This is a genomic window from Bartonella sp. AP65SXKL (assembly GCF_042195725.1).
In the GTDB taxonomy this organism is placed as follows: Bacteria; Pseudomonadota; Alphaproteobacteria; order Rhizobiales; family Rhizobiaceae; genus Bartonella.
On record NZ_JBHIOW010000002.1, the window covers coordinates 115,343 to 173,013 of the forward strand.

The 57,671-nt window shown below is 37.6% G+C and carries 39 protein-coding genes and 1 tRNA gene (1 of these 40 cut by a window edge); 19 read left to right on the forward strand and 21 right to left on the reverse strand.

Translation table 11 applies throughout. The features are described 5' to 3' along the window. Nucleotides 1-196: 196 nt before the first annotated feature. The 3 genes from ACFIMP_RS01895 (at nucleotide 197) to dapE (ending at nucleotide 3,149) form a co-directional block, all read left to right on the forward strand. Nucleotides 197-976, forward strand: a complete 780-nt coding sequence (locus tag ACFIMP_RS01895) for an alpha/beta hydrolase (protein WP_375612802.1) — start codon at nucleotides 197-199, stop codon at nucleotides 974-976. Between the two features lie 31 nt (nucleotides 977-1,007). After that, nucleotides 1,008-1,754 carry a M48 family metallopeptidase gene (locus tag ACFIMP_RS01900; protein WP_375611379.1) on the forward strand — a complete coding sequence of 249 codons (747 nt, stop codon included), beginning with the start codon at nucleotides 1,008-1,010 and terminating at the stop codon, nucleotides 1,752-1,754. Nucleotides 1,755-1,976: 222 nt separating this feature from the next. Next, the gene (dapE, locus tag ACFIMP_RS01905; protein WP_375620864.1) at nucleotides 1,977-3,149 is read left to right on the forward strand and encodes a succinyl-diaminopimelate desuccinylase; all 1,173 of its coding nucleotides are present in this window, start codon (nucleotides 1,977-1,979) and stop codon (nucleotides 3,147-3,149) included. Nucleotides 3,150-4,753: 1,604 nt separating this feature from the next. Here the strand turns inward: dapE and hemW are convergent. Both hemW and rdgB read right to left on the reverse strand, forming a co-directional pair. Further along, nucleotides 4,754-5,953, reverse strand: coding sequence for a radical SAM family heme chaperone HemW (gene hemW, locus ACFIMP_RS01910; protein WP_375685936.1), 1,200 nt, complete (start codon nucleotides 5,951-5,953; stop codon nucleotides 4,754-4,756). Next, nucleotides 5,950-6,597: an RdgB/HAM1 family non-canonical purine NTP pyrophosphatase gene (gene rdgB, locus ACFIMP_RS01915; RefSeq protein WP_375685937.1), complete on the reverse strand. Its 648-nt coding sequence runs from the start codon at nucleotides 6,595-6,597 to the stop codon at nucleotides 5,950-5,952. The genes hemW and rdgB overlap by 4 nt, the downstream gene beginning before the upstream one ends. Before the next feature lie 514 nt (nucleotides 6,598-7,111). Here rdgB and hrcA point away from each other — a divergent pair. Both hrcA and grpE read left to right on the forward strand, forming a co-directional pair. Beyond that, the gene (hrcA, locus tag ACFIMP_RS01920) at nucleotides 7,112-8,182 is read left to right on the forward strand and encodes a heat-inducible transcriptional repressor HrcA (RefSeq protein ID WP_273790224.1); all 1,071 of its coding nucleotides are present in this window, start codon (nucleotides 7,112-7,114) and stop codon (nucleotides 8,180-8,182) included. Nucleotides 8,183-8,306: 124 nt separating this feature from the next. After that, nucleotides 8,307-8,969, forward strand: coding sequence for a nucleotide exchange factor GrpE (grpE, locus tag ACFIMP_RS01925; RefSeq protein ID WP_375611384.1), 663 nt, complete (start codon nucleotides 8,307-8,309; stop codon nucleotides 8,967-8,969). A 106-nt stretch (nucleotides 8,970-9,075) separates the two neighbouring features. Here the strand turns inward: grpE and thpR are convergent, their stop codons facing one another. From thpR to ACFIMP_RS01955, 6 genes are all read right to left on the reverse strand, one after another. Next, complete coding sequence (gene thpR / locus ACFIMP_RS01930; RefSeq protein WP_375611385.1) at nucleotides 9,076-9,615, reverse strand: RNA 2',3'-cyclic phosphodiesterase; 540 nt, start codon at nucleotides 9,613-9,615, stop codon at nucleotides 9,076-9,078. Nucleotides 9,616-10,241: 626 nt separating this feature from the next. Continuing rightward, nucleotides 10,242-10,535 (reverse strand): HPr family phosphocarrier protein, encoded by a 294-nt coding sequence (locus ACFIMP_RS01935; RefSeq protein WP_012754483.1) that lies wholly within the window; start codon nucleotides 10,533-10,535, stop codon nucleotides 10,242-10,244. A gap of 17 nt (nucleotides 10,536-10,552) precedes the next feature. Continuing rightward, a complete protein-coding gene (locus ACFIMP_RS01940; protein WP_375611386.1) occupies nucleotides 10,553-10,951 on the reverse strand; it encodes a PTS sugar transporter subunit IIA in 399 nt (132 codons plus the stop codon). A gap of 136 nt (nucleotides 10,952-11,087) precedes the next feature. Continuing rightward, a complete protein-coding gene (locus ACFIMP_RS01945) occupies nucleotides 11,088-11,552 on the reverse strand; it encodes an HPr kinase/phosphatase C-terminal domain-containing protein (RefSeq protein ID WP_375612806.1) in 465 nt (154 codons plus the stop codon). Nucleotides 11,553-11,575: 23 nt separating this feature from the next. Beyond that, nucleotides 11,576-13,360 (reverse strand): sensor histidine kinase, encoded by a 1,785-nt coding sequence (locus ACFIMP_RS01950; RefSeq protein ID WP_375611388.1) that lies wholly within the window; start codon nucleotides 13,358-13,360, stop codon nucleotides 11,576-11,578. 39 nt (nucleotides 13,361-13,399) lie between these two features. Next, nucleotides 13,400-14,122, reverse strand: a complete 723-nt coding sequence (locus ACFIMP_RS01955; protein ID WP_005774392.1) for a response regulator transcription factor — start codon at nucleotides 14,120-14,122, stop codon at nucleotides 13,400-13,402. Nucleotides 14,123-14,508: 386 nt separating this feature from the next. Between ACFIMP_RS01955 and lysM the strand changes: the two genes are divergently transcribed. Beyond that, nucleotides 14,509-14,964: a peptidoglycan-binding protein LysM gene (gene lysM / locus ACFIMP_RS01960; RefSeq protein ID WP_375611389.1), complete on the forward strand. Its 456-nt coding sequence runs from the start codon at nucleotides 14,509-14,511 to the stop codon at nucleotides 14,962-14,964. 110 nt (nucleotides 14,965-15,074) lie between these two features. Here lysM and ACFIMP_RS01965 read toward each other — a convergent pair whose 3' ends face one another. Then, on the reverse strand, nucleotides 15,075-15,629 hold the full coding sequence (locus tag ACFIMP_RS01965) for a copper chaperone PCu(A)C (RefSeq protein WP_375611390.1): 555 nt from the start codon (nucleotides 15,627-15,629) through the stop codon (nucleotides 15,075-15,077). Nucleotides 15,630-16,588: 959 nt separating this feature from the next. Here ACFIMP_RS01965 and dnaK point away from each other — a divergent pair. The 5 genes from dnaK (at nucleotide 16,589) to lepA (ending at nucleotide 26,495) form a co-directional block, all read left to right on the forward strand. Further along, a complete protein-coding gene (gene dnaK / locus ACFIMP_RS01970) occupies nucleotides 16,589-18,481 on the forward strand; it encodes a molecular chaperone DnaK (protein WP_273790233.1) in 1,893 nt (630 codons plus the stop codon). Nucleotides 18,482-18,639: 158 nt separating this feature from the next. Continuing rightward, complete coding sequence (gene dnaJ / locus ACFIMP_RS01975) at nucleotides 18,640-19,782, forward strand: molecular chaperone DnaJ (protein WP_375611466.1); 1,143 nt, start codon at nucleotides 18,640-18,642, stop codon at nucleotides 19,780-19,782. Nucleotides 19,783-21,489: 1,707 nt separating this feature from the next. Beyond that, a complete protein-coding gene (gene argB / locus ACFIMP_RS01980; RefSeq protein WP_273790235.1) occupies nucleotides 21,490-22,395 on the forward strand; it encodes an acetylglutamate kinase in 906 nt (301 codons plus the stop codon). 32 nt (nucleotides 22,396-22,427) lie between these two features. Then, on the forward strand, nucleotides 22,428-23,342 hold the full coding sequence (locus ACFIMP_RS01985) for a DMT family transporter (protein ID WP_375612807.1): 915 nt from the start codon (nucleotides 22,428-22,430) through the stop codon (nucleotides 23,340-23,342). 1,347 nt (nucleotides 23,343-24,689) lie between these two features. After that, entirely contained in the window at nucleotides 24,690-26,495 is a 1,806-nt protein-coding gene (lepA, locus tag ACFIMP_RS01990; RefSeq protein ID WP_375611467.1) for a translation elongation factor 4, read from the forward strand. 575 nt (nucleotides 26,496-27,070) lie between these two features. On the opposite strand, the gene dapD is transcribed toward lepA, so the two are convergent. Further along, complete coding sequence (gene dapD, locus ACFIMP_RS01995) at nucleotides 27,071-27,919, reverse strand: 2,3,4,5-tetrahydropyridine-2,6-dicarboxylate N-succinyltransferase (protein ID WP_375611393.1); 849 nt, start codon at nucleotides 27,917-27,919, stop codon at nucleotides 27,071-27,073. Between the two features lie 106 nt (nucleotides 27,920-28,025). Between dapD and ACFIMP_RS02000 the strand changes: the two genes are divergently transcribed. Continuing rightward, nucleotides 28,026-28,889, forward strand: coding sequence for an LOG family protein (locus ACFIMP_RS02000; protein ID WP_375612808.1), 864 nt, complete (start codon nucleotides 28,026-28,028; stop codon nucleotides 28,887-28,889). A gap of 32 nt (nucleotides 28,890-28,921) precedes the next feature. Here ACFIMP_RS02000 and truA read toward each other — a convergent pair whose 3' ends face one another. Genes truA through def form a run of 3 tightly spaced genes read right to left on the reverse strand, consistent with a single transcriptional unit; the run spans nucleotide 28,922 to nucleotide 31,132 of the window. Next, entirely contained in the window at nucleotides 28,922-29,665 is a 744-nt protein-coding gene (truA, locus tag ACFIMP_RS02005) for a tRNA pseudouridine(38-40) synthase TruA (RefSeq protein WP_375612809.1), read from the reverse strand. 1 nt (nucleotide 29,666) lies between these two features. Beyond that, nucleotides 29,667-30,596 (reverse strand): methionyl-tRNA formyltransferase, encoded by a 930-nt coding sequence (fmt, locus tag ACFIMP_RS02010; protein WP_375612810.1) that lies wholly within the window; start codon nucleotides 30,594-30,596, stop codon nucleotides 29,667-29,669. Further along, entirely contained in the window at nucleotides 30,596-31,132 is a 537-nt protein-coding gene (gene def, locus ACFIMP_RS02015) for a peptide deformylase (protein WP_375612811.1), read from the reverse strand. Before def ends, fmt begins: the two co-directional genes overlap by 1 nt. 90 nt (nucleotides 31,133-31,222) lie before the next feature. Between def and ACFIMP_RS02020 the strand changes: the two genes are divergently transcribed. Both ACFIMP_RS02020 and ACFIMP_RS02025 read left to right on the forward strand, forming a co-directional pair. Further along, nucleotides 31,223-32,404, forward strand: coding sequence for a DNA recombination protein RmuC (locus ACFIMP_RS02020; RefSeq protein ID WP_375612812.1), 1,182 nt, complete (start codon nucleotides 31,223-31,225; stop codon nucleotides 32,402-32,404). Between the two features lie 111 nt (nucleotides 32,405-32,515). Continuing rightward, nucleotides 32,516-33,103, forward strand: coding sequence for a transglycosylase SLT domain-containing protein (locus ACFIMP_RS02025; protein WP_375612813.1), 588 nt, complete (start codon nucleotides 32,516-32,518; stop codon nucleotides 33,101-33,103). Between the two features lie 1,619 nt (nucleotides 33,104-34,722). On the opposite strand, the gene ACFIMP_RS02030 is transcribed toward ACFIMP_RS02025, so the two are convergent. Both ACFIMP_RS02030 and ACFIMP_RS02035 read right to left on the reverse strand, forming a co-directional pair. Beyond that, nucleotides 34,723-34,798 (reverse strand) — tRNA-Ala (locus tag ACFIMP_RS02030). A gap of 117 nt (nucleotides 34,799-34,915) precedes the next feature. Next, complete coding sequence (locus ACFIMP_RS02035) at nucleotides 34,916-35,296, reverse strand: TIGR02300 family protein (RefSeq protein WP_375611400.1); 381 nt, start codon at nucleotides 35,294-35,296, stop codon at nucleotides 34,916-34,918. Between the two features lie 187 nt (nucleotides 35,297-35,483). On the opposite strand from ACFIMP_RS02035, the gene aroA reads away from it, so the two are divergent. The 5 genes from aroA to pncB all read left to right on the forward strand — a co-directional run bounded on the left by aroA (nucleotide 35,484) and on the right by pncB (nucleotide 49,522). Then, a complete protein-coding gene (gene aroA, locus ACFIMP_RS02040) occupies nucleotides 35,484-36,812 on the forward strand; it encodes a 3-phosphoshikimate 1-carboxyvinyltransferase (protein ID WP_375685938.1) in 1,329 nt (442 codons plus the stop codon). Beyond that, nucleotides 36,809-37,456 carry a (d)CMP kinase gene (gene cmk / locus ACFIMP_RS02045; RefSeq protein WP_375685939.1) on the forward strand — a complete coding sequence of 216 codons (648 nt, stop codon included), beginning with the start codon at nucleotides 36,809-36,811 and terminating at the stop codon, nucleotides 37,454-37,456. The genes aroA and cmk overlap by 4 nt, the downstream gene beginning before the upstream one ends. Nucleotides 37,457-37,587: 131 nt before the next feature. After that, nucleotides 37,588-39,288, forward strand: a complete 1,701-nt coding sequence (gene rpsA / locus ACFIMP_RS02050) for a 30S ribosomal protein S1 (protein ID WP_026500132.1) — start codon at nucleotides 37,588-37,590, stop codon at nucleotides 39,286-39,288. 226 nt (nucleotides 39,289-39,514) lie between these two features. Beyond that, the gene (locus tag ACFIMP_RS02055) at nucleotides 39,515-48,085 is read left to right on the forward strand and encodes a glycoside hydrolase family 94 protein (RefSeq protein ID WP_375685940.1); all 8,571 of its coding nucleotides are present in this window, start codon (nucleotides 39,515-39,517) and stop codon (nucleotides 48,083-48,085) included. A gap of 132 nt (nucleotides 48,086-48,217) precedes the next feature. Beyond that, nucleotides 48,218-49,522 carry a nicotinate phosphoribosyltransferase gene (pncB, locus tag ACFIMP_RS02060; protein WP_375611404.1) on the forward strand — a complete coding sequence of 435 codons (1,305 nt, stop codon included), beginning with the start codon at nucleotides 48,218-48,220 and terminating at the stop codon, nucleotides 49,520-49,522. 1,463 nt (nucleotides 49,523-50,985) lie between these two features. On the opposite strand, the gene ACFIMP_RS02065 is transcribed toward pncB, so the two are convergent. The 6 genes from ACFIMP_RS02065 to pheT all read right to left on the reverse strand — a co-directional run. After that, nucleotides 50,986-51,372, reverse strand: a complete 387-nt coding sequence (locus tag ACFIMP_RS02065) for a YbaN family protein (protein ID WP_375611405.1) — start codon at nucleotides 51,370-51,372, stop codon at nucleotides 50,986-50,988. Nucleotides 51,373-51,780: 408 nt separating this feature from the next. Then, nucleotides 51,781-52,686 (reverse strand): metal ABC transporter permease, encoded by a 906-nt coding sequence (locus ACFIMP_RS02070; protein WP_375685941.1) that lies wholly within the window; start codon nucleotides 52,684-52,686, stop codon nucleotides 51,781-51,783. After that, nucleotides 52,683-53,549, reverse strand: a complete 867-nt coding sequence (locus ACFIMP_RS02075) for a metal ABC transporter permease (protein WP_375611406.1) — start codon at nucleotides 53,547-53,549, stop codon at nucleotides 52,683-52,685. The genes ACFIMP_RS02070 and ACFIMP_RS02075 overlap by 4 nt, the downstream gene beginning before the upstream one ends. Beyond that, on the reverse strand, nucleotides 53,546-54,376 hold the full coding sequence (locus ACFIMP_RS02080; RefSeq protein WP_375685942.1) for a manganese/iron ABC transporter ATP-binding protein: 831 nt from the start codon (nucleotides 54,374-54,376) through the stop codon (nucleotides 53,546-53,548). Before ACFIMP_RS02080 ends, ACFIMP_RS02075 begins: the two co-directional genes overlap by 4 nt. Continuing rightward, a complete protein-coding gene (locus ACFIMP_RS02085) occupies nucleotides 54,373-55,281 on the reverse strand; it encodes a metal ABC transporter substrate-binding protein (protein WP_375611408.1) in 909 nt (302 codons plus the stop codon). Before ACFIMP_RS02085 ends, ACFIMP_RS02080 begins: the two co-directional genes overlap by 4 nt. A 290-nt stretch (nucleotides 55,282-55,571) precedes the next feature. Next, nucleotides 55,572-57,671, reverse strand: the 3' portion of a protein-coding gene (gene pheT, locus ACFIMP_RS02090) for a phenylalanine--tRNA ligase subunit beta (RefSeq protein ID WP_375685943.1). Its footprint extends 315 nt past the window's final position; 2,100 of the gene's 2,415 nt are visible here — the last part of the coding sequence; its start codon lies off the right edge, out of view; its stop codon occupies nucleotides 55,572-55,574.

The window sequence follows — 57,671 nt, forward strand, 5'->3', positions numbered from 1 at the left end:
TTTAAACGGTTTACGAATGGTTTATGCTCCTTAAATTTTGATTCAACTACAGTTAATTTAATATACAATTATGTACCTAAAAACAACTATAATTCGTGTTATTTTCATTATTTGATTTATTACTTTTTGGAATGATTTAGATTATAAAAGTTTTTCTCTTAATTTAAAGAAATTGTTTTATAGAGGATAAAAAATCATGGATCAAAATATTCCTTGTCAGTTTTTTTCATTTGAGAACACCGCACTTGCAGTACGCTATCGCAAGGGGCGCCAATCTCCAGGTTTGGTTTGGCTTCCTGGCTATCAATCCGATATGTTAGGAAGTAAGGCAACGTTAGTTGATCAGTTTGCTCAGAAGAATGATTTGTCTTGTTTACGTTTTGATTATTCTGGACATGGAGAATCTGAAGGTGATTTTTTTCAAGGAACAATTTCGCGTTGGGTTAAGGAAAGTTTAGCGACTTTTGAAACCTATTGTGAGGGTCCACAAATTTTGATTGGTTCCTCTATGGGGGGGTGGATTGCGCTAAGGCTTGCAATGATGCTAGCACAGAAAAATAAGAAGCTTGCTGGCATGATATTGATTGCTCCAGCACCTGATTTTACACAAACATTGGTGGAACCAAAATTAGGCCCAGAAGAATGGAAGATTTTGGAGGAGAAAGGCTATATTGAACGACCTGCAGTTGATGATACAGAGCCAATGCCCTTTACAAAAACATTGATTGAAGATGGGCGCGAAAATTGTGTTATGAAAGGATGCATTGATGTTGGATGTCCAGTCCATATTCTACAAGGGATGGAAGATGAAGATATCCCCTATCAGCATACATTGACTTTACTTGATCATTTACCTCTCCATGATGTAACATTGACACTTGTTCGTGATGCGGATCATCGCTTTTCTCGTCCACAAGATTTAGATTGCCTTGAAACAGTATTGAGATCTTTTATTAATCAGATTAATGCAAAGTAAGGGGTACATTTATTGATGAAGATAAAAATATATGAGCATTTCTAAACAGCATTTTATTTTTTCTGAGCGCTCTGTACCTGTACGGGTGCGGGAAAATAAGTATGCGCGCCGTCTTACCTTACGTATTGATGCCAGAAGTCAGGAGATTTGTGTAACAACACCACCAGCAATAAATCTCTATGCGGTTGAAAATTTTATTGAAAAGCATCGATCTTGGATTGAGGCACGTCTTGCTCATGTACAAATCTCTCATAAAAATGCTTATCTCAAAGAGGGGGCGACAATTCCCTTATTGGGTGTTTCTCATACCATAAAGCATAGAGAGGGACGTGGGGTAACAGAAATCATTACAGCAGATGCGGAGCAAGGGCCTGAAATTATTGTTTATGGTCAATTAGAATATCTCCCAAGACGCATTGCTGACGTTTTGAAAAAACAAGCGGCGCTTATTATAACGCCTTTGGTGGCACATTATGCTCATCAGGTAGAGCGTAAAGTCAAATCCATTTGTTATAAAGATACGAGAAGTCGTTGGGGCTCTTGTTCAATCGATAAGCGTCTTTCTTTTTCTTGGCGCCTTATTATGGCACCAAAAGAAGTTGTTGAGTATGTTGTTGCCCATGAAGTTGCTCATCTTGTTGAAATGAATCATGGGCCAAGATTTTGGGCTCTTTGTGAAGAGCTATGTCCTGATAGTAAAACATATCGTGCTTGGTTGAAAGAAAATGCTCCTAGACTGCATGCAATTAATTTTGATTCATATAATTTAGAGGCGTAAAAAACTTTCAAATGAAGGCAATATTTAACGGAACTTTTTGTTGAGTGTTTTGTTGAGTGTGTGCTTGCTCATGTATAATGAGGAAGCCATTGAAGCTCTCAGCACGATTGTTCTCCCCTGCTTGGTTTGCTGAGTGTCTTCAATGTTTTGCTTTATCTTTTTTGTAATTCAGCGTAATAACCCTAAGTTCCGATGACTTATAAAAAAATGGGAAGGTTTTTTATGTCTGTTCTTACAGATCCACTTCAGCTATTACAGGCACTTATTCGTTGTCCTTCTGTTACACCTCATGAAGCAGGGGCTTTATCAACTTTGGAACAATTTTTGAAAAAAATGGGATTTCACGTCGATCGCCCTGTTTTTACGGATAAAAATACAGATAATGTTGAAAATCTTTATGCAAAAATGGGGAGTGAAGGACCCCATCTTATGTTTGCGGGTCATACGGATGTCGTACCGCCAGGTGCATTGGAAGATTGGACTTACCCACCTTTTGAAGCTGTTATAGATCAGGGGAAATTATATGGGCGGGGTGCTGTTGATATGAAGGGTGGTATCGCTTGTTTTATTGCGGCTCTAGCGCGAGTTCTTGAGAAACGACCCATTAAAGGAAGGGTAAGCCTTTTAATTACTGGTGACGAAGAGGGGCCTGCTGTTAATGGTACGGTAAAACTTCTCAAATGGGCAGAAAAAAAAGGCGAAAAATGGACTGCGGCTCTTGTGGGAGAACCAACAAGCGTAAAGACTGTTGGTGATATTATCAAAATTGGTCGCCGCGGATCGATTTCTGGTGTCATTACCGTGAAGGGTCGTCAAGGTCATGTTGCTTTTCCAGAGAGGGCTGCCAATCCCTTGCCTTTGGCAAGTAAGCTTATTCAAGCATTGACACAAATCGTCTTAGATAAAGGGACAGAAAATTTTCAACCCAGTAATTTAGAGCTAACAAGCATCGATACCGGTAATTTAGCGGTCAATGTTATCCCAGCGCAGACAACAGTTCATTTTAATATACGCTACAATGATCTTTGGACAAAAGAAACACTGATGAAGGAAATTGAAAAGCGTCTTGCTTTGGTGCAATCAAAAAACAATGGTGATCAATATCCCTCTTATCAGCTTGAATGGATTCCAAGTTTAGGAGATGTTTTTTTGACCAAAAATGATAAACTCATTCAAACTTTATCCAATGCTATTAAAAGTGTAACAGGGAATATACCAGAATGTTCCACTTCTGGTGGTACTTCAGATGCGCGATTTATTAAGGATTATTGCCCAGTGGTTGAATTTGGCTTACCAGGGCAAACGATGCATATGGTAGATGAGTGTGTAGCCCTTGATGCAATAGAAACACTTACTACTATTTATGAGCGTTTTATTATTGAATTTTTTGCATAAAGAAAAGGTTGCTGGTTCAAAAATACCTTTATCTTGTTGTGCCATAAGATATTGCCATTTATGGTGTGGTGATACGAGACTCGTAAAACTTAATATATTAAGTAGTCTTAGAGTAAGTGATGAATATTCTTAAGTTGGGATTCTTGCCTGTAGAGTCTTTAGTTAAGTGAATTACATAATTGAAAAGCCAAAAGAGATCTGCTTGAAGAAGCAGAACTGTTTAGACCATATTGGATTGAAAATATTCGTTCTTTAAGGTGTAGAAAGGAAGTCACACGCAATCATATATGGAAAACAATGAATATTATATCATCATTGTGTGATGACAGGTTGATGCCATAAAGACACACAAAAACATGCTGCTATTGTAAAAAGTTCGTACAACATAAATGCGCTCATTCACAGCTCATGTTTTTATATGTTTTCTGCACTCGCATAAAAGGTACTTCTTGTTCCAATTAGACTCTCTTAGAATAAAGCCTATAGGAAAAGCGCTTTAAGTTTGTTTTATTTCATATATTTTGCTCTGCTTTTTTGTCCCCAAGAACTTCCGTTGCAAATCATTACGAGATAGAAGGTGAGCTTATTTAATCAGCTTTAATCTTGGTTATGATAAAGATACACAGAATTTTTTGTAGCAGCAGGTTGATTTCTTTAACCAAAGATTGTCCTAGTATTATTCTCAATTTTTTAATTAAATAACCTTAAAGGACGGGTACAGACACTTATAAGCATATACGCATACAAGTAAGATCATATGAGATTAACATCGTTTCGCTCGCTAACAAAGCAATACCGATTCATATTTAGTATATTTGCCATTTGAGCGCATTATTTGTTTAGTAAAGCTCATGATGTTGCTGTTACCTATAAATTAATACCGATCATACAGCCGCGTATCTCAAATAAATATTGGTTCAGTATTTTTTGCGACAACAGCTTTTATATGCCAAAATGGGATAAAAGCATTGTGTATATCTATTTTTTATAATCTCTGAAACAGACATACAACCACAACCTGATTGAGGGAAAATATAAAAGGTATAAAGGTGAAAATCAGCGTGCTTTTTTACTTTCTTTTTTATTCGGCTTTACGGTTTTCAAAAGTAACTAGAGTAATATCTTTTTAAATAATCAGAGACTGATGCATGGCTTCATGCTTATTTCTCTGGTTCTTTAAATGGTGCCACGATTTCATAAAGAACAATACATTATCGTATTATGCATTCACATACTTGTTTTAAAGAAATTTTCTCAATGTTTATCACATTTGTGCTACTACGGTGCTTATGAATGTTGTAATATAAAATCTATAATGCCTCCTCATCTTTATGTTTATGAAAAATAAAGTTAGAGCACCATACATTTTCTAGCTCAAAATATTGCAATAGCTTTTAGCATTTAAGAGTGTTCATCAGAGGCCTTTTTACTCCTTTTTTATAGTTTTTATCCACATGCTTCTCCCTTTTTAAGGTGTAAGCAAATGGCGGTAACTAGCTTGCTATAAATAGTTTTGAAATGAGAGAATCTCACGATATTCTAATCTCACCTTTGCTGTGAAAAATGATAATTATGATTAAAATAAGTATGTTGTTATAAAAACTTTAGTTTGCGAGTTGGCTGATGATGTGATCAAGAACAATACGTCCTTTGGTTGTTGCTTTTAAGCGTTGGTTATCCACCATTTCTATCAATTCTTGGTGTTGTAAATCGATCAGTTTTTCCATTGGAATGCGTTTAGGGCTTAAAGTTTCATAGCGTATAAGTTCTAAGCCTTCGCAAAGGCGTAATCCCATAAGGAGCATTTCATTTGCCTGTTGTTCAGTGGTTAAATGTTCTGTTTCAATACAGCCATGTCCTGTTGTTTCTACCAAATTAAGCCACTGTTCGGGATGCTTTTCATTTATTGTGACATAACGTTCGCGGTTTTCAAGGTGTGATGACAATGTTTTTGAACAGAAAGAGGAATGATTCGGTGTATGCTCAATGAAACGTCCATGTGCTCCTGGACCAAAGCCTGCATATTGGTGATAACGCCAATAAAGAAGATTGTGTGCTGATTCGGCACCGGGCATTGCATGGTTTGAGATTTCATAGGCAGGAAGTCCATGTAGTGCCGTTATTTCTTGAGTAAGATGATACAGATCTGCTGCTAGCTCTGATGGGGGAAGGATAAGTCTTCCTGCATCATGAAGCCGTTTAAAGGCAGTTCCTTCTTCGATTGTCAATTGATAAAGAGAAAGATGGTCCGCTGCTAAATCAATTGCTTGTACAAGTTCAGATTTCCATTGTTCAAGGGTTTGTTCGGGACGGGCATAAATGAGATCAAAAGATAAACGTGGAAAAATTTGCCGTGCTAAAGTAATAGCGCAAAGAGCTTGTTCCACATTATGGAGTCGGCCAAGTTTGCGCAATGCTTTATCATTGAGCGCTTGTATCCCTAGAGATAAGCGATTAACACCTGCCACACGATATCCACGAAAGCGCTCTGCTTCCACACTGGATGGATTAGCTTCTAATGTAATTTCAACTTTATCATCGACTACCCATTTTTTTGCAAGTGCTTGCAATAAGGCATCGACAGTTTGCGGCTCCATAAGGGAAGGGGTTCCTCCACCAATAAAAATACTTGTAATATGGCGTGGGCCTATTTTGTGGTATTGCGTTTCTATTTCGCGCTTAAAGGCGGTGACAAAACGTGGTTGATCAACACCATGGATGCGAACATGCGAATTAAAGTCACAATAAGGACATTTAGCTACACAAAAGGGCCAATGAATGTAAATGCCAAAAGGTTCATTCATGAGAATGCTAAAAGGTTTTCTGCCAAAAGTTTGAAAGCACGTGCGCGATGTGAAAGAGGGGGAAGATCATTACGTTTCCAGTTGTGTTTTTGCTCTGTTGACATTTCTCCAAAGGTATTTTCATATCCATCGGGTAAAAAAATAGGATCAAAACCAAAGCCTTTATCTCCCCGTGGAGGCCAAATGAACGTTCCTTCAACGCATCCGCGGAAGTAATCTGCATGAGCATCAGGCCATGCAATGCAAATGACGGATATAAAACGGCATTTCCGTTGACTTTTTTCTCGTGCTCCGACTTTTTGGAGTTCATTTTCTATTTTTTTCATAGCTTTTGGAAAATTACGTGTACCATCGGCTTGAATTGCCCAATCAGCGGTATAAACGCCTGGCGCACCCTCCAATGCATCTATCTCTAAGCCTGAATCATCAGAGAGGGCAGGAAGTCCTGTTTTTTTTGCTGCTGAAAAAGCTTTAATATAAGCATTTTCTTCAAATGTTTTTCCCGTTTCTTTTGGTTCTGGCAAGCCCAGTTCTTTTGCCGATTGTATTATTAAACCGAAAGGCGTAATTAAAGTAGTGATTTCATGCAATTTTCCGGTGTTATGTGTAGCAATGACAAGTTTTTGATCTGCTATGCTTCTCATATAGATTTCTCCAAAAATGAAAGGGGAATTATTTTTGTGCTAAAAACGGTTTAAATGCTCATATACACACACATTCTGCTTAATTTCACATAATATGATTATTTTACACGTTTTATGATATTTTATTCCAATAAAATTTTTTATCTTGCACGAAGATAACCTTGCAAAGATAGGAAAGACATGTCTTTTTTATGATAGCATTTTATGGTAAACTTCCAATTTTCTGCTTGCTCTAAAGGGTGAAATTTTCTATTTACAGCGGTTTTTAATCAATCTAGATTCTCTTGACAAGTCCCTACAGCAGACCACTTTACAGATCAATTCTTAATCTTAAATATTTCTCACACACTCTAACAAAAATATTTCCTGCGTAATTTATCAAGCATCACTCTGAAAGGTAGCATTTTACAGCTCAATAGGATAATATGTTTTTATACTACTTTAGACTATTTGACCAAACCTTGGCAAAACTTATATAAGAGATGAGGATTTTAAAAGTAGTGAAACAATTGTGATGAAGCACAAAACTATTGATAATGAACTAAAATATCTTGATGAACGTTCGCGTGATATTTTTCGCCATATTGTTGAAGCTTATCTTAATGATGGTGAACCTGTAGGATCACGTAATCTTTCGCGGCTTTTACAACAGACATTATCGCCTGCGACGATTCGCAATGTGATGAGTGATCTTGAACATCTCGGTTTGATTTATGCACCACATGTTTCTGCGGGTCGAATGCCGACACAATCAGGTTTACGCTTTTTTGTTGATGCATTTATGGAAGCGGGTGATTTGCCAAACGAAGAGCGAGAAAATATTGAAATGCAAGTCAAAGAGGCTGGTCATGCACAATCGGTTGAACATTTTCTTGTTCAAGCAAGCCGAGTTCTTTCAGATCTTTCACGTGGGGCAGGGCTTGTTTTAGCAACAAAACAAGAAGGAACATTGAAACATATTGAATTTGTGCGCCTTGATAGGGAGCACGCTCTTGCCGTTTTGGTGACTCAACAAGGTGAAGTTGAAAATCGTATTGTTCATTTACCAGAAGGGGTTACCCATGCACAATTGACGGAAGCAACGAATTTTCTCAATGCCCATATTCAAGGGCGTACATTGAGTGAAGCTAAAGGGGAAATTGCCCGCTTATGCGCAGAAACAAGGGCCGCACTTGATGATTTATCACATCATCTTGTTGAAACGGGATTAGCTCTTTGGGGAGGAGAAGATGCTGATCATAAAATACACCTCATTGTTCGCGGGCGTAGCAATTTACTTGAAGATGTGAAAGCAGAAGAAGATTTAGAACGGTTACGCCATTTGTTTGATGATCTTGAAACGCGCGAGAGTATGGCACAGCTTCTCGATTTAACGGATGAAGGTTCTGGGGTTAGAATTTTTATTGGTTCAGAAAATAAGTTATTTTCTCTTTCTGGTTCTTCTTTAGTTGTAGCACCTTATCGTGATTCACAACAAAGAGTCATTGGTGCTTTAGGTGTTATTGGTCCTACACGGCTTAATTATGCAAGGATCGTGCCCATGGTTGATTATACAGCTCAACTTGTGTCACAGTTATTGCGTTAAAACGATGCAAGTAAGTATTTGTACTATAAAAGCTCATTGTATTATATACATTGCTACCCCTTGATTTTTGTCTGTAGAATTTCGATATCGAGAATAACAAATCTTATGAAGGAATAAAATTTTTATGTCTGATGAAAAAAACAAATTTACTGACGCTTCATTTGAAAATTGTGATTTAAAAAATCCAGCTGATCGTAATACACTTAAACAGGCAGCCGATGAATTTTTAAAAACACATAAAACAGAGGAACACGAAGTCGTTGAAACAGAAAGCAATGAGGTTAGTGATCTTTTAGCGTCTTTGCAGGATGAAAATAAAGAACTGAAAGATCAGCTTTTACGTCTTGTTGCAGATATGGAAAATCTTCGACGCCGTACTATGCGAGATGTGGCGGATGCAAGAGCTTATTCCATTGCTAATTTTGCACGGGATATGTTATCGGTTTCTGACAATCTCAATCGTGCTTTGGAAGCTATTCCAGAAGGTGCACGGGAGAGTGATGCTGGTTTGAAATCATTGGCAGAAGGCGTTGAAATGACTGAACGTGCCATGATGGCAGCATTAGAACGTCATGGGGTGCAAAAAATTCATCCAGAGGGGCAAAAATTTGATCCTCACTTTCATCAAGCGATGTTTGAAATTCCCAATGCTGATGTTCCAGATAATACTGTTCAACAAGTGGTTCAGGCAGGTTATATTATCGGGGAAAGGGTACTACGTCCAGCTATAGTGGGTGTAGCTAAAGGAGGAGCAAAAGAAGCTTCTGTTGAAGCTGATTCGGCTTAAAACACATCAATAATAAATCTCCAACATAAAATGCAGTATTCCCTGCAATTACACATATATGAAGTCTTTTCTTAAAGGGTTTTTAAAGGGTGTTATAAACACCCTTTTATCTTTGAAGCGCCCAACTTCCTTTTACAATATAGGGAGCCTTATTTAAGGGAGAGGCCGATAACAATAAAACAAAATGATCAACTTCAAAAGGAGGGACAAAAAAATCATCTTGAAAAGATAGATAAGAAGAAAGATCTTTAAGATTAATATCAAATATTCGTGCAAGAGTGATATGCGGAATAAACAGTCTTTCATCAGGCTTTAACTCTAATTTATTCCGAATATATTGCATCTTTTCATGTAAAAGAGTAAGCTTTTCACAAGGTTCAATGCGAACCACAAGAGAATGAGGAGCATTTTCTGAACCAAAAACTTCAAAACCTTTTATCTGTAGCGTAAAAGAAGGAAGTTCTATAGTGTTAAAGGTATGCATAATTTCATCTGCTAAGGAGCTTTCAACTTCGCCAAAAAAAGATAAGGTGACATGAAAATTTTGCGGGTTGATCCATTGCGCTTTTGGTAAGCCATTTTGCAATGATACGAGGGCTTTTGTTGTTTGTTGAGGAATCTGAAGAGCACTAAATAGACGACCCATGATATTATCTCCTTATAATGAAAGATGCTATCCCAAGCGCAATATAGATAATAAGGGCGGGGCACGTACCACAGAAAACAAGGCAATAGTATAGAAAAAGAATGTCTAAAAAATGCTTACTATAATTATGGTCGTACAAAGCTTATTCGTTTTAAGAAAATGGTTATGATATTGATAAGAATTGCGTTTTCAGGATCTGTATCACAATGATGTGCAATGGAAGATTACTTGTGTATTATAAAGGCTACAAAGTTAGCAGAAAATAAGAAAAGTTGATAGATTTTTGATGTGCGAAATTATTTTGACATTTATCTTTAGCCTAAAATAAAGCATACTTTAATACAAGGTGAAGAGTTCTCTTTTCTGTAAAAATTTAATTATATGATTAAGTCGGGGAATAGCCATAATACGCAAAACTATTCAAATTGGTCAAATAATGTTAGGAAAGGAAGAAAAAAATCGAGCATAACAAAATTACTATAAGCTTTTACATTTATGATAATTATGCCAATCTATAATGGATATGAATATTGGTATAAAAGCGGGAAGAGAAATTAAAATTCAAAATAATGATCGAAAGTTCCTATTTTCTAAGAATTATCATCTTTGTTTATGATGAAAAAGCACTAGTTTTCCTCTCCAAAGTTGTTATTGATGAGCTTTTCAAGAGCATTAAGAGCATCTGTTGCTTCTGGTCCTGAAACACGAATGGTGAGGTTGCAACCGGATGAAGCCGCTAGCATCATAAGTCCCATAATTGATGATCCGCCAACAATTTTCCCGTCCTTTTCAACTTCAACAGTAACATTAAAATTGTCAACAGTTTGTACAAATTTTGCAGAAGCACGTGCATGCAACCCACGTTTATTACAGATATTGAAATGACGACTTATACATGGGAGGGTATCTTTGGAAAACATTGGTATTTTATTATCCGCTATAAAATCATACTTGGTACATTAATATATTTACGCCCTGCTTCTTGTGCTATTCTTAACGCGTCTGATAATGAAATATCAGGACATTTGCGAATAGAAATTAGTTTAATAAGCATGGGCAAATTAACACCCGCAATCATTTCAACGCGTCCTTTTTCAATAGCAGGAATAGCTATATTTGATGGTGTTCCACCGAACACATCTGTTAATATGATGACGCCATGATCCGTATCTGTATCGGTTACTGCGGCTATAATATCACCTCGGCGCTGATCTATATCGTCATCGGGATAAACGCATATTGTTGCGAACTTTTCTTGTACTCCAACAACATGTTCCACGGCATGTAAAAATTCGACAGCCAGCTCACCGTGCGTTACAAGCACGAGTCCAATCATTTACGCAAACTCCTGTTAACTAATAAGACCCAACCATAGTTGGTGGGAAAGACATTGTACAAGGCTTTATCTTGCTGCCAAGAAAAATTTGCAAAAAAAAGGCAAAAATTGTGATTTTTTTATCTTTAGAAAAAAATTAGACAGATTTTTGCCATATTTTTCTAAACAAAAATGCTTCAATAGCTTGACAAATGGCTGTACAATCGGCTTCACGAAGAGAGGGAAGTTTTAAAAGAGGAATGTGCAAATTTTCAAATTGAAAAGTTTTATTTGTGGAAAAACGTTCATATTCCGGACCGAGAAAAATAACACAATCGATAGTTGTGTGCTTTTTGAATTCTATCATATAAAGACCAACGCCACGAATCTCGATGCCGCCCTCTAAATTATCGGGAGTGTATCCGTGAAGCTTTCCATTTTCCGCACGCAACATTGTATAATCATCACTGATAAGCTTCGCTTCACGTTTTGACCACTCAGCGCGGTCAAGCAAAGAAAGGGTGATGGTTGATTTTCCTGATCCCGATGGACCTATAATTAACAGCCCCTTGCCGCCCAGTTGAAGGCAATTTGCGTGGAGTATTTCACATTTTGTTTTCATGCCTTTTACTTTGGATAAAAGATTTATTTAGCAAGCGGAAGCATAATAGTAAAACGTGCACCAGTTTTACACTTCCCAAGTGTAGGATCGATAATATTTTCGGCTGTAATTGTCCCATTATGAGCCTCGATGATTTGCCGACTAATAGAAAGGCCAAGTCCAGAGTTTTGTCCAAAAGCATCTTCATTTGGTCGATCTGTATAAAAACGTTCAAAAATGCGTTCAATATTTTCTGAACGAATACCTGGGCCATTATCTTCAATGGTTAAAATAAGGGTTGAAGCATGGCTTTTCATAGTAATGCAAATTTTGCCACGATTCCGAGGAATAAAAGAACGCGCATTTTCAAGAAGATTTGAAATCACTTGTCCTAAACGAAGTTCATGTCCCAATACAAGATAAGCTTTTCCATGAGGACGTGGGACAATATTAAGGCTTATATCAATAGTTTGCGTATTACGATACACTTCCTGAACAGCATGAACAAGACTTTCCAAAAGCGGTGTCATATCAACAATCTCTGCGGTTTCTCGTGCAAGCTCTGCATCGAGTCGCGATGCATCAGAAATATCTGTAATCAACCGATCAAGGCGGCGCACATCATGTTGAATAATTTCCAGCAATTTCTCTTGTGCTTCTTCATTTTTAGCCAGAGGGAGCGTTTCAACAGCACTGCGTAGAGAGGTGAGAGGATTTTTTAATTCGTGGCTTACATCAGCAGCAAAGCGTTCAATGGCTTCAATACGCATATAAAGGGCATTAGTCATATCACGAATAGAAGTTGAAAGGTGACCAATTTCATCTTCACGCATTGAAAAATCAGGAATTTCTACACGCTGATTATTACCATTACGCACTCGATTAGCCGAGGCAGATAATTTACTTAATGGATGGGCAATCGTATGGGCCAAAAAGAGAGAAAGAACCAAAAGTACGCTACCTACAACGGCAAAAACTTTAAAGATAACCAGTCTTTCGCCTTTTACAATGTTATCAATATCGGAACCAGTGGTTGAAAGAAGAAGAGCTCCAACCACTGCGCGATAGCGTTGAACAGGAACGGCAACAGAAACAATTAATTGCCCTTGTCTGTTGCGTCTTTTAGCCGTAGCAAGAGATCCGTTTAATGCGCGGTACACTTCTGGATAAGCAATACCACTGGTTTTTGTTTGTTCTCTGTCAAGAGCAATACCTTTGCCATAAAATGCGCTTGAATACCATGAAGTAAGGCGATCCCACATGTTTTGTTCTGTTTTAAGTGGGGGTAAATCATAACTAAAAACTTCTCCACTAGAATAAAGAACGCGCGAATCAAGAAGGAGAGTAGCATCACGATCATAGATACGTGCTCTTGTCGTTTTAGGTGTAATAAGACGCCGTAAAAGAGGGGCAACTTGCTCAGGGTTAATAGGAAAATCCCAAGAATCGGTTGATTGAGGAGCGGGTGTAACGCTTTCACCAGTCTGTAACTCTAAGAGTTTTTGAGGGTCAATGAGGATAGAATTTGTATCTACTGTTGCAGAAGCAGCAATAGCCCCAGCAATAATTTTTCCTTGGGTACATAAACTTTTGATTTTTGCTTCAATTAAACCATCGCGAAATTGGTTAAGGTATAAAATGCCTGTAACTAAAACAGCAAGAGCAGCAATGTTTAATATAACAATGCGACGTGTGAGGCTGGAAAAAAGCAATTGTCTAAAGAGACGTTGTGTTCGAAGATGCAAACGAGCGAACATAAGAAATGGCGTTGAGGATGTACCATTAACGGTTGTTTTTTGTAAAGTTTCCAGTTGAGAATTGTCTGTCATCGATTTGATTGCCATTCAAATTTTTGCGACAAAGTAGTTTTATACCTCGTGGAAACGATAACCTACACCATAAAGTGTTTCAATCATTGCAAAATCATCATCCACTTGTTTAAACTTTTTACGCAGACGTTTAATGTGACTATCAATGGTGCGATCATCTACGTAGACTTGATCACTATAAGCAGCATCCATTAAAGCATCACGACTTTTTACAACTCCTGGTCTTTGTGCTAAGGTTTGCAGAATCAAAAATTCCGTAACGGTTAAAATAACAGGTTTATCTTTCCATGTACAGGTGTGGCGTTCTTGATCCATCACAAGATCTCCGCGTTTGAGAGAAGAGGTGGAAGAAGTTCCTGTAGAAAGCGGTTGGTTACGTGCATTAGAACGGCGTAAAATAGCTTTCACGCGTTCAATAAGAAGACGTTGGGAGAAAGGTTTAGTAATAAAATCATCAGCTCCCATTTTGAGACCAAATAATTCATCAATTTCATCATCTTTAGAGGTAAGAAAAATAACTGGAAGATCAGATTTTTGACGCAAACGACGCAAAAGTTCCATCCCATCCATTCGGGGCATTTTAATATCAAAAATAGCTAAGTGTGGAGGGTGAAGTGTGAGACCCTTGAGTGCAGATGCTCCATCTGTATAGCTTTCAACCCGATATCCTTCTGTCTCAAGCGCAAAAGATAAAGATGTCAAAATATTGCGATCATCATCAACAAGTACAATCGTTTGCGTGATTGTTGGTGTATCTTTCATGGTTTCTTAGACCTTTCTATTGCTGTGGTAGCAAATTACCCACACTTATTTATATGGGAGTTCATATTTTTTTTGCAAAACAAATATGATACAAATTGTAGCAAAGTAAAAAACCTTTTGTCATTACTGTAAAATCTTGTTTTGCTTTCATAATTTATAATGTTTCTACGTCTATTAAGATCCCTTCATTTGAGAGAAAATTTTCATAAAGGCTTTTTTTATCAAGGTTTATTACAAAGTTTATTATTGTATTTGTCTCATAATTGAACAGATGTAGTTTTGATTGTTGAAGTTTAGAAAATCTGCCTATGTGTTTTAAGAGCAAAGAAAAGAATGTGGCAATATATGCACAAAAATTTGTTTCTGCTACACGAAAGGAGGTCGTAATGGGATTTTTTAATTTTATTAAAACCGTAGGGGAAAAGTTAGGTATTGGGGACCATGAACCAAAAGAAAAGGATTTTAAGAGAGCATTTGATCATTTTCAACTCGGTACAGAAAAAGTCAATATTCAAGTTGAAGACGGTAAAGCTATTTTAAGCGGTGAAGTTCCAGATAGGGAAACACTTGAAAAAGCACTGCTGGTTGTTGGCAATTCACAAGGTATCTCTTCTGTAGATGTTAATCAATTAAAGGTTATAGATACAACGCCTAGAAAAACTTCTCGCTTTTATGAGGTTAAATCTGGTGATAATCTTTGGAAAATTGCTGAAGAGGTTTATGGAAAAGGGCAAGGTAATAAAAACACATTTATTTTTGAAGCCAATAAGCCAATGCTAAAATCTCCCGATAAAATTTATCCTGGACAAGTTTTACGTATTCCTGAAATTGACCATAGTTAATTCATCAAAGGGGATAATTTTTTACTGATGGCATTAAACAAAAAATAAAGAAGCGTAAAAAATTTCACGCTTCTTCATTTTATAAAGTGTGTATTTATAATAAAAGGAGCTTAGTGAACAGGAGAGGATTTAGAAGGTGATGGTACTTTCATAGCGTTTACAGAGAAATCAACATCAATGGTTCCTGCTTTCTCAAATGTTAATTTTGCGCTAATTTTATCACCTAACTTAAATGGTTGTGAAAGCCCCATGAACATAATATGATCACCGCCAGGCTTAAGCGTGATTTCGCCATTTCCCGGAATTTCAATGCCATTGTGCATTTTTTCCATTTTCATAATATCATTAACGACAGCCATAGAGTGTATCTCTGTTGTTTTTACTCCGTTTGTGGAAATAGAAACCAAACGGTCTGGGGTATTACTGTGATTAATAATGTAGAGATAACCGCTACCAACTCTTATACCTCTAGGTGTTTCGCGTGTCCAAGGATTGAGAATTTCTATGTCGCCAAGTTTATATTGCTGAGCACCTGCTGGCAAGGTTATACCAGCAAAGAGAAGAGCACACACGATATTTATGATAACCTTTTTGTATGGATATTGTGTATGTATTATATTCTTAAAGATGAGATTTGTTATTTTTTTAATAATAGATGTCATCATTGATTTACCCTCCTTCATAAGATTCACACTTTGAATATTTTTATTTTAGCAGAGCTTTTATTTAAAATAAAAGAAAGAAATGCTAAAATGAAATTGATTTGAATATAAAAATCATAGAATTCTTGAAATTTAAAAGAAGACAGTAAGATTTACAATGACAACACACCTCTTAACGCTTCCGTGTTCATCTCATAAATAGTATTTGCAAATGGTATAAAATCTATGATGCACTACTATTTTACTTAATGAAGATATAATACAGAACAATCATCAACTACTTTACCAATTTTAATATTATGACAGCTCTTGGCATTTTAAAGCGTTTATACAGAGGTATTTTTATATATTTTCAAAGTTCAAAATTATACAGTTAAGAAAAAACGCTTTAGATGAATTTAAAGCACAGATTTCAAATAGCCGCAAACAATGAGACCGTTAGAAGGAGAATTTTTGAAAGGAGATCGATAGATAATACCTTTACTGATATGAGCATTAGATATGATGACTATTTTAGTCCAAGGAAAATTTATAATATTTGTGATATAAATTATTCGCCTTTTAAAAAGCTTTTACGTGAGTATGATTTTATCAATGATGAGAAGATCAAGAGCGAGAGTGCAATCATTCTTTTATTTTTTAATTTTTATAGAAAGATATATTTTTTGAGAATTGCAAGAAAAATATATTATGCTCTCAAGTCTCTCATAAATATGGTATTTATGGGTCATTAGAGTGCCTATTTTAAAATAAATTTTTTATTTTGGAGATGTTTCTCTCATTATTCTCTTGTAGCAATAAAAGCCTGTTCTTATATACGAGGCAGCAAGGCTTGTTGCGACTTGCAGTTTATTATTATTTATATTGCTTGAAGCAATATACGGGCTTTAGGTGTTATGAGGAGCTATCTTAAAAAGATGCTTTATGAAGGTTGAGGTAGCTTGCTGAATGGAGATTATAATATGGCAAAAGTAATTGGTATTGATTTGGGGACAACGAACTCTTGTGTGGCTGTTATGGATGGCAAAAACGCAAAAGTTATTGAAAACTCAGAAGGAGCGCGAACAACACCTTCCGTTGTTGCCTTTACTGATGGGGGGGAGCGGCTTGTTGGGCAGCCTGCTAAACGGCAGGCGGTGACAAATCCTGAAGGGACAGTTTTTGCAGTTAAACGTTTGATAGGGCGCCGTTTTGATGACCCTATGGTTGAAAAAGATAAAGCGCTTGTTCCTTATAAAATTGTTAAAGGTGACAATGGTGATGCATGGGTTGAAGAGGCGGGAAAGAAATATTCTCCGTCACAAATTTCAGCTATGATTTTGCAAAAGATGAAGGAAACAGCAGAATCTTATCTTGGTGAAAAAGTTGAACAAGCCGTTATTACGGTTCCTGCTTATTTTAATGATGCGCAACGTCAAGCCACGAAAGACGCAGGTAAAATTGCTGGACTTGAAGTTTTACGGATTATTAATGAGCCAACTGCTGCTGCTTTAGCTTATGGTTTGGACAAAAAGGACGGAAAAACAATTGCTGTTTACGACCTTGGTGGTGGTACATTTGATATTTCAGTCCTTGAAATTGGAGATGGCGTTTTTGAAGTTAAGTCAACCAATGGGGATACGTTTTTAGGGGGTGAAGACTTTGACATGCGCTTGGTCGGTTATTTTGCCGATGAATTCAAAAAAGAACAAGGAATTGATCTGAAAAATGATAAACTCGCTTTACAGCGCTTAAAAGAAGCGGCAGAAAAAGCAAAAATTGAGCTTTCTTCGTCACAGCAAACAGAAATCAATTTACCATTTATCACGGCAGATCAATCAGGTCCCAAGCACTTAACAATGAAATTGACTCGGGCAAAATTTGAATCTCTCGTTGACGATTTAGTGCAGCGTACCATTGAACCTTGTAAAGCTGCGTTGAAAGATGCTGGATTAAAGGCCGGTGAGATTGACGAAGTTGTTTTAGTGGGTGGAATGACACGTATGCCCAAGATTCAGCAAGTTGTGCAGAGCTTCTTTGGTAAGGATCCACACAAAGGCGTTAATCCTGATGAAGTGGTCGCAATGGGTGCTGCCATCCAAGGAGGTGTATTGCAAGGCGATGTCAAAGATGTGTTGTTGCTAGATGTAACACCTTTATCTTTGGGTATTGAAACCTTGGGTGGGGTTTTCACACGCCTTATTGAGCGCAATACCACTATCCCGACGAAAAAATCGCAAGTTTTTTCGACAGCTGATGATAACCAGAGTGCTGTGACGATTCGTGTTTTCCAAGGTGAACGGGAAATGGCAAGTGATAATAAGTTATTGGCTCAATTTGATCTTGTTGGTATTCCTCCAGCCCCACGTGGTATACCTCAAATTGAAGTTACTTTTGATATTGATGCGAATGGTATTGTTAATGTTTCGGCCAAAGATAAGGGAACAGGTAAAGAGCATCAAATTCGTATTCAGGCATCAGGTGGTTTAAGTGATGCTGATATTGAAAAAATGGTAAAGGATGCAGAAGAGCACGCGGCTGAGGATAAAAAACGCCGTGAAGGTGTTGAAGCTAGAAATCAAGCGGAGGCTCTTATTCATTCAACTGAAAAGTCGCTCAATGAATATGGCGATAAAGTATCAGCTGAAGAAAAGGGACAGATTGAAACAGCAATATCTGATTTGAAATCTGCGCTTGAAGGCAGTGATACGGAAGAAGTAACAACAAAGATGCAAAAATTAGCAGAAGTCAGTATGAAACTTGGACAGGCTATGTACGAAGCCTCACAAGCAGCGAGCGCTGACACTGAAACAGAGGCAAAGAATGATGATGTTGTTGATGCTGATTTTGAAGAAGTTAATGATAAGAAGAAATAGTGTCAGCATATGTGTTGATTAATTGATAAACCCGGCCTTTGAAATATAAGGCTGGGCTTTATTATTTGAGATAAGTTGCAACTTTGTTGCTAAAAATATAAATTAAAAGCAATATTATCCATAAAGATGGATGACAGAAAAATTATCAGGAATACATGATGAAGGTTGACTATTATGAAATTCTTGGCGTGACTCGCGAATGTGATGATAAAAAGTTGAAATCTGCTTTTCGTAAGTTGGCAATGCAATATCATCCTGATCGCAACGCGGGGGATAAAGAGGCAGAGCGAAAATTCAAAGAAATTGGCGAAGCCTATGAAGTTCTTAAAGATCCCCAGAAGCGTGCTGCTTATGATCGATTTGGCCATGCGGCCTTTGAAAATAGCGGTGGTCAAGGGGGAGCAAATCCCTTTGGTGGTTTTGCTGCTGGTGGTGGATTTGCGGATATTTTCGAAGACTTTTTTGGTGAGATTATGGGAGGGACACACCGTAAGCGTGGTGATAGTCGCGAACGTGGCGCAGATTTGAGTTATAATATGGAAGTGACTTTAGAAGAGGCATTTTCAGGAAAAACTGCAGAAATTAATATTCCCAGTTCCGTTACGTGTGATGTTTGTGAAGGATCAGGAGCGAGAAAAGGCTCTAAGCCGCAAGTTTGTGGAACATGTCATGGATCTGGTCGTGTGCGTGCTGCACAGGGTTTCTTTTCTATTGAGCGGACATGTCCTACATGTCATGGACGTGGTGAAACTATTACGGATCCATGCCCCAAATGTCAGGGGACACGACGCATAGAGAAAAAACGTTCATTGAGCGTAAATGTTCCAGCTGGTATTGAAGATGGAACGCGTATTCGCCTTTCTGGTGAGGGTGATGCTGGTATTCGTGGTGGCCCCAATGGTGATCTTTATATTTTCCTTTCCATTAAACCGCATGAGTTTTTTCAGCGAGAAGGAGCAGATCTTCACTGTCGCGTTCCTATTTCAATGGTAACAGCTGCTTTAGGAGGAGAGTTTGAAGTTTCCGACCTTGATGGTGTTAAAGCACGCGTTAAGATTCCAGAAGGGACACAAAATGGACGTCAATTCCGCCTTAGAGGCAAAGGTATGCCCATGTTGCGCCGTCAGCAAGCAAGGGGTGATCTTTACATCCATATCACGATTGAGACACCGCAGAAATTAACGCAAGAACAACGTGAATTGTTGCAAAAATTTGAAAAGCTTTCAAATCATGAAAATTCACCGCAATCACATGGTTTTTTTTCACGTATGAAAGAATTTTTTGAAAATATTTCTGGTTAAAATTATGTGAATGTTCTCAGAATAATTAGAGAGAACTGTGGGAAAGTTATTTTCATTAAGTTTTCTATTGTCTCATTGTCTTTGAAAAGCATTTTTTCTTGAAAAGAAAAGAGAGAGACAGCTAATTTAGGATAAACTCCTGCTGCTGATAGTTTTACATTTCATGAGTTTTATGGATAAGTTTTATTTTTGAGTGTCTATGACATTTTAAAAAGGGCTTATCCATATAAGAACGCAATTGAGTGATTGATAATAAATATTGCCAGTGTCATGATAACTGCCTTTATGCATTCAGTATTTTTTGTATTTCTTTTTAAAGGCTCTATAATAAAGCTGTAAAATAGGTAGCAGCTTGCCAAGAAACGCTAAATAAGCTGTTAGGCAATCCATCTTATTTCAAATAAAGTATCAACTTCTTATAACCGATTTTATTTTTGGCATTTTTCATAGTTTTAATCACTGCTTCCTTTAAAATAAGGGTTATTTTGTTCGGAATAGCTTTTACATGCCTCATCTTAGCTTTTAGCAGTAATCATGTCTTTTTAGATGCGGATTTAGTTTTGTATTTCTGATGTCATAAATAGTTCTTCCAGATAATAAAAAACGCTATAATCAAGTTTATTTTGTTCCAAAGAAATTGTGGAATGAGATAATGTGTGTTGAATGCTAAAGAAGACATAACAAAACACTTTTTGAGGTATTCGATGTATCTCTCTTGTGGGGAAACAGATTCGATGGAATTCACTTAATTGAATTTATTGGCATAATAAAAAGTTGGTGGGAAGATAGAGGAAGTTACCTTTAAAAAGAAAAAACAAATACAATAAAAAATAGCACAATATGCTTAGAAAACAGCACGACATATTATTGAAATTGTTAGTGATATGGAAAGAGAAGTATACGAAATGAATCTTTTTTCATAAAATAACATAATTAAAATAATACATTAAAAGAATTAACAATTCTAAAAAACATTGAATAATTCAAGCATGTATTGCTATGCAAAAAGAAAAACTTAATGACAGATCATGAAAATGAGAAATTTTATCAAATCTTACGAAGAGAGTAATCTAAACAATTAAATGCTTTTACGAAGATGCTTTTGAAGAGCTATCACAATATATGGATAATGTTGCAAAGCCTTTTTTCGATTTTACGATATAAAAAGATAAATTATTATTATAAATCAACTTATTATAATTCTCCATGAGGAGCGTTCAGTTGACATTTCCTCATGTTTTATGATTGAGAAAAAGTCAAATTTTTAAAACCAAAGTTATAGTTTATTGAGATAAGCTATAAAGCGGTTGAGTGATTTCTTAATCTTGGGAATATGTTAATTTTATTATTATAAGAAACTTATTTTTATCTTATAAAATCAATGGTTGTATATATTCCTATTCATTGTTAAGTATCCGTAGGGATAAACTAATGAGTTGAATGTGCAGCGTAGCTTCAAAATTTTGCTTTTCAATTTTATATATAAGATCATAAAATAATGACGTTTTTTTACGCCTATTTTGTTTAATTTTTCGCTGTCAATTTTTAAAGGAAGTTTTTGTATTTCATTTCGCTATTCCTTTTTCGTAATTTAGAGGAAAATTGACGATTTTCAGGGGGGTGGATAGAGTAAAGTTTGGTTTTATTGTTTTCACTTTTCCTAAATTTCATTAAGAGATGGTAAAAAGTGATGAGGAGGCTCTATTGATGGATGATGCTAAAAACGGTGATGTAGATGTTTTGGAAAAACAAGCAGCATTTTTATCGTCTGCTTTACCCTATATGCAAAAATATGAAAATGAAACGGTCGTGGTAAAATATGGCGGCCATGCTATGGGTGATCCTGCTTTGGGGCGAGCATTTGCGCGTGATATTGCTCTATTAAAGCAATCGGGGATTAATCCTGTTGTTGTTCATGGTGGTGGGCCTCAAATTGCTGAAATTTTAATGAAAATGGGGATTGAATCGCGATTTGAAAACGGATTACGGGTAACCGATGAGCGGATCGTTGAAGTGGTTGAAATGGTTTTAGCGGGTTCCATAAATAAAGAAATTGTTGCTCTCATCAATGCTGAGGGAGAATGGGCAATAGGATTATGCGGCAAGGATGGCAATATGGTTTTTGCCGAAAAGGCTTATAAAACTGTCATTGATCCTGATTCGCATATTGAACGTGTTTTAGATTTGGGATTTGTTGGTGAGCCTGTTGAAGTTGACCGCACATTGCTAGATCTTTTAGCATGTTCTGAAATGATACCGGTTCTTGCTCCTGTGGCTCCAGGACGCGATGGTAAAACTTATAATATTAATGCTGATATTTTTGCTGGAGCTATTGCTGGTGCATTAGAGGCTAAACGCCTTTTATTTCTCACTGATGTTCCTGGTGTTTTGGATAACCAGGGTAAACTTTTAAAAGAATTGACAGTTTCTGAAGCTGAGAAATTTATTAAAAATGGGACAATTTCAGGAGGCATGATTCCAAAAGTAGAGACTTGTATAAAAGCCCTTCAAAATGGCGTGGAAGGTGTTGTCATTTTAAATGGTAAAACTCCTCATTCTGTTTTACTAGAGCTGTTTACAGAACAGGGAGTTGGAACGCTTATTGTTTCATAAATTGTGGGGAAAATTGGAAGAGAAAGTTTTTCATGGTGAATCTAAAACAGTTTAAATATCCTTTATTAAGTAAGCCAGAATTGGCAATATTTACTGCGACAATATTGTGGGGCATTACATTTTTAGTCATTCACATTGCGGTACGCTATAGTGGTCCTCTGTTTTTTGTTGGATTTCGTTTTATTGTTGCATCTCTTATATGTGGGGTAATTTTTTGGCGCTCTATAAAAGGTATAACTGTTTATGAAGTTTTCGCTGGGATGGCGATAGGTTTAGCCATGTTTTTTGGTTATGCTTTTCAAGCAGCTGGACTTCAAACAATTATTAGTAGTCAGTCAGCTTTTATTACAGCGCTTTATGTACCGATGGTTCCCATCTTGCAATGGATTGTTTTTAAAAAACCTCCCCGTTTAGCTTGTTGGATTGGTATTATTTTCGCTTTTATTGGGCTTGTATTTATTTCAGGACAAAAGCCGGGAAATTTTGATTTTTCAAAAGGCGAAATTTTAACTTTGTTAGGCGCTTTAGCGATTGCTGGAGAAGTCATACTCATCGGAATTTTTGCGAACAAGGTTGATAGTCGGCGTGTAACCATTATTCAGTTATTTTTTAGTGGTTTTTTTTCATTTGCTTGTATGCCTTTGATGGGTGAAAGCATCCCTGAATTTTCGTGGGTGTGGTTTAATATTGGTATAGGATTGGCATTAATGAGTGCCATCATTCAATTAGCTATGAATTGGGCACAAAAGTCTATTTCCCCTACACGTGCGACACTCATTTACGCAGGTGAACCGGTATGGGCTGGTATTGTTGGGCGTTTGGCTGGAGAACATTTATCTCCCTTAGCTTTATTGGGCGGTTTGCTTATTCTGATTGGGATAATTGTGGCTGAATTACAACCTTCACAATGGCGTAAAAAAAATAAAGCAATTAAAAAAAATGATTAGCTATACATTTTTTTATTATGATTTTATTGCATGAGATTTTTTCTTGTAGAGTTTTCATTTTTGAAGCTTTTTTAATATTAAGATGATTAAGAAGTTCTATAAGTTATTCCAGCTTTTGCATGCCAAATTGGAGAAATAGTATGCTTCTATCTGTTTGCCTAACTTCTGAAACGGGAAGACAACCTTTATTGAGCCAAAGCATGAGGTGATATAAAGGTAAAAATTAACGCTCATCTTTACGATCATGTTTAAATTTGGCTTTAACAATTTTCAAAAACATCTACGGTAATGTTTTTGAATAATGAGAATTACGCACTGTCGTACGTTATTTCTTTTGTCCTTTAATAGAGTTACGCTTCATACGCAAAATAGAACGCCCAAAGTACCCCCATAACGTTGTACATTAAAGCGTTTTTTAAAAGATAATTTTCTCAATATACATCATATTCATTGACAGTCCGCATGAAGTATAGAAAAACCACAGAGCATCATCATTTTACTTAAAATAAAGGGCACTAGCATTTTCTTTATCAGTTCTCAATATTATGATAGCCTTTGGCATTTGAAAGAGAGAGGCTCGCGATATTCAGAGTTTTAATTTAAATCGCAAAACAATAAACGATCATTATAAATCAATGCGTTATCCAATGAATCGAAGAGGATTGGTGTGTTTTATGCTTAATGGAGGAAGGAAGGAGTTGTATAAAAAGTACATAAAAACATCATTCAATAGAGCATATTTCTAAATTTTTAAAAATTGAGAAGGAACTCCCTCGATATTCATGTTATTTTATATAAGATTACTAAAAAAGAAGATTATTGCGTACAAATAAAAAGCATTTCTTGCGAATTTTATTGCAAGCCTAAGTGATATACACGCCCATCATATAAATATGATAATACATTGATTTATAATTATAATATAGCATTATTCACAATTGAATTAGAACCCTGAATACCGTAAAATTTTCTCACGTCAAATCATTTTCATGTTAAATCAATCCAAATCACTTGCTTACACATCACAAGTGGGTGGGGGGCATGTGGGTAAAGACTGTACAAGAAAAGCATATCTCTTATAAAATTTTTCAAGTGTAAAGGATCGTCGTAATATTGGAGGCTGGCAAAGTGTGTGATGGTGCCGGCTTACTACAGATATGAGTTATCAAATAAGATGTGAAAGGATCATTTTATCACCCTTGGATTTAATTTAGCAAACAAAAGCCTCATTTTTTAGGCTATAAAAAGTTGTGTTTTGAGAAGATTTTTAGGTTTATATTCTTTTGATAGAAGCCGGAACATAATTGGTCTTTGCGTTTTGTATTATTCTTTGCTAAATCGCCTTATATGACAATAGATCGTAATTATATTCGTAATTTTTCCATCGTGGCGCATATTGATCACGGCAAATCAACTTTAGCTGATCGTTTGATTCAAATAACAGGTGGGCTTGATACACGTGAGATGAAAGAACAAGTACTCGATTCCATGGATATTGAGCGTGAACGTGGAATTACTATTAAAGCACAAACGGTACGTTTACACTATAAGGCAAAGAATGGTGAAACCTATATTTTAAATCTTATGGATACACCTGGTCATGTGGATTTTGCTTATGAGGTTTCGCGTTCATTGGCAGCTTGTGAAGGTTCTCTGTTGGTGGTGGATGCAAGCCAAGGCGTAGAGGCGCAGACGTTAGCAAATGTTTATCAAGCCATTGATAATTCCCATGAGTTGGTTGTTGTTCTCAATAAAGTTGATCTTCCAGCAGCAGAACCTGAGCGTGTTAAAGAACAAATTGAAGATGTAATAGGCATTGATACATCTCAAGCAGTAGAAATATCAGCAAAAACAGGTTTGGGTGTTCCTGATGTTCTGGAGGCAATTGTTGCACAATTACCACCTCCACATACAGGCGATGTTGCAAATCCCTTGAAAGCAATGTTGGTTGATAGCTGGTATGATGCATATCTTGGTGTCATTGTTTTGGTACGGGTGATAGATGGTATTTTAAAAAAAGGCCAAACCATTCGTATGATGGGTACAGGTGCAAAATATCCAGTTGAGCGCGTTGGGGTGTTTACACCTAAAATGGTACAGGTTGATGAATTAGGACCAGGCGAGATTGGTTTTATCACTGCTTCTATCAAAGAGGTAGCAGATACACGGGTTGGGGATACGATTACTGAAGAGCGTCGTCCTTGTGAAAATGCTTTGCCTGGTTTTAAGCCGGCGCAACCGGTTGTTTTTTGTGGGCTTTTTCCAATTGATGCTGCTGATTTTGATGATTTGCGTGCAGCCATGGGCAAATTACGCTTAAATGATGCGAGTTTTTCTTTTGAAATGGAAACATCTGCGGCTTTGGGGTTTGGTTTTCGCTGTGGCTTTTTGGGACTTCTGCATCTTGAAATTATTCAAGAGCGATTAGAGCGTGAGTTTAATTTGGATTTAATTGCGACAGCACCTTCAGTTGTTTATCGCATGAATATGAATGATGGTTCTGTTAAAGAGTTACATAATCCAGCGGATATGCCTGATGTGGTTAAAATTTCTTCCATAGAAGAACCATGGATTCGGGCAACAATCATGACTCCTGATAATTATCTTGGGTCAATTTTAGAGCTATGCCAAGAGCGGCGTGGGGTACAGGTTGGTTTATCCTATGTTGGAACCCGTGCTATGGTAACGTATGATTTACCACTGAATGAAGTTGTTTTTGATTTTTATGATCGGCTAAAATCGATTTCAAAGGGTTATGCTTCTTTTGATTATCAAATGACAGATTATGCAGAAGGTGATTTAGTTAAAATGTCTATTTTAGTGAATGGAGAGCCTATTGATGCATTATCGATGCTTGTTCACCGCACGATTGCAGAAAAGCGCGGGCGTTCCATGTGTGAAAAACTGAAAGATCTTATTCCCCAGCATATGTTTCAGATTCCAGTTCAAGCGGCTATTGGTGGTAAAGTTATAGCGCGCGAAACGATTCGTGCTTTGCGTAAAGATGTAACAGCGAAATGTTACGGGGGTGATGTTACGCGTAAGCGCAAACTTTTGGAAAAGCAAAAAGAAGGCAAAAAGCGGATGCGCCAATTTGGAAAAGTAGAAATTCCACAATCGGCATTTATTCAAGCGCTCAAAATGAACAAATAATGAAAAAAGGGGTATTTTCTCTCATTGATTGCGCTTTTGCTTTTGTTGATTGGTTCAGGTGTTTAAAGAACACTTTTAAATAGAATTGCGTCGTGCTTCATGTTCTTGTGTATTGCATAATGGTGTCACTTTCTCACGTAAAACAGAATGCTTTAAACAAAATACATTTATGTTGCATATTTGTGCACTTGTTTCAAAGAAACATTTCTCAATACATCAAACTCCATTTCACAACGGGGGATGTAACAAAATATAATGTAAAATACACTGTGAATGATATAAAATCCATTTGGCATTACCGCTTTTACGCGTCAGAAAGGTGCAAAGCGCACCCATCATACTCTTTTTCCGCTCAAAATATTATGACAGTCCTTATCACTTGAGAGAATTCATTAAAGGTATTTCACTCTTTTCTTAAAGTGTTTTTTACCCACACACCAACTGCGTTTGTAACGTGCAAGGAAATGATAGTGATTGATTCACTATGAAAGGATTTGCAATGAGAGAATCCTTGTATTCGAGGTTATTATTCAAGTTAAAAAACGATGAAATATTATTATGAATTAATCTTGTGTCTAAGAACGTAAAAGATCATTAATGGATGTTTTTTCTCGTGTTTTTTGATCAACGCGTTTTACAATAACAGCACAATAAAGGTTTGGGCCTGCTTCACCATTTGGTAAAGGTTTTCCAGGGAGAGAACCTGGTACAACCACTGAATAGGCTGGTACTTCACCAATAAAAATTTCACCTGTTGTACGATCAATAATCTTTGTTGATTTTCCAATAAAGACTCCCATTCCCAAAACAGCACCTTCACGGATAATACAGCCTTCAACAATTTCAGAGCGAGCACCGATAAAGCAATGATCTTCAATGATTGTTGGATTTGCTTGCAGTGGTTCTAAAACACCTCCAATACCAACACCGCCAGAAAGATGGACATGTTTACCAATTTGTGCACAAGAACCAACGGTGGTCCATGTATCAACCATTGTGCCCTCATCGATAAAAGCACCAAGATTGACAAAGGATGGCATCAATATAACATTGGGTGCAATGTAAGCAGAATGACGTACAATGGCTCCAGGAACGGAACGGAAATCAGCACTTTTAAAATCTGCCTCTTGCCAACCAGAGAATTTTGAAGGAACTTTATCCCACCAATGTGTCCCATTGATTCCACCAGTAATAATTTGCATAGGATTAAGCCGAAAAGAGAGTAAAACCGCTTTTTTCAACCATTGATGAACATGCCATTGTCCATTTTTTTGTCGTTCTGCAACACGGATTTCACCTTTATCAAGAAGGTTCAATGCATGTTCAACACTCTCACGTATTTCGCCTTTTGTGGTAGTATCGATAGAATCGCGATCGTCAAAAGCTTGTTCGATAATAATTTCAAGTTGTGTGATATGGGTCATGACGAGAGTTCCGTTAAACAAGTTGAAAGCTTCAAGATTTATTCTCTATGAACTACGCGAAGAAATGTGTTCAGTCAATAAAACGATGAGGAAGTAGGACAGGTGCATGAAAAAAAGCTGTAAAGAAAAAAGAAAAAGGGAGCAAGAAAACTGGACGCCACTTCTCCATACGAAGGATGCTCTACAACAGATCCATAAAGTCTCTAATTCAGCACAGGTGCGTTCGTCTACTTATCGTTTAGCCTATATCGATCAAGATTTTATGATGCGTCCAGAGCTGCGTTCACAACGTATTAGTCTTGAATTTTTAAAGCCGGAAATAACCCTTAAAGAATATGATATTCAATCAACAGTTGTTTTATTTGGTGGTGCGCGTATTCCTGAACCTGGGCAAGCAGCGTGGGCTGCAAAGAATGAAATACAAAAGAAAAATTTGCATGCTATGTCACATTATTACGATGAAGCAAGAGAGTTTGCACGTTTGTGCTCACTTTATTCTGCTACGACACAATATCGTGAATTTGTGGTTGTTACAGGGGGCGGACCAGGAATCATGGAGGCGGGAAATCGTGGTGCTTGTGATGTTGGTGCCCCAACGATTGGCTTGAATATTATTTTACCACATGAGCAGGAGCCTAATTCGTATGTGTCACCGCATTTGTGTTTTAATTTCCACTATTTGGGGATGCGCAAAATGCATTTTTTAGTACGAGCGAAAGCCCTAGCCATTTTCCCTGGCGGATTTGGAACTCTGGATGAACTGTTTGAGACGTTAACTTTAGTACAGACGGGGCGTATGAAACAGGTACCAATTTTATTGTTTGGCAAAGAATTTTGGAGCAATACTGTCAATTTTGAGTATCTGTCTGCACAAGGTACAATTTCTCCTACTGATATTAATTTTGTGAAATTTGTTAATACAGCAGCAGAAGCTTTTGAAGAAATTCATTCTTTTTATAAACTGCCTTAACGACTTTTGAGATGCTCACTCTTGAAGGATAATTAATACTCTACTTTGGTTAAATAAAGTCCTGAGGGGGGGGCAACAACACCACAACGTTTACGATCTTTAGCATGAAGAGCTGTTTCGAGATCTTGAGCTGTCCAACGTCCAATACCCACTTCCATGAGGCTTCCTGCGAATGAACGGATTTGATGATGAAGAAAAGAACGAGCTTGTGCATAAAGGAAAATTTCTTCACCTTCTCTTTGAATATCGAGACGTTCAAGGGTGCGAATAGGGCTTTTGGCTTGGCAATGTGCTGAACGGAAAGTTGTAAAATCATGTTGTCCTACAAGCTTTTGCGCAGCTTCATGCATGGCTTCAGCATGAAGAGGTTTTGGTATCCACCACACGCGTTTGGCATTTAAAGCTGGTGGAGAGCGACGATTAAGTATTTTAAAAAGATAATGGCGTTTTACAGCGGAAAATCGTGCATCAAAGTCATCAGGGACATTTTCTACATTTAAGATTGAAATCGCCTCTCCCTGTTTACGTAAAAGAGCATTGAGCGCGTCACGCACAGTATGGGAGAGCCAGTTTTTTTCAAAATCAACATGCGCAACTTGTCCCGTAGCATGTACGCCCGCATCGGTTCTTCCTGCTGTTGTTATGGTCAATTGTTGTCCACTAAAGCAAAAAATTGCTTGTTCAAGAGCTCCTTGTATCGTGTGAAGTTTTGCTTGACGCTGCCAACCAGCATAATTTGAACCATCATATTCAAGAGTGAGTTTAAAACGTGGCATCTTAAAAAACAGCAGAAATATGAGCACCTCGCAAAAAGGTTGCGCACTCAAGAATTTTACCGCCAGATCTTTGGAGAGAGGTTATTTCTATCCGTCCTTGCCCACAATGGATAATCAAAGAATCTGGTTCTATCCGTCCAATTTCAAGAGAAGGACCTGTTGTTAAACGACTATCAAGAATTTTTACACGTTCTTCTCGTCCACCGATATTCATATTGCACCAGCAACTAGGAGAGGGAGAGAGCGCGCGAATATGCCTATGAATAAACTCTGCAGGTTTTGTCCAATCAATGCGGGTCTCTTCTTTTCTAATTTTGGCGGCATAGGTGATGCCTTCTTCTGATTGTGGGGTCAGTTTAAGTTGTCCTTTTTCAAGAGTGGATAAAGTCTCTACCATAAGTTCTGCGCCAATATGTGAAAGTCTGTTTGAAAGCTCAGCAGTGGTGGTGTTATCAGTAATGGGGATGGAGCGAGAAAGAGCGATAGGCCCCGTATCAAGTCCTTCATCCATTTTCATGATCATGATACCTGTTTCTTTATCACCAGCCATAATTGCTCGTTGAATAGGCGCAGCACCACGCCAACGTGGTAAGAGTGAAGCGTGGGCATTAAAACAACCAAAACGTGGCGTTTCGAGAATAGCTTTGGGTAAAAGGAGTCCATAAGCCACCACAATAGCAGCATCAACAGAAAGTGCTGCAAATTGCTCCTGTTGTTCGATTGTTTTGAGTGTTTGAGGCGTGAAGACAGGAATGGATTTTTCTTTTGCTATGGTGTGAACAGCGGAGGGGATTAATTTAAGCCCTCGACGTCCTGCTGGGCGAGGGGGTTGACTATAAACAGCAACAACATCATGACCTGCATCCAATAAAGCATGTAAAATAGGAACAGAAAAATCTGGTGTTCCCATAAAACTTAATCGTAAAGCCATTACAAAACTGCTTCCTGCATGTTTTTTTCTTTTGCGCGTTTTTTAAATTTTCGTATCACCATATCGCGTTTGATCTTTGAAATGTAATCAATAAAAAGGCGCCCATCTAAATGATCAATTTCATGCTGTAAGCAAGTTGCTAAGAGATCGTCTGCTTCAATTTCTGTTTGTTTTCCTTCACGGTTCTGATAGCGAACACGAAGGCGTTTAGGACGTTCAACTTCTGCAAAATAATCAGGAATAGAAAGACAACCTTCTTTGTAAATATTACGCTCATCTGAAAGCCATAAAATTTCAGGGTTGATAATAACAAGTGGTTTTTCCTGCTCATCTTCAGAATTTCCAGAGACATCTATAACCAACATACGTAGCGGTATACCAATTTGAATAGCAGCAAGACCAACGCCCTTAGAATTATACATGGTTTCCAACATGTCATCCGCAAGTTTTTGGAGAGCTGAATCGACCTGCTCAACAGGTTTGGACACTTCCCGTAAAATCGGATCAGGTAAAGTAACTAAAGATCTCATTGGCATAAGTAGAGATTAATCAATGGTTTGTTATTGGTCAATATTGAATAACGGATTCTTGCGTTTTTTTACAATAAGAGCGTTATATTACAATTTATGTTTGATTCGTTTTTTTCCATACTCGCTGGTGATTTTTTTTCTAAACTAATGCTTTTGCTTTTATTTATACTTGTCTGTTTGGCATTTTTTATGTTGATACATTCTCATCGAAAAAAAGCATTTTTGGAAAATGAAATTGCTGAACGCGCACGTGAGGCACAAATGCAGATGGCTACCTTGCTGAAAACACAAGCTGAAATGCAAGGACGAATGCAAACGATGGCGGAAATTTTTGGTCAACGGCAGGCTGAATTGAATAAATCACTCAGTGAGCAACTCAATGGGATGACAACAAGCTTAGGCCAAACACTTCAGGTACAGACCAAATCCACTTATGAAAATTTGAATCGTTTGCAAGAGCGTTTAGCAGTGATTGATGCAGCACAAAATAATATTCAATCGCTTACGGGACAAGTTGTTCAGTTGCAGTCCATTTTAAGCAATAAGCAGACGCGTGGTACTTTCGGTCAGGGGCGGATGGAAGCAATTATTGCCGATGCCTTACCAACAAATGCTTATGCTTTTCAGGCTGTTCTTTCCAATGGAAAGCGCCCAGATTGTCTCATTCATATGCCCAATAAAGCTCCTTCTCTTGTTGTTGATGCTAAATTTCCTCTGGAAGCTTGGAATGCTATGCGTAAGGCAGAATCAGCGCAAGAGCGTCAAGAGGCAGAACGCCAATTTCGTACCGATATGGAAGTTCATATTCGTGATATTGCACAGAAATATTTGATTCCTGGAGAAACCCATGACACTGCTTTCCTTTTTGTGCCATCTGAATCGATTTTCGCAACAATTTATGAGGACTTTGAGGCATTGGTACAAAAATCCAATAGAGCCCATGTGATTATTGTTTCACCATCTTTGTTGATGCTCTCTGTCCAAGTGGTACAAACCATTATGAAAGATGCGCGTATGCGTGAACAAGCGCATTTAATTCAATCAGAAGTAGCAAAATTGATGGAAGATTTTGGACGAATGGATACGCGTGTTCGCGCACTACAGAAGCACTTTCATAAAGCAGGTGAAGATATAGAGGGAATTTTGATATCGTCCTCCAAAATCATGAAACGGGCAAATCGCATTGAAACTGTCGAATTAAAAGAAAATTACTCTGAACCAACAAAAATGACAACATTGGCTCAGTCGCAAACATTGCGTTTTGCTGATGAGGAATAAAGCAAAGCAAGCTTCTTAGATATTACAAGTTAGATCATGTTCTTTATTGATTGGTAATCATTTTTTAGTATCTCTATCTTGTTTTATTTCTTAAACGAGAGGAATAGGAATATGCGACACCTTTTGTTTTTAGGGGCACTGGTGTTTTTGCTAGAGGGATGCGCAACAACCACTCCCATCCACACAAATAATGCTTGTGCTATTTTAGCACAAAAAAATGGTTTTTTTGACAATTGGGGTAAGGTGTCTCAAAGAGCGGAAATGCGCTATGGAATTCCTATGCCTATTATTCTTGCAACCATTAAGATGGAATCGAGCTTTCGTCACAATGCACGTCCTCCACGCAAAAAACTACTTGGTTTTATTCCATGGAAGCGTCGGTCGACAGCTTATGGTTATGCTCAAGCGCTTGATAGTACATGGGCAATGTATCTTCGCTCTACAGGAAAGTCTTTTGCATGGCGTACGAATTTCGCAGATGCTGCTGATTTTGTTGCTTGGTATCATAGCCAAAGTGTTCAACGCAATGGGGTGAGGTTTGATGATGCATATAGCCTTTATTTAAATTATCATATGGGGCATGGTGCTTATGCACGTAGTGGTGGGCATGTCAGTGCTGCGCTTTCACAGACAGCACAGCGCATGGCAAGGATATCGAGGCTCTATGAACAGCAATTAAAAAGATGTGGATGGCATTAGGGAAGATTTTTGAAAATCTCAATCAGGGAATTGATGGGATAAAATTATTCGAAAGCAAAATTCCACATGATATGATAAAATAGTGTCGTTTTCTGATCGTTCAATGAAATAAATTGTTATTTTTTAGAATAAACTCAAGCGACAGAAAGCTTTTGCAATACACAATATATTTGAAGATACTCTCGACATTTTTACTTCCTTTGTTAAAAAAAATTATAATAGAAACCATTTTCTATTTAGTGTTGGCATTTCGCATTGGGCTAAGTACTAGAGGTTATTGAAGAAAAATTTTAAAATATAATATCATTTTTTATTTTCATTATGCGTATTACTGGCTGATTATTATATGAATATTTTCTTTGTTAAGCGTATAAAATAGCAATTAAAACAAATGCAATTCGGGCATCATAAAAAGGGTAAAATATTCAATATAAAAAAACGAGAAATGCATTAAACGAAAAAACGTTGTTTTGTATAAAGAGGGCGCTACAGTCTTCAAAAAAACTAAGTGTATTTAGTATTGTATGAAATAAAACATAGTCGTCCATCCAGTTCATCTTAATTGAAAGAAGTTATCTTATTGTATTGTAAAAACACTCCCGTTTATAGGATGATAAGGTATATGCAACTTTATACACAATGAATATTCAGGGTAGGGAATATTCAGAGAAAGATTTGTAACGCCTATGAAGTAACAAGTCAGTCTCCAATGTTGTGATAGCTTTTGCATTTGAGAATATTTATGAGAAGCATTTTTATTCTTTTTCTTAAATGGTTTAAGCATATTGATTTATAAAGATAATATATCGTTATTCATATTAAAGTAAGAATCTCGAATGGCGTAGGGTTTTATCGTTTCAGATCTCTTGAGGTTGAATCAATAAAACCATTGGCTTGCACATAACAAGCACAATGGGTATGTGGATAAAAACTGTGAAAGAAAAGACTAAAAATGTTTTTTTATGAACATACATTCTCAAATGTAAGAATTATCCGTAACATTGGGAATTAGCACATATAATGATAGCACCACTTTGCTCTTACACCTCGACCTTGTTTATGACGTGCAAGGAAAAAAATTAATTGATTCAATATATTATTTAAGTGTTAATATACCTTAGTATTGAGCAGGTATACGCTACTCAAGGTGGATAATTTTTAATTGGCAGAACATCTGATCAGGCTAAAAATACTCGAAAAAAGTTCTGATTCGCAATAATTGAGAAGTATATTTTAATATTTTATTCTCTACTCTTTGTTTAAGTACTTCATATCTTTTAAAAAGATACCGGTAACCAACATATTATGATATTTGTGGAAATATTGTGGTAAAGGAAATTCAAATTTTGTCCTTTAAGACAAGGCGCAGGTTAAACAGCTCATTTTCTATTTCTGTGCAAAGCATAAAAAATTATCTACTTTCACGGTTGCGACAGTAAATTTTATAATCCAACAAATGATTAAAAATGTATTATAATATCATTAAGATGCAAGGAACAGGCGCTATTGGAATGATAATTAAATAGCACATAAACCTTTTAAATTGATGCACACATCTTTTATTATATGCACACATCTTTTATTATAATTGATTCCCTTGATAGAACAGTTGGTCTTTTTGGTGGAGCTAAGCGGGATCGAACCGCTGACCTCTTGCATGCCATGCAAGCGCTCTCCCAGCTGAGCTATAGCCCCTATAAAAACAAATTGTCCCAAAAAGACAGTATACAATTCCAGCTTTTCTAGAACGATCAAAATTGAAGATCAAGAAGAATTTACATTCAATAGAAAAGATGTCCTCTTTTACTTCTTTTAAGCATCGTCATCATTAGAAACACCGCCTCCGAGAATATCAGTAACGTCATCATCTTCATCGTCACCATCATGAGACAAAAATGTATCATCATCATCACCAAGATCTACATCACTATCTTCTAAATCAGGAAGATCGTCATCTTTAGAATCCACATCATCATCTTCAAGAAGCATAAAAGCAGATTTTTCAAGTGCTGTATCAAGCTCTTCAGTATCAACTTCTTCTTCATTGTTTGCTTCAGCTGCTGCAACTTCAAAGTAAGAACGCGGATAAGAAATCCCTGTATAGGGCGACACAATAGGATCGCGATTTAGATCGTAAAATTTTTTTCCTGTTTCTGGATCAACACGTTTAGTTCCAAGTTCTTGTTTTGCCATAAACCGTGCCTCTTTGATTAACTATTATTCCATTAAAAGATAAATTTTATGGTGCTTAATCGAAAAATAATACCTTTGTCAAAGATAAATACACTGTTCCACAGTGATTTTTTCATGACGTCTTTTAAAGCATGTGCTAAAGGATGCACAATTTCATAAAAGTTAGATAGAATTAAATAGAATTTCCATGCAAAAAGCAATCCCTATAACCACCTATAAATCGAGTAGTCTCTCTGGAAAAATTCAAATACCAGGAGATAAATCAATCTCTCACCGCTCTCTTATATTGGGAGGATTAGCAAGTGGTGAGACATATATTCATGGATTACTTGAAAGCGCTGATGTACTCAATACAGCTGCTGCTATGCAAGCTATGGGTGCCTGTATTATTAAAAAAGATGACTTCTGGATCATACGAGGAACAGGGAATGGTTGCCTTTTAGCTGCACAAAAACCTTTAGACTTTGGAAACGCTGGAACAGGTGCTCGTTTGGTTATGGGAATGGTTGGTCCGTATCATATGAAAACAACCTTTATTGGTGATGCTTCTCTCTCTAAACGTCCAATGGGACGTATCCTTGCTCCACTGCGTCTCATGGGGGTTGAAATTGAGGCAACGCGCGACGATCACCTTCCTTTAACGCTTTATGGTCCGAAAATGGCTAATCCGATTCGTTACCGTGTTCCAATAGCTTCCTCCCAAATTAAATCAGCAATCCTGCTTGCTGGACTCAATACCGCTGGCATTACAACTGTTATTGAACCAGTTCTGACACGAGATCATACGGAAAAAATGTTAAAAGCATTTGGTGCGCAACTTGAAATAGAAAAAGATAACGAAGGTGCGCGTTTGATTCATCTTAATGGTCAACCCCATCTTACTGGACAAACGATTCATATTCCGGGGGATCCTTCTTCTGCTGCTTTTCCAATTATCGCAGCCCTTCTTGTAGAAGACTCTGATATCACCATTGAAAATGTTTTGATAAATAACTCTCGAATAGGACTTATCGAAACATTGTGGGAAATGGGTGCTCAAATTGAATTTTTGAACCGACGTCAAACAGGTGGAGAGGATGTTGCTGATCTACGGATAAAATCATCGGTCCTTAGAGGCGTTACGGTGCCCAAAGAACGTGCTCCATCGATGATAGATGAATATCCTGCTTTGGCAGTAGCAGCAGCCTTTGCAGAAGGCAAAACAGTTATGCTAGGAATTGAAGAATTGCGTGTAAAAGAATCAGATCGATTGTCTGCTGTTGCTCAAGGATTAAAAATTAATTGCGTAGACTGTGAAGAAGGTCAAGATTTTCTTATTGTTTATGGAAAAGGTTCTGCCAAAGGTTTGGGGGGTGGGTATGTTGCCACACATCTTGATCATCGAATTGCTATGTGTTTTCTCATTTTTGGGCTTGTATCAGAAAAACCTGTTACCATTGATGATAAACGAATGATCGCTACGAGCTTTCCAGAATTTATTCCTTTTATAAAACAACTTGGGGGAAAAATCGCTTGAAGCCTTTTGTTATCGCCATTGATGGACCTGCAGCCTCAGGCAAAGGAACCTTAGCACGCAAAATTGCTGCACATTATCGCCTTCGCCATCTCGATACTGGTCTTACTTATCGTAGTGTTGCTCATACGCTTTTACAACAAAATTTAGCTCTTAATGATGAAAAAAATGCTATTATTTATGCTAAAAAACTTGATTTTAATACCTTAAATCCTTCTCTTCTTTCTTCTCATGAACTTGGTGAAGCGGCTTCAAAAATAGCAATTAATCCTGCTGTACGCAAAATTCTTGTCGAAAAACAACGCAACTTTGCTAAAGTTTTGCCCGGCTGTGTGCTTGATGGGCGTGATATCGGAACTATTGTTTGTCCTGATGCCGATATCAAGTTTTATATTCTAGCCAATGTTCAAACACGCGCCAAACGCCGCTACCAAGAGATTTTAAAAAAAGGTGTTCAAGCAAATTATCATGAAATCCTAGCTCAACTTGAACAGCGCGACAGTCGCGATATAACGCGCAAACAAAGTCCACTAAAACCAGCAAAAAACGCCCACTTGCTTGATACGTCAGAATTGAGTATAGAAGCAACATTTGAAATTGCATGCAGTTTTGTTGATCCAATCATAAAAATGCATATAATTGGATAAATTCGTTAAGGTAACTTCCAGCCTAGCGCTAACTTTTTTCCTTTATTCAAGGAAAAGGCTAGGGAGTTACTTATGTTAACACTAACCTAGCGCTCATACCTTATAATACAAGGTATATATTAGGAGTTCTTATGTCACAATACAATCCCACAACAGCGGATTTTGAAGCCCTTTTAACAGAATCTTTTCAAACTAATGATCTTAATGAAGGATCTGTTGTTAAAGGTCGTGTTATTGCAATCGAAAAAGACATGGCCATTATTGATGCTGGTCTTAAAGTCGAAGGACGTATTCCTCTCAAAGAATTTGGAGCTAAAGCAAAAGATGGTTCTTTGCAAGTTGGCGATGAAGTTGAGGTTTACATTGAACGCATTGAAAATGCGATGGGTGAAGCTGTTTTATCGCGTGAAAAAGCACGGCGCGAAGAAAGTTGGGTCCGTTTGGAGGAAAAATTCAATGCTGGTGCACGCGTTGATGGAGTGATCTTTAGCCAAGTAAAAGGTGGTTTTACAGTCGATCTTGATGGTGCCGTTGCTTTCTTGCCTCGCAGCCAAGTTGATATTCGTCCCATTCGTGATGTTTCACCCCTCATGCATAATTCACAGTCCTTTGAAATTTTGAAGATGGATCGTCGTCGTGGCAATATTGTGGTCTCACGCCGCACTGTTTTAGAAGAAAGTCGCGCTGAGCAACGTTCAGAAATCGTACAAAATCTTGAAGAAAATCAAATCGTTGAAGGTGTGGTGAAAAATATTACAGATTATGGTGCCTTTGTTGATCTTGGTGGGATTGATGGTCTCTTGCACGTTACAGATATGGCATGGCGGCGTGTTAATCACCCATCTGAAGTGCTCACAATTGGCCAAACGATTAAAGTGCAGATTATTCGCATTAATCAAGATACGCACCGTATTTCTCTTGGAATGAAACAGCTTGAAAGTGATCCTTGGGAAAGCATCAGTGTCCGGTATCCGATTGGTAAAAAAATTACGGGTGCTGTTACCAACATTACTGATTACGGTGGTTTTGTTGAAATTGAACCAGGAATCGAAGGGCTGATCCATGTTTCTGAAATGAGCTGGACAAAGAAAAATGTTCATCCTGGAAAAATTCTGTCTACATCACAAGAAGTAGAAGTGGTTGTTCTTGAGATTGATCCTTCTAAACGGCGTATTTCTCTTGGCTTAAAACAAACATTTGAAAATCCATGGGAAGCTTTTGCCAATAAATTTCCTGTCAATTCGCAAATTGAAGGAGAGGTTAAAAATAAAACAGAATTTGGTCTGTTTATTGGGCTTGAAGGCGATGTTGACGGTATGGTTCATTTGTCTGATCTTGATTGGAACCGTCCTGGTGAACAAGTTATTGATACTTACAATAAAGGCGATATCGTTAAGGCTGTGGTCCTTGATGTTGACATTGAAAAAGAGCGCATTTCTCTTGGAATTAAGCAGCTTTCCAGCGATAAAGTTGGAGAAGCAGCTGCTTCTGGCGAATTGCGAAAAGGTGCAGTTGTAACATGCGAAGTGATTGCTGTTAACGACAATGACATTGGTGTGAAATTGATTGACCACAACCTTGAGACAACCATTCGGCGTGCTGATCTTGCGCGTGATCGTGATGAGCAACGTCCTGAGCGTTTCGCAATTGGGCAAAAGGTTGATGCTCGCATCACAGCATTTGATAAAAAAACACGTAAAATTTCAGTATCGATTAAAGCTTTAGAAATTGCAGAGGAAAAAGAAGCTGTTGCACAATATGGTTCTACAGATTCAGGTGCTTCTCTTGGTGATATTCTGGGTGCAGCTTTGAAAAAACAAGAACAAGATTAATCATCAATCATTAAAGTTGGTTTTATTATTAAGGTCACTCATTAGGAGTGACCTTTTTATTTTATAAAAAAATTGTCTGCTTATTTTTAAATTATTGAAACAAAAATTATAAATGCTTGCAAATAAAAACAAAAAGTTTGTTTTTTGTCTAACAACGGTTCACTATTCAGATAAAATGCTTAAAATTTAAATAAAAAACAATGTAATTGAATAACAATGGGACACTATGACGTGCATAATACCTTTCATAAAGTGCTTTTTTTCTCAAAAAGAGAAAAAAGATCATTTTATTAATACGGATTTTCCTCTTCGTGCAATTTATAAGGTACAGGAAGATCTTTATAACTTAGGGCGTGATATAGCTTCTGGTAAAGAAATTTTACTCCCTGAATATGAAGGAGTAGGAGATTTTCGCAAGAGATTGAATGAAAATGCTAAACTTATTCTTCATGCCTTTCATACCAGTGATTTTGCTGCCCGAAATGATGAAACCATCGCACCATCTGCTCAATGGCTCATTGATAATCATTACACCATTGATAAAACCATACAAAAGCTACGTCGTAATCTACCCAAGTCCTTCATAAAGCAACTTCCTCTTTCTACACACAAAGCCGGAATACCACGAATTTTTGCTTTAACTTGGCTTTATATTGCGCATACCGATAGCAGCTTTTCACAAGAAACACTCACTGCTATGACCAACGGATTTCAAGAAATTTGTGCGCTCACAATTGGTGAATTGTGGGCTCTTCCTTCAGTTATGCAAATGCTGCTCATTGAAAATGTCCGTCGTCTTTCAGTACGTATCGAAAAAGCGCGACATATGCGCCATCTTGCTAGTCAAGTAGCTGATAAAATTTCTCTTGTAGAAAATAAAACAAATCTACACTCTCTTTTTACGCAGTATAAACCATTTACTGTTGATCCAACTTTTTCAGCACATTTATTCTATCGCCTGCGCAGTGCATCTGTCGATTCAACCGTAGCATTAACTTGGCTTGAAAAGCAATTGAAAAGCCAAGGCAGTAGCTTAGAGATTGCAACAGCTGATGAACATACCCGACAAGCAGCAGATGGTGTGACCATGGGAAATATTATCTGTTCTCTTAAAGCTATAGATGATGTTGATTGGACAGCATGGTTTGAAACAGTGAGTTGTGTCGATTCTATTTTGCGTAAAAATAGTGATTTTTCTGAAATTGATGCTCACTCACGCAATATTTATCGACAAGTCATTGAAAAAGTTTCTCGCTTTTCGCCTCTTAGTGAACTGGAAGTTGCACATAAAGTTGTAGAAATGGCAAATTCCACTTCTAAAGATATGCCTCATCATTCTTGTGTGGGGTGGTACCTTGTTGATGATGGTCGTGGCATATTTGAAAAGGCTTGTGGGTATATTCCGCCCTTTCTCATAAAATGGACACGCGCTTCCTGTTGCTCAAAATTGAGAGTCATCGCCGTTCCTGTCTCTCTTCTGACGCTTGCTCTTTTGCTGGTAATTTACGCCCTTTTACAGCTATCTGGCATGACACAATGGATGTCTTTTTGCTTTACTGGATTGGCGCTTTTTCCTGCTATCGATGCTGCTTTTGCTTTATTTAACACTGTTGTTTCGTGGTTTGTCCCATCAAAACAACTCATTGGTTATGAATATAAAGAAGGTATTCCAAAACATGCACGGACAATGGTTGTTGTACCTACTTTGATGACATCACGCGCTGACATTGATGAACAAGTGCGCAATCTTGAAGTGCACTATCTTTCCAATCCTAAAGGTGCCATTCATTTTGCACTCATTACAGATTGGGTGGATGCTCCATTGAGAGAAACGCAAGATGATCTTGATTTATTGCACTATGCGCAAAAGAGTATTGATAAACTCAATAGTCGTTATCATCGTGATGAACTTCCGCTTTTCTTCCTTTTACATCGCCGACGCCTTTATAATACAAGCGAAAAATGTTGGATGGGATGGGAACGAAAGCGAGGAAAACTTCATGAACTTAATCGGCTCTTAAGAGGCGATAAAAATACAAGCTTTTATCCTCCCAATCCACATCTTCCCATGGATTGCCGTTTTGTTATGACGCTGGATTGTGATACACGTCTTACTCCAGAGAGCGTCGCGAAACTTGTTGGAAAGCTTAACCATCCACTCAATTATCCCGTTTTTGATCCACAAAGTGGAAAGGTTGTAAAGGGCTATAGCATTTTACAACCACGCATTATTCCTTCTCTTACAACAGGAAAAAAAACATCAATTCTCCAACGGGTTTTTTCTATAAACCGTGGCATTGATCCTTATGTTTTTGCTGTTTCTGATACTTATCAAGATCTTTTAGGAGAAGGCACCTTTATCGGTAAAGGTCTTTATAATATTGATGCATTTGAACAAGCGCTTGATGGCAAAATTAAAGAAAATACTATTCTTAGCCATGATCTCTTAGAGGGAGGTTATGCTCGTACTGCTCTGGTAAGTAGCATAGAAGTCATTGAAGACTATCCAACTGCTTATAATATTGATGTTATGCGTTATCATCGTTGGGTCCGCGGTGATTGGCAGCTTTTGCCTTATCTTTTTCCCCACCGTCAAATAAGTTCCGTGACGCGTTGGAAAATGCAGGATAATTTACGTCGTTCTCTCACTCCACTTATGTGGTTAATCGCAGCATTTGCAGGATGGGCTTTTTTGTCTTTAAAGAGTGCAATCGTCTGGCAACTATTCTTGTTGTTTAGCTCCTTCATTTCACCCATTCTATGTGTATTAAAAACGCTTGTCTCATCCAATATAGATCATTCTTTGCGTGGACATTTTCAATTAATTTGGAACAAAATTGCTCTTACAAGCGCTGATATATTTCTTAAAACGACGTTCCTTGCTTATTCGGCGTATTTTATGACCGATGCGATTATTCGTACACTCTATCGTATGACGATTTCAAAACAGCATCTTCTTGAATGGAAAACTTCTGCCGCAACAAAATCAATACCCAATAGTTTGCGTTTCTATGTTTTTACAATGGCACCAGCATCGCTTATTGGTATTCTTACTATAGCACTCCCTCTTTTTTCTGATAGTTTTGCAAGCTTGGTTGCTTTGCCTTTTGGGATAGCATGGTTTTTTTCACCCTTCATTGCTTGGATTGTGAGTCAACCTTCAACCTTTCAAGATAGCCTTTATCTTTCTTCAAAAGATGAAAAAAAACTCCGTTCTATTGCACGGCGGACATGGCTTTATTATGCAACCTTTGTCAATGCACAAAACAACTATTTGCCTCCCGATAATTTTCAAGAAGATCCTGAACCTCTTGTTGCTCAACGTACATCGCCTACGAATATTGGGGTTTATCTCCTTTCTATTATTGCTGCACGTGATTTTGGTTGGATTGGTTTTGAAGAGACCATTACCCGTATTGAATGTACATTACGCTCTCTTGCAAAAATGGAAAAGTTCCGCGGTCATCTCTATAATTGGTATGAAACGGATACACTCAGGCCTCTTTTGCCTACTTATGTATCAACCGTTGATTCAGGAAATCTTGCCGGTCATTTGGTAACACTCTCTTCTGCCTTAAGTGAATGGGCTGAAAAACCTCATGTTTTTTTTCAAAGTGATCGAGAAGGCTTATCGGATGTTCTTGCTATTCTTGAAGAAACTGTCAGAGAAATTCCAGATCATCAACCCAGTTTACGCTCTTTACGCCAAAAAATCGAAGAAAACATCACTCGTTTTCATGATTCTATCTTCACTTTTATAGAACAAGAAAATACGATTCCTTCTCACATCATAGATCTTTCACTTGCAGCCCATGATATTGTGCACTTAGTCGGTGAACTTGACCACAAAATTCAAACGATAGAATCTGCTCGTGCGCTTTCTTGGGCTAAATGCCTTATCGACACCTGTAACGCTCATCATAATGATGCGACTGCTCATTGTGATACTGAAAAATTACGTAAAAAACTAAACAGGCTGGCTATAATGGCAAGGCAAATAGCCTTTGATATGAAATTTGACTTTTTAGAACAGCCTAAACGGCATCTCTTATCCATTGGATATCGTGTTCAAGAAAACAAACTCGATGAAAATTGTTATGACCTGCTTGCTTCAGAAGCACGTCTTGCAAGCTTTTTTGCCATCGCAAAAGGAGATATAAAACTTAAACATTGGTTTCGTCTTGGTCGACTTCTCGTACCCATAGGTGGGAAAGGTGCACTCCTATCATGGTCTGGATCAATGTTCGAATATCTTATGCCATCTCTCGTAATGCATGAACCTTTAGGATCTCTCCTAGATCAAACAAATCGATTGATTATTCGTTGTCAAATACAATATGCCCATAAACGGGAATTGCCATGGGGTATTTCAGAAGCCGCATTTAATGCTCGCGATCATTTAATGAATTACCAATACGCTCATTTTGGTATTCCAAACCTCGGACTCCAACGTGGTCTTTCACGCAATGCTGTCATTGCTCCCTATGCCAGCCTTCTAGCGGCACAATATGCTCCTGCTTGCGCTGTCGCTAATTTAAAACGACTCCGTGATCTTGGAGCTTTAGGAACATATGGTTATTATGACTCTGTTGATTTTACTCCAACACGCGTGAAAACAGGGGAAAAATACGCCATTATACGCAATTATTATGCGCACCATCATGGCATGTCTATCCTTGCTCTTAACAATGTTATTTTTCAAGGGCGAATGCGTGATCGTTTTCACCGTGATCCCGTTATTGAAGCAACACAATTGCTCTTACAGGAAAGAGCGCCTCATCTCATTCCTATTATTCATACCAAAGCTGTTAATCGTATGCGCAATAAGTCTCAAGCATTTGACGCAGCCCCTTTGCGCATTATTACAAACCCGTTACTCAAACCACGAGCAACTTTACTTTTGTCTAATGGCTTTTATTCTACCATGTTAACAGCGAACGGTTCTGGTTACAGCCGTTGGCACGATTATGCGATTACGCGCTTTATTCCTGATGCAACAGAAGATCAACAAGGTACTTTATTCTTCTTACGTGATACGCATAGTGGACGGTGGTGGTCTGTTACTGGTGAGCCAACACGTGTTATTGAAGAAGAAGCTGTCAGCATTTTTACAGATGAAAAGGCTGAATATACAAAAATGGTTGATGGTATTAAATCAACACTTGAATGTCTTATTACATCTGAAGGATGTGGCGAAGGGAGACGTATTCAACTGATGAATACGACAAATAAAGACCGACTCATTGAAGTGACTTCTTATGGTGAATTAGCGCTTGCCACGATGGATACAGACCAAGTTCATCCTGTTTTTTCCCGTATGTTTATAGAGACAGAAATTACTGAAGAAGGTAAAACAATTTTTGCCAAAAGGCGCAAACGCTCGCCTAGTGATCCTGAAATCTATGTTACCCATTTTGTTTCTAGTACAACAGATATTCTCCAAGAGACAGAAGCTGAAACAGATCGCTCTCTGTTTATTGGTCGGGGGCGATCCATTCATCGACCCGCTGCATTTGACCAAAATGCTCGTTTCAGTAACAGTCAAGGTTGTGTTCTTGACCCTGTTATGTCATTGCGATGCCGTATAAAAATTTCAGCCCATGAAAAAGCAGAACTTATTTTTTGGACTTTTGCTGCTCATACAAAAGAAGCGCTAAATAATCATATTAAACATTATCGACAACCTGATATGTTTCAAAAAGAACTTTCAATGGCATGGACGCGCTCACAAGTCGCACTGTATCAGAGCGGAACCCAGCTTAAAGAAGCTATTGTCTATCAAAAATATGCAACACCGCTTATTTATCCAGAAAGAACGTGGCGTCTTCCTTCTGAAATATTAGCAAAAACGCTAGGAAAACAGTCTAATCTTTGGCCCATGTCTATCTCAGGAGACAATCCACTCTGTCTTCTTAGATTAAATAACGAGGGAAATATAACTGTACTGCGCGAGCTCCTTAAAGCACATGAATATTGGCGTATGCGTGGACTCATTGTTGATTTGGTCATTCTTAATGAACAAACATTTTCTTATATACAAAGTACACAACGCGCTCTTGAGTGGGTCTGTGAATCTTATTATCACCACACGCAAAAAGCAGATGAACGCCAACATATTTTCATGCTTCGACGCGATCAAATGAGTGAACAGAGTTTTAAAACGCTTCTTGCATCAGCGCGTATCGTTCTTGATGCCCAAAATGGCTCTTTATCTGAACAACTTAAACGACTTGATGAGAATGATTTTAATCTCACAGTTCGTAAAAATTATCAAGAACCTTATGATCAATTAGACTTGCCAAGATATAACGAAGGACAGCAATTTACAACACAAACTGAACAAAATCTTTTTTCTTCCATTGGTCTTATTAGCCAACAAAAACCATCCTCTTTTCTCCCAAATGGAGAAGATCTAAGGTATTGGAATGGTTACGGTGGTTTTAATCAGCACAATCATTATGTAATACGTCTTCATGGACGTACCACTACACCGCATCCGTGGATTAATGTCATTGCTAATCACAGATTTGGTTTTCATGTCTCTGCTGAAGGTGCAATTTTTACTTGGGCTAACAATAGCCGAGATTATCAACTAACTCCTTGGGCGAATGATCCAACGTCTAACCGACCAGGAGAAGCTCTTTATCTGGTTGATCGCCAGTCTTTAAAACGTTTCTCACCCGTTTCTACTGTTGAATGTGACGAAAATATTGTCTATGAGGCGTGTCATGGGTTTGGATTCTCAACTTTTAAATCAACACATTCAGAAATCGCATTAGAACTGACTCATACACTTGATCCCGAAAAACCTATTCGCTTTTCACGTCTTATCCTTACGAATGAAGGGAAAAAACCACGCAGTTTACGCCTTTATAATTATGTTGAATGGGTTTTGGGAAATGTCCGTACAAAATATGCCCCCTTTATTGTTTCCTCTTATGAGACCAGATGGGGTGCACATTTTATTCAAAATCCCTATCACATCGAGAAATCTCAACAAGTTACATTTTTATCAGCATCCGAAATGCCAACCAGCACGACGACCAATCGCGCTGAATTTATTGGTGCAACGGGAACCGTAACACGTCCAAATGCGATCCGTAAAGCCGCTGCTCTTTCAAATACCATTGAAGCAGGATGTGATCCTTGTTCAGCATTCGCCTATGATATTGATCTTCAACCAGGGCAAACAAAAGAAATCATCTTCTATCTTGGCAGTGCTGAAAATAGGCAAGAAGCTGAAAAATTACTCAATCAAGTACGTGCAAGTGATTTTGAAATTCAGCTCACAAAACAAAAACAGCAATGGAGTGATTTTGTTTCTCCTTTCCAAGTCAAAACACCTGATGCTTCTTTTAATCTTATGGTCAACCATTGGCTTCCTTATCAAATCTACGCATGCCGCATCATGGCACGCGCAGGCTTTTACCAAGCGAGTGGTGCATTTGGTTTTCGTGACCAGTTACAAGATAGCTTGTCTTTGTTATTGCTGGAACCACAATTAGCACGTGAACAATTGTTAAATGCAGCAGCGCACCAATTTCTTGAAGGTGATGTGCAACATTGGTGGTTGCCTGACACAAATGCTGGTGTTCGTACATACATTTCTGATGATATCGTTTGGCTTGCATATGCAACAGCTCTTTATGTCACTACCACTGGTGATGACGCTTTTCTTGATACGCTCATTCCTTTTATTGAAGGTGATGTTCTCAAAAGTGGGCAACAGGATGCTTATTTTCAACCCACCCAATCCCCAAAGGTTGCAACAGTTTATGAACATTGTGTTTTAGCTTTAGACCTTGCCATTAAACGCTGCGGACCACATGGTCTCCCTCTTATTTTAGGTGGGGATTGGAATGATGGCATGAATTTGGTCGGTGTGGAAGGAAAAGGCGAAAGCATTTGGTTAGGATGGTTTCTTGGGTACACATTACAAGCATTTATCTCTTTAGCCAAAAAACGTGGTGACAATAGCCATATGCAAATATGGAGTACGTACCTTGAACATTTAACAAAATGCCTAGAGAAAAATGGTTGGGATGGTGCTTGGTATCGACGTGGTTATTTTGATGATGGAACACCTCTTGGCTCTAAAATCAATGATGAATGTCAAATTGATACCATTGCTCAATCTTGGGCTATCATTTCTCAAATGGCATCGCCTGAACGTCAAAAACAAGCAATGACATCAATGTTGGAACATCTCTATGATAAAAAAGGCGGACTCATTCGCCTTTTTTGGCCGCCTTTTGATAAAAGTACGCTCGAGCCTGGTTATATAAAAGGTTATCCTCCAGGAATTCGAGAAAATGGTGGTCAATATACGCATGGTGCCATTTGGAGTATTTTTGCGTTGGCTGAAATGGAACAAAACGATAAAGCTTATGCTTTATTTTCTATGATAAACCCAATTACCCATGGACAAGATCCTGAAATTTATCGTGTTGAACCTTATGTAATGGTCGCAGATATTTATGCTGTTGAACCACGATGTGGTCAAGGCGGTTGGACTTGGTATACAGGTTCAGCCGGTTGGTTTTATCGCGCCGCAACACAAGCTATTCTTGGAATACAGCGTCAGGGAGACCTATTGTTTTTGCAGCCACATTTACCCTCTATTTGGCCAAAATATGAAGCAACAATGAAGTTTTATGATGCCGTTTATTGCATTAAAGTAAAATGGGGACCTAAAAATATGCTCTATATTAATAGCAAAGAATATACCGAAGTTCATATAGGGATAAAGTTACAAAAAACAGGTCAGCATGAAATTATACGTATTGTCAAATCTTAAAGATTAAAGATGAAAAAAGAGAGCAGACTTTTTATTCTTGTCCAAAACTGTAGAGTTGTTATATTGCACCGCCTATATTAGCCGTGTTGGTGCATAATATTTTAGATTTTATGAAAATGAAAGAAAAAGGTTATGAATCATCCGGATATTGCTAGACGTGTTTACAATCACACTTGGAAACTTGATCCCATTATTCGGTCACTTCTTGATACGGATTTTTATAAGCTTCTAATGGTGCAGATGATTTGGGGGTTATATCCTAATGTTAATGTTACTTTTTCCCTCATAAATCGCTCTAAAACAATACGTCTTGCCGACGATATTGATGAGAGTGAATTGCGTGCCCAACTTGATCATGCTCTTAGTTTGCGCTTTACAAAAAAAGAAATGATTTGGCTTGCTGGTAATACATTTTATGGACGCAAACAAATTTTTGAACCGGATTTTCTTCAGTGGCTTGAGAATTTTCAACTTCCAGAATATGAACTCACCCGCAAAGATGGCCAATATATCCTTCATTTTCATGGACCCTGGGCCCATAGTTCCATGTGGGAAATTCCTGCTCTTGCTATTATTAGTGAATTACGTTCACGTGCTGCTCTCAAAAAACTAGATCGTTTTGCTCTTGATGTACTTTATGCGCGTGCTAAAGCAAAAATGTGGAGTAAAGTTGAACGTCTCAAAAAATTGCCTGATATTAAAATATCTGACTTTGGGACAAGGCGTCGCCATTCTTTTTTATGGCAGCGCTGGTGTGTGGAAGCATTAAAAGAAGGCATTGGTCATTCTTTTACTGGAACTTCTAATGTTCTTCTTGCCATGGATACGGATTTAGAAGCTCTTGGAACCAATGCACACGAATTGCCTATGGTTATTGCGGCTCTCAGCAACAATGATGATGAATTACGCAGAGCTCCGTATCAAGTCTTGCAAGATTGGAATCGTTATTATGGTGGAAATCTTCTCATTGTATTACCTGATACCTTTGGTACAGAAGAATTTTTACGCAATGCACCAGATTGGGTCGCTGATTGGACGGGTTTCAGACCCGATAGTGCGCCTCCTATTGAAGGTGGTGAACGTATTATTCAATGGTGGAAAGAAAAAGGAAAAGATCCACGCAAAAAACTTTTAATTTTTTCTGATGCTCTTGATGTCAATACAATTGAAAAAACCTATCATCATTTCCATGGTAAAGTGCGCATGAGTTTTGGATGGGGCACGGATCTTACCAATGATTTTACAGGCTGTGCACCTCAGGAAATCGAAACTCTTGATGCTCTTTCCCTTGTTTGTAAGGTGACCTATGCCAATGGTCGACCAGCCGTAAAACTTTCAGATAATCCTGAAAAAACGATCGGTGATTCAAAAGAAGTACAACGTTATCTCAATTTTTTTGGTAATAAAAAACGAATTGCTAGACCTATAAAGACATAGTTTCCGGTTCTTTAAAACAAGTATATTGATCCATCATATTGTTTATAAGATTGATTTTTGTCCTACCCTAAGGACGAGGATTCTTAACCTTTGCTGGTCTGTAAACAGTTCGGCTGTTTTTGAGCAGATTCTACTTGGCCTACCACGCATACGCTTCACTTACATAAGGCGCGATAGATAAGACTTAAAAATATTTACGACGCATTAAAAAAATACTTAACGGGCCAAGGAAGTTTAGCCAAGGAGATTTTCTCATTTTAACCCTGTTAAATCAAGCACACTCATCTCCTTGCATGTATGAAGGTTTTCAAGTTCTAAGGGTTATTGTTGTAGTTTGACAGTAGGTTTTATACTAAGTGGGAAGAGGTTGGATTAAGTAGGAATACGTGGTAATTTGTTGTTTTTATGTACAATTTTGACCATTCAATGCGCGTTTTATCAAAATAGATTTTGACACCTAAAATTGCAAAAATTACCGAAAATCAGAAAAAAGTGCGTTTCCATAAGTAAAAATGAGAAAAGGCTTTCAAAACCCTTTGAGAACATCTTTAAACTCTTTGAAAAAATAAATTGGTACAAAATCTAGTGTCAAAATATACAAAACCAGATGACAAGCTATAATTGTAGCATTAGGAATTACTAAGGCAACATTGGAGGATGACAAATAGCATGGTGACTATTGGTGTGCATTTTGAAAGGCAAGGATGATGGTGCTCAAATAGATTTTATACACGTTACAATGAGATTTTACTTTATCCATGTATGGTCTGCTATTATGAAATGAGTAAAGTGTTGGGAGATGTTTCATTAAAATAAATGTGTAAATAACATGATTTGGGAGACCTTTTGTTTTACGTGAGGGGCATGACTTTATTAAAAACAGAGAATGCAATAATATTTTTATTTCGAATAAGCTTTATACAAAGACAGAGAAATTATTTATTCGCATATTATAATAAGAATGCGTGTATATATAAAACCATTTGAAAAACTCTGTTGTTTCTTATGAATTATTCTTAAGTTAATAACAGATGTAACATTAAAGATTGATATAATAGACCGGCTTCTTAACTGTATAAGTATAAAAATGATGGTGTTTAGTAAGCTTTGTATTATATCCTCATTAAGAGATATGAAAACAAACGAAATGTCTTTTAGAAAGAAATGACTATCATATCAATGACTTTTTAATGATGTATATGTAGAGATTCATACAAACATGCTTTACAAAAATAATGACTCTCTTCCATGAATGTGATTTATCATTGTTTACCAAGTGAGAACATTTTGAGTGTTCATAAAAATTATTTCACAAACATATTATTAATTAATTGCGTTCAAAAAGCTTGCTATTTCATATGCATTTTGGAAATGGAGAGCTTATATTCAAAACTTAAAAGTTCTCATAGTTTTTACAAATAAGTTGAAGCTAAAAAGAGTATCCCATAAAGCCTTTTTTATCATTAGGAAGATGGACGTGTTACAATATAAATGGCAATCAGCAATAATATAACCGCAACAAGTAAAGAAATCCACAAAGGAGGGTGTAGCATTACAAAAAAGGATAAAAATCCTCCTGTCATACTCATCATTGCAAAAACTTTAACGAATGGAGAGATTGCTTTTTTTTCTTCCCATCGCTTAATAGGGGGACCAAAAATACGATGATTATTCAACCATTGATGAAAACGTGGAGAAGAACGCGTAAAACACCATGAGGCAACCAATAAAAAAGGCACAGTTGGCATAATAGGTAATACGACACCGATAATACCTAATATAACCATCGCCCACCCTGCTATATAATAGCAGATACGTAAAGGGTGCGATATCTTCAAATCTTTTTTCATTTTCTCGTACTATTTTCCTCTACGCAAAACCCTATACAAAAACATTGTATCTGTTTTTTTCTGTTTACATGTCTGAGTGCACAATTACGCTCTACCCCTTCATGCGTAAGTGTCTTTGCTGTTATAAGTTCCTTGAAAATACCGAATAGCTTACACAATATTATAATCATTTTAAATGATTTCAAGAAAAGAGGAGAGATTTTAGAAAAACAAAAAAATAAAAAGGCTGCAGAAGAAATCAATGCAGCCTCTTAATTAAGAATGCAGTGTTGGGGGGGAGAAAATTTACTGCATTCACCTGCTAGATATTAGGAGGAAAAATAACCTAGCACCCCAAACTCTAATTAAAATAAAAATGAGAAACAATATATAAAAATGCATGGCTGATATGCATGAATTTTAACACTTTCAAGTCTCTTGAACTGTGTTTCGACGAAAGAAAATCATCATGAAAATAGCCATAAAAATCAACGTCAAGATCAACACAATTGTGGAAGCAGAATCAGAGCCGATAAATAAGCTGAGATAAATCCCTAAAAAACCAGAAAAAGCTGCAACAAGTATCGCGATCATTAACATAAAAGAAAACCGCTTTGTGACAAGATAGGCAATTGCTCCTGGTGCTATCAGTAAAGAAATAACGAGTACGATCCCTACAGCTTTCAAAGCTGCAACAATTGTAAGAGAAATCATCGTTAACAGGGTATAGTGGAGTAGAGATATTGGTAACCCCATTGCATGTCCTTGAACTGTGTCAAAAATATACAGCATAAAGTCGCGCCATTTTGCTGCTAAAATAAAAGTGACAACAGCGGAAATGATTGCCGTCTGCGTTATATCAAGCCAGTTAACACCCAAGAGATTACCAAATAGAATATGATTCAAATCTAAGCTACTATAAATAGACGTGGCTAAAACAAGCCCCAAACCAAACATTGAAGAAAAGACCACACCCATCACCGTGTCCTGTTTGATACGGCTATTGCTCCCTAAAAAACCCGTTAATAGTGCACACACCATTCCTGCAACAAAAGCACCGCAAGTAATCAAAGTCATTGTAATATTCTCTGGACGCATATGCTGAAACCAAGCAAATGGCAAAGAAGTTAAAAATGCGATTACCCATGGTGTTGTCATATAACCAACAACAACACCTGGAAAAACTGCATGAGAAATGGCATCGCCTAACAGCGCCCATCCTTTCAAAATAAGAAAACAGGAAAGCATCGCCATGGGAATAGAAAGAATCATGACAATAAGCATACCCTTAAGCATAAAAGAAAACTGAAACGGAAGCAGTAATTGATCGATCATGATAATATTACACCCTTTTTTGCCGCATTTATGCGTAAGCGCGCAGCAATAAACCCATGTTTAGGAGCAAAAATAAAAGCCAAAACAAATAAAGATGCTTGAAAAAGCACTACAACCCCCCCCGTTTGTGCATTCAAAAAATAACTCACATAAACACCCAAGACACTTGTGAAGGTTCCAATTACAACTGCAATAACCAAGATGTTTACGAAACGATCACTTAAAAGATAGGCCGTTGCCCCAGGTGTCACAACAAGACAAATGACTAAGAACGCTCCAACGGTTTGCATCGCAGCAACGGTACAAGCGGCAAGCAATGTGAAAAAGAGAATCTTTAAAAATTTTACGTTTAATCCAATGGCATGCGCATGCGTTTCATCAAATAACGAAACAAGAAGATCTTTCCATTTCAAAAGCAATATAAGCAACGAAACAAAGCCGATAAAAGCCAATTGTAGAATATCTGTTGAACTCACTGCTAAAATATTTCCCAAAACAATCGTATCAATATTAACGGCCATTGGTTTTAATGATTTGAGAAACAACCCAAAGGCAAAAAAGGAAGAAAAAATGAGCCCAATAATGGTATCTTCTTTAAGCTTTGTCCGATGGTTAAAAAAGAGCATTGCTGCTGCTGCAAGACCACCAGAAAAAAAAGCGCCGAGTGAAAAAGGTAACCCTAAAAGGTAAGCTCCTGCTACACCAGGAACAATCGAATGGGAAAGTGCATCACCAATCAATGACCAACCTTTTAACATCAAAAAAGCTGAAAGAAAGGCACAAACACACCCAACTAACCCAGAAACCCACATTGCATTCACCATATATTGATAGCTCAGTGGCTCAAGCAACCAAGAAATCATGCAACGTGCTCCACTCTTTCAATATCTTCACAAACTGCAGACTGCTTTCTTCCCATGAAAACATCATTTTTTTTTGTGGTTTGAAGATCAAAAATATGGTGATGCAAAGACCCTCCAAAAGTTTTCTCCAGATTTTCCTTTGTAAAGATTTTTTCTGTTAACCCAGAAGCTAAAACAGTACCTTTTATTAAAACTGTATGATCACAAAATTCGCGAACAGAACCCAAATTGTGAGTTGAAACCAAGATCACTGCTCCTTCTTTACGAAGATCTTGTAGCAAAGCAATGATTTTATCTTCTGTTGTAACGTCAACCCCTGTAAACGGCTCATCTAATAAAATAGCTTTTGCTTTCTGTGCAAGAGCGCGCGCTAGAAAAACACGCTTTTTCTGTCCACCAGAAAGTTCTCCAATTTGGCGCTTGGCAAAAGCCAGCATATCAACACGTTCTAAGGCAATACGAACGGCTTCATAATCTTGTGTACGGGCATAGCGAAAGAAATTCATATGACCGTACCGCCCCATCAATACAACATCTTCAACCAAGACAGGAAAATTCCAATCAACATCTTCACTTTGAGGAACATAAGCAATAAGATTTTTTTTCAAAGCTACATCAACGGGCAAATCAAACATGCGAATTTTTCCCTTTGAGGGGCGTACAAACCCCATAATCGCTTTAAATAACGTTGACTTACCGGATCCATTAACACCAACCAATGCCGTAATAGAACCCTTTGGACTTTCAAAATTCACTTCGCGTAAAGCTGTATGTCCATTACGATATGTTACCGTTACTCCTTGGGCAAAAATTCCATATTCCGTCATTGGTTTTTTACTCCCTCTACTAAAGCATTGCTAATACGCCCACTCGTGACACGTAATAAATCAATATAAGTGGGTACCTCACCATTTTTCTCACTTAAAGAATCAACATAAAGAACACCACCGTATTTAGCTCCTGTTTCTCTGGCAACCTGCTTAGCAGGCGCAGGGGAAATAGTGCTTTCAGAAAAAACTGCATGAATATTGTATTTGCGAACCATATCAATAACATGCTTGACCTGCTGTGGTGTTCCTTGTTGGTCAGCATTGATGGGCCATAAATAAAGTTCTTTTAGATCAAAATCACGCGCCAAATAGCTAAAAGCCCCCTCACTGGTCACAAGCCAACGTTTATCTTGCGGTACAGCTTCTAATTCAGCCCTAATTGGATCAATCGTTGCACGAATTTTCTGTTTATAAATTTCAGCATTCTGTTTATAAATTTCAGCATGTTCAGGATCATATTTTACAAAAGCATCGCGAATATTATCAACGTAAATCAAAGCAGAGGTCGGTGACATCCACGCATGAGGATTGGGTTTACCGCTAAAGGGGCCCTCACCAATTTTAATGGGTACAATACCTTTTGAAACAACAACACTTGGAACATCCTTGATATTTTGAAAAAACTTTTCAAACCAAAGCTCTAACTCTAAACCATTCCACAATACAAGGTTAGCTCCCTGAGCACGCATAAGATCGCGTGGGGTGGGTTGGTATTCATGAATTTCCGCACCTGGTTTTGTAATGGATTCAACATCAGCGGCATCACCTGCTACATTGCGTGCCATATCAGCAATGATAGTGAATGTCGTAACAGCTTTAAATTTACCAGCACACAAAGCAAAATTGGGTGTAAAAAAAATAACACTTCCAAAAACTATGGTGAAAAACGTTCTTACGTTCATTGATTCTCTCTTTCCTTTATATGCCTTCTTTTTATTGCAAATAATTTGCATTATCATTTAGCAATAGCAGTTATCTTTTACATTTGCAATGAAGGATTAAGAGAAAAAATAACTTTTCAAGATGTTTAAAAACAGTTTTTTCATATTGAAAAAATTGATGATTTAAGCAGCTTGTTTTGGTAAGGAGGTCCCCTTTCAAGAAGTTCTATAGCTCTTGAGTGCTAAACAAAAAGGGAGTACTCAAACAAGCTCCCACTTCATGTAAAATATCTCATAAAAAATGAGAATACTCAGTAGCGTAAATATGCACCTGTCATTTTGGTAACATTATCCACGATCTTTGAGGCAAGCTTTTCTAAATCTTCATCTGTTAAAGTCCGTTCTATGGGCTGAATAGTTACTTCAATTGCAACAGATTTTTTATCTTCACCAAAGCTTAAATCTTCAAAAATATCAAAAACCTGCACTGAATGAATAAGTTTTTTATCGGCTCCACTTGCCGCCCGAATAATAAGAGAAGAGGCAACAGTTTTATCCGCTATAAAGGCAAAATCACGCCGCACCATTTGAAAAGGTGAGAGTTTCAAAGGAGGACGGCTTTTGGTCGTTTTTTTCTTTGATTCTGGAATTCGATCTAGAAAAATTTCAAAGCCGCATAAAGGGCCACTGACATCTAACTTTTCTAATGTAGCAGGATGAAAAACACCAAAAAAACCAAGAATAATCTTTGATCCAAGTTTTATGACACCTGAACGACCAGGATGATACCAATCCGGTGCTCCAACTTCAATCTGCACTTTCCCAACATCCATATCGCATGCTTCTAAAATAGCTAAAGCATCTGCTTTGGCATCAAAAACATCAACGACGGTTGCATTTCCATTCCAAAAACGCCCAGCCCCTTTAAATTGCTCTGTTCCGCGACGAATTCCACTAACAACACGGTGTTGTTTATCAGGGGTGTCGCCCTCATAAATACTTGAAACTTCAAACAAAGCAAGATCGGAAAAACCACGATCAGCATTTCTTTGTGCCGCCATAATCAAGCCAGGTAAAAGGGAAGGACGCATCATTGACATATCAGCAGCAATAGGATTAACTAATTTAAGCTCTTCTTGACCTCCTCCAAAAGCAAGAGCTTGATTTTCAGAAATAAAAGACCATGTCACCGCTTCTTTCATACCACGTTGCACTAGAGCCAAACGTGTAGCACGTGAACGAATTTGTGCGCATGTTAAAATTTGATCTTTTCCTTCTGCAAAGTTTTCCAAAGGAATAGGTTTAATTTCATCTAACCCATAAATTCTCATAACCTCTTCCACCAAATCGGCTTTACCCATAATATCAGGGCGCCATGATGGTACTTTTACCGTAACGACTTCTCCTTTTCCTTCAACAAAAAATCCAAGTTTTGTTAAAATAGAGATGACTTTTTCAGGTTCTATTTCCAAATTTGTTAAACGTTTAATTTCAGAAAAAGGAAAAGCGATCTGTTTGATTTCTTGTTGCTGATAGCCAACGATCTTCTTTTTAGATACTTCACCACCACAAAGACGTAAGACCAATTCTGTTGCAATCTCAAGTCCTGTTTCTATAAAAGCCGGGTCAACACCTCGTTCAAATCGATAACGTGCATCACTAATAAGACCTAATGCTCTTCCTGTTTGTGCAATGCTTCGCGCATCCCAAAGCGCCGATTCAATAATAATGCGATGTGTTGTTTCATCACAACTCGTTCTTTCACCGCCCATGATACCGGCAATCGAAACAACCCCCTCGTCATCTGCAATGACACAATTCTTAGGGCCCAGATGATAGATTTTTCCGTTCAGTGCTTGAAGCTGCTCTCCTTCACGCGCGCAACGTACACACAAATTACCTTTAATTTTATCTGCATCAAAAACATGGAGCGGACGACCAAGGTCAAAACTGATGTAATTGGTCATATCAACAAGCGCATTAATCGGTCTCAGACCAATTGCATTCAAACGCTGTTGCATCCACTGTGGTGATGCACCATTTTGAACATTGCGCACTTCACGCCAAGCAAAACCTAAACATAATGATGAATCTTGCGAAAAATCTAATGAAACATCGAGAGGTGTTTCAAAGGAAGGATCAAATTTTGACAAGGATAATTCTTTTAATTTTCCCATTCCAGCGGCAGCAAGATCACGTGCAATACCACGAACACCTGTGCAATCGGAACGATTAGGGGTCAAACCAATATCAATAACCGGATCATCTAAACCAGCATAAGCTGCAAATGAACCTCCAATAGGTGCATCTTCTGGAAGTTCAATAATCCCATCATGCTCATTTGATAATTCAAGCTCCGCTTGTGAACACATCATCCCAAAACTTTCAACACCTCGGATTTTTCCTACAGA

What these genes read in the sequence shown, in the direction of transcription:
- dnaJ (WP_375611466.1), top strand. Translation starts at nt 18,640, where the DNA reads ATGAAGGTTGACTATTATGAAATTCTTGGCGTGACTCGCGAATGTGAT.
- lepA (WP_375611467.1), top strand. Translation starts at nt 24,690, where the DNA reads ATGACAATAGATCGTAATTATATTCGTAATTTTTCCATCGTGGCGCAT.
- hemW (WP_375685936.1), bottom strand. Translation starts at nt 5,953, where the DNA reads ATGAATGAACCTTTTGGCATTTACATTCATTGGCCCTTTTGTGTAGCT.
- pncB (WP_375611404.1), top strand. Translation starts at nt 48,218, where the DNA reads ATGAATCATCCGGATATTGCTAGACGTGTTTACAATCACACTTGGAAA.
- truA (WP_375612809.1), bottom strand. Translation starts at nt 29,665, where the DNA reads ATGCCACGTTTTAAACTCACTCTTGAATATGATGGTTCAAATTATGCT.
- ACFIMP_RS01940 (WP_375611386.1), bottom strand. Translation starts at nt 10,951, where the DNA reads ATGATTGGACTCGTGCTTGTAACGCACGGTGAGCTGGCTGTCGAATTT.
- ACFIMP_RS02000 (WP_375612808.1), top strand. Translation starts at nt 28,026, where the DNA reads ATGAAAAAAAGCTGTAAAGAAAAAAGAAAAAGGGAGCAAGAAAACTGG.
- ACFIMP_RS01950 (WP_375611388.1), bottom strand. Translation starts at nt 13,360, where the DNA reads ATGACAGACAATTCTCAACTGGAAACTTTACAAAAAACAACCGTTAAT.
- ACFIMP_RS02085 (WP_375611408.1), bottom strand. Translation starts at nt 55,281, where the DNA reads ATGAACGTAAGAACGTTTTTCACCATAGTTTTTGGAAGTGTTATTTTT.
- ACFIMP_RS01900 (WP_375611379.1), top strand. Translation starts at nt 1,008, where the DNA reads ATGAGCATTTCTAAACAGCATTTTATTTTTTCTGAGCGCTCTGTACCT.
- ACFIMP_RS02055 (WP_375685940.1), top strand. Translation starts at nt 39,515, where the DNA reads ATGACGTGCATAATACCTTTCATAAAGTGCTTTTTTTCTCAAAAAGAG.
- ACFIMP_RS02080 (WP_375685942.1), bottom strand. Translation starts at nt 54,376, where the DNA reads ATGACGGAATATGGAATTTTTGCCCAAGGAGTAACGGTAACATATCGT.
- dnaK (WP_273790233.1), top strand. Translation starts at nt 16,589, where the DNA reads ATGGCAAAAGTAATTGGTATTGATTTGGGGACAACGAACTCTTGTGTG.
- ACFIMP_RS01965 (WP_375611390.1), bottom strand. Translation starts at nt 15,629, where the DNA reads ATGATGACATCTATTATTAAAAAAATAACAAATCTCATCTTTAAGAAT.
- dapD (WP_375611393.1), bottom strand. Translation starts at nt 27,919, where the DNA reads ATGACCCATATCACACAACTTGAAATTATTATCGAACAAGCTTTTGAC.
- hrcA (WP_273790224.1), top strand. Translation starts at nt 7,112, where the DNA reads ATGAAGCACAAAACTATTGATAATGAACTAAAATATCTTGATGAACGT.
- rdgB (WP_375685937.1), bottom strand. Translation starts at nt 6,597, where the DNA reads ATGAGAAGCATAGCAGATCAAAAACTTGTCATTGCTACACATAACACC.
- ACFIMP_RS02075 (WP_375611406.1), bottom strand. Translation starts at nt 53,549, where the DNA reads ATGATTTCTTGGTTGCTTGAGCCACTGAGCTATCAATATATGGTGAAT.
- thpR (WP_375611385.1), bottom strand. Translation starts at nt 9,615, where the DNA reads ATGGGTCGTCTATTTAGTGCTCTTCAGATTCCTCAACAAACAACAAAA.
- ACFIMP_RS01985 (WP_375612807.1), top strand. Translation starts at nt 22,428, where the DNA reads ATGGTGAATCTAAAACAGTTTAAATATCCTTTATTAAGTAAGCCAGAA.
- lysM (WP_375611389.1), top strand. Translation starts at nt 14,509, where the DNA reads ATGGGATTTTTTAATTTTATTAAAACCGTAGGGGAAAAGTTAGGTATT.
- ACFIMP_RS02070 (WP_375685941.1), bottom strand. Translation starts at nt 52,686, where the DNA reads ATGATCGATCAATTACTGCTTCCGTTTCAGTTTTCTTTTATGCTTAAG.
- fmt (WP_375612810.1), bottom strand. Translation starts at nt 30,596, where the DNA reads ATGGCTTTACGATTAAGTTTTATGGGAACACCAGATTTTTCTGTTCCT.
- ACFIMP_RS01955 (WP_005774392.1), bottom strand. Translation starts at nt 14,122, where the DNA reads ATGAAAGATACACCAACAATCACGCAAACGATTGTACTTGTTGATGAT.
- aroA (WP_375685938.1), top strand. Translation starts at nt 35,484, where the DNA reads ATGCAAAAAGCAATCCCTATAACCACCTATAAATCGAGTAGTCTCTCT.
- ACFIMP_RS01945 (WP_375612806.1), bottom strand. Translation starts at nt 11,552, where the DNA reads ATGAAAACAAAATGTGAAATACTCCACGCAAATTGCCTTCAACTGGGC.
- ACFIMP_RS02035 (WP_375611400.1), bottom strand. Translation starts at nt 35,296, where the DNA reads ATGGCAAAACAAGAACTTGGAACTAAACGTGTTGATCCAGAAACAGGA.
- argB (WP_273790235.1), top strand. Translation starts at nt 21,490, where the DNA reads ATGGATGATGCTAAAAACGGTGATGTAGATGTTTTGGAAAAACAAGCA.
- ACFIMP_RS02020 (WP_375612812.1), top strand. Translation starts at nt 31,223, where the DNA reads ATGTTTGATTCGTTTTTTTCCATACTCGCTGGTGATTTTTTTTCTAAA.
- dapE (WP_375620864.1), top strand. Translation starts at nt 1,977, where the DNA reads ATGTCTGTTCTTACAGATCCACTTCAGCTATTACAGGCACTTATTCGT.
- ACFIMP_RS02025 (WP_375612813.1), top strand. Translation starts at nt 32,516, where the DNA reads ATGCGACACCTTTTGTTTTTAGGGGCACTGGTGTTTTTGCTAGAGGGA.
- ACFIMP_RS01935 (WP_012754483.1), bottom strand. Translation starts at nt 10,535, where the DNA reads ATGTTTTCCAAAGATACCCTCCCATGTATAAGTCGTCATTTCAATATC.
- def (WP_375612811.1), bottom strand. Translation starts at nt 31,132, where the DNA reads ATGCCAATGAGATCTTTAGTTACTTTACCTGATCCGATTTTACGGGAA.
- ACFIMP_RS02065 (WP_375611405.1), bottom strand. Translation starts at nt 51,372, where the DNA reads ATGAAAAAAGATTTGAAGATATCGCACCCTTTACGTATCTGCTATTAT.
- ACFIMP_RS01895 (WP_375612802.1), top strand. Translation starts at nt 197, where the DNA reads ATGGATCAAAATATTCCTTGTCAGTTTTTTTCATTTGAGAACACCGCA.
- rpsA (WP_026500132.1), top strand. Translation starts at nt 37,588, where the DNA reads ATGTCACAATACAATCCCACAACAGCGGATTTTGAAGCCCTTTTAACA.
- grpE (WP_375611384.1), top strand. Translation starts at nt 8,307, where the DNA reads ATGTCTGATGAAAAAAACAAATTTACTGACGCTTCATTTGAAAATTGT.